Here is a 56,313-nt window from a genome sequence, read left to right on the forward strand (position 1 = left end):
AAATCCAGCATGGTCTCGAAATCCTGCGGATCGGCGAAGATCGGCTGGCGGTTGTTGCCGCGCTGGATGACGTGGTGTGGATAGCCGGGCAAGGTCAGGCGGGGAAGGCGGGCCATGGTTCGCGTGAAAAAACAAAAATGGCGCCAGCGTGTGTTGGCGCGTATGCCCTTGTTATATGCCAGCGCCGAGGCTGGCTGCGATTTATTGCGGGCAGGCGTACCGATTCCAGTGATAGTCGTTTATCCTCCACAATCAACCCTCGGGCACCAAGCCTTCCGTCTTTTCACCGCACAGAGAAGATTCCCATGAACAACCTGCGCCTCGCCTCCCTGGCCACGCTGCTTGCCGCAGCGAGCCTTGCCGCTTGCACGACGAACGGCACCTACGCGACCACCAACCACCAGCACCATCGCGCGGCCGCCATGGATGCCGACACCGCGGCCCGCGTCAGAGCCATGATCCTGGTGGATGAGCGCATCACGCTGCGCAAGACCGTTACAGTGAACTTCAGGAACGGGACCGCCGAACTGCTGGGCGAAGCCCGCAACAGCGAAGAACGCGCATTGGCACAGGAAGTCGCGCTCCGCACGCCTGGCGTGCGGCAGGTGAGCAATCTTCTGACCATTCGCTAAAAATCAAGACCCGCCCGCAGGATGCTGCGCGCTGGCGGCGACTGGCTCCAGGCCGAAACGACTTGCCAGTGCCAACTCCAAGCCGAACTCTTTCAGGATGGCCTGCAGCCGCTCCGCAGCGCTGCGCTTCCTGTGCCCCGTGTAACGCGCGACGATGAGTTCGTTCTTCATGCTGTGCTCCCAACCGACCAGTTCCGTCACCGTGACCTGGTAGCCACTGGCCTCCAGGTGCAGGCAGCGCAGCACGTTGGTGATCTGGCTGCCCAGTTCGCGCGTATGGAGCGGGTGGCGCCATAGCTCTGCCAGTGGCGTGCGCGCCAGTTGCAGTGCCTTGCCTTGGCGCAGACAGGCGGCCACCTCGGCCTGACAGCAAGGCACGATGACCATTGCCCGGGCTTTCTTCTGCAGGCCAAAGGCAATGGCATCGTCCGTGGCCGTGTCGCAGGCATGCAGCGCGGTCACCACATCCACGGATGCGGGCATTTCACGTGCGTCCGTGGACTCCGCGACCGACAGGTTCAGGAAGGACATGCGCTCGAATCCCAGGCGCACGGCCAGTGCGCGGGATTTCTCGACGAGGTCGGGCCGGGTTTCTATGCCATAAATATGGCCCCGGCCCAGTGCCTTGAAATAGAGGTCGTACAGAATGAAGCCCAGGTAGGACTTGCCGGCACCGTGGTCGGCGAGCGTGGGCGCATGTGCATCGACGGACAACTCCTGCAACAGGGGTTCGATGAACCGGAAAAGGTGGTAGACCTGCTTGAGCTTGCGACGCGAGTCCTGGTTCAACCGTCCTTCGCGCGTCAGGATGTGAAGTTCCTTGAGCAGCTCGATCGACTGCCCAGGGCGCAGCTCTAGACCCTCCATGGCCTGCGGCACAGCCTCACCCCGTTTTTTGGCCCCCGGGTGCTTCATGGCTCACTCCGCACGGTTTCGTCGCGCTCCATCTTGCCATGCGCACCCACATCCAATGCCCGCCAGCCAGCCATGCCCATCCCCTGCAATATTTGCATGTTGCGCTCGTAAATGCTTTCGGCCTCCGGGAACGCCTCCACCGCCCGATCGATGCTGGTTTCGCGCAGCAAGTGCAGCGTTGGGTATGGCGCCTGGTTGGTGCAGTTGGTCACATCGTCCGCTTCTGTTCCGGCGAACTGGAAACGCGGATGAAACGATGCCACCTGCAAGATCCCGCTCAGTTCCAGCGAATCCAGCAACCCATCCACTGAGGCAAGGAAATCATTGAAATCCAGAAAGTCTTCCATGCAGCCAGGGAGTATGAACAGCGTGGTGTCCCGCTCTTCAGGCAAACTGCCCACCAGATCGGTCAATTCACGCTCCAGCTCCTGCAGCAGCACATCGCTGTCAGCGGCCTCGCTCACCACATAATGAATCTGCCCCTTGGCATGCACGCCCTTGGCAAACGGGCACAGATTCAAGCCGATCACGGCACGCTCCAACCAGCGCACGGTGTCTTGGATTACTACATCGGTGTCTGGCATGCTGTTCTCATAAATGGCTCGGGGATGGATGCGCACGACGCAGCGGGCAAAGGTGCAGGATTCTAGCGGCGACGGTGCCCATGGCCTCATGCGCGCGCGTTGCGCCGCTACCCGGCGCTTAGCTCAACCCAACAGTCGCTGGCCTGTCAAACGCTCGTGCTCCCGCATCGCATAGCGATCTGTCATGCCAGCAATGAAATCTGCCACGACGCGTGCTGCAGCACTGCGGTCTGCCGCCGCCAGATTGCGCTCCGCATACGCTGGCTTCATTTCTCGCGGGCTCGACAGGTAAAGCTCAAACAGGTCGCGCACTACCCGACGCGCCTGATCTGTTGTCTGCGTCACCCTGGCATGGCGGTAGAGGTTATGAAAAAGGAAACGCTTAAGAGCCTGCGATTGCTCGCGCATCACGTCGCCAAATACCACCAACGGCGGAAGTTGGCGCACATCCTCTACGCTGGCTGGCATTGCCCGGGCCAGCGCCAGATTGGTGGCTTCGATCACATCATAGACCTGGGCGCTCAGCATGCGCCGAATGGCATCGTAAAGCAGTCGCCGCTGCCCCGAGGGAGCGCCCAACCCAGGAAACTCAGCCTGCGCCTGGGCCCGATAGCGATCGAACAGCGGCACCTCGCGCAGTTGCTCCAGCGTGATGAGTCCCGACCGAACACCATCATCGATGTCATGCGCGTTGTAGGCGATTTCATCCGCCAGATTGCATAGCTGCGCCTCCAGGCTCGGCTGCTGGCGCAACAGAAAACGCTGCCCCACACCTCCAGGCTCTCCCAGCTCCAGCGCCTGGGCATGGGCGCGCGAGCAATGCTTGAGAATGCCCTCCCGCGTCTCGAAAGTCAGGTTGAGCCCGTCGTACTGGGGATAGCGCAGTTCGAGTGAATCCACCACGCGCAGACTTTGGAGGTTGTGCTCGAACCCCCCATGGCCTGACATGCAAGCATGCAACGCGTCCTGCCCCGCATGGCCGAAGGGCGTATGGCCCAGATCGTGCGCCAAGGAAATTGCTTCGACCAGATCTTCGTTGAGACCGAGCGTACGCGCGATGGAGCGCCCGAGCTGCGCCACCTCCAGCGAATGCGTCAGGCGGGTGCGAAACAAGTCCCCTTCATGGTTAAGGAAGACCTGCGTCTTGTAGACCAGCCTGCGAAAGGCCGTGGAATGCACGATCCGATCACGATCACGCTGGTATTCGGAGCGCGTGGGCGCGGGCTCTTCTGCGTACCTGCGGCCACGTGTAGACGCAGGATGGCAGGCACTGGGCAACAACTGATTCTCATGCATCAATAAGGCCTTGGGCACCCGACAGCACGGCGTCTACTGCTATCAATCTAATCGCGCATCAACTGCAGCATGCATCAATCACTTCCCGCACCAAGGCATCCGGCGCGGCACGCACGACAGCACGCCCAGGTCCGTCGATCACGACGAACCGGATTTCCCCTGCTTCAGCCTTTTTGTCAACACGCATGAGCTGGAGATAACGGCCCGCATTGTCCACCACATCAAGCACCGGTCCATTGAGCGGCAAACCGGCCCGCTGAACCAAGGCCCGCAGGCGCGCGACAAATCCAGCATCCACAAGCCCCAGACGCTGCGACAACTCTGCCGCCATGACCATCCCGGCCCCTACCCCTTCGCCATGCAGCCAGGCGCCATAGCCCATACCTGCCTCGATCGCATGACCAAAGGTATGACCAAAGTTCAAAATGGCGCGCAAGCCGGACTCACGCTCGTCCTGCCCTACTACCCATGCCTTGATTTCACAGCAACGCCGCACGGCATATGCCAAGGCCGTTCGGTCACGCGCCAACAAGGCATCCATGGAGGATTCCAGCCACTCCATGAAGGCCATATCGGCAATGGGCCCATATTTGATGACTTCTGCAAGGCCAGCGGACAACTCTCTTGCCGGCAACGTATCCAGCGTGGCTAGATCGCAGACCACCAGTTGCGGCTGGTAGAACGCGCCGATCATGTTCTTGCCCATTGGATGGTTGATGGCCGTCTTGCCCCCCACCGATGAATCCACTTGCGCCAGCAAGGTTGTGGGAACCTGAACGAATGGCACCCCGCGCATATAACACGCTGCAGCAAAACCCGTCATATCGCCAATGACGCCGCCACCTAGTGCAAACAGCACTGTTTTGCGGTCGCATTGATTTTGCAGTAGTGCGTCAAAAATCTTGTTGAGTGTTTGCCAGTTCTTATGCTCTTCGCCATCCGGCAAAACCAAACATTCGATCTGCTGATAGCTATTTTTCAATGCCTTTCTTAAGCAATCCGCATACAACGGCGCCACAGTGTCATTGGTAATAATCAATGCACTCGACGCTTTGGGAAGGTCCGATACATTCGCAACATTGCCTAGAAGATCTGTGCCAATCTCTATTGCATAGCTACGGTCACTCAGATCAATCTTAATGGATTGCTGTTGCATACAGCCACCTGAAAGAGAATACATATATTAATACCGCCCATAGCACCCCAAAAACCCCATCGCTTTAAATCAAAGTTTTAGCAAGAAATTAACTTGAATTACTTCTTAAACATCTACTAATTCTGCGCCTTGATTTCCTATCAAGCATTCTGGCAATCGATAAGCTCGCCATTAAGAACCTGACACCCGCTCCACAAGAAATACCACAAAATCATGCAACCATTTTTGAAGCATCAGTGAAGTCGCCCAAAATGTGAATGTTCTAGTGGGACCCACACACACTACTGCTAACCGCAATAGATTTGCCTCAACTAGGATGGACGGATCAAAGTGCCTACCTTGAGCACGAGCATTGCTAAACGTCATCAAGCTAGATGACGACTTTAGCCCATTTCCCAGGGACACGAATCGAGTGATGAAGCAAAAAAACAGCCCCTTGGAGTTCATCCAAGGGGCTGACATCGCTTACATCAGGTCAGAGCTCGGCCCCCTCACAGGGCCTGACCAACCCGCTTTTGCGTAGTCGGTTAGCTCCAGATCAGCTAACAACAATCCTGACTTGACGGCTCACTGTCAAGCTGCCTCGCTTGGCTGTCACAACAAAAGTATAGGTTCCAGGGGGCGCGAGTGGCGTACCAGAGATCGTCCCATCGGCCGCCAAAGTGAGTCCTGGCGGCAACGTACCGGTAACCGTCCAGACGACAGGAATCGTAGGATCGCCAATAGAGAGGGACAGAGTATAGGAATAGCCCTGCCCCACAGTCGCCGCAGGCAACACACAGGGGGCACTGACATCGCTGCTGCAGCCATCAATTGCAAGCTCACCTTCAACCTTGATCGTCAGGTTCTTGTTCAATGATGCGCCAGTTTCGTCGGTTACGGTCACGACAACCTTGTATGTACCCTTTTTCGCCATAGGCGTGCCGCTGATAACCCCATCAGAACTCAGGGTCAGTCCACTAGGCAACGCATCACTCGACCACAGGTACGGAGGCACGCCCCCTTGTGCAGTCAGCGCATACGAGAAAGGCAACCCCACCGTGACAGTGATTTCCGAATCAGTGATGGCAAGCGGCTCGGAAGCCAAGGCTTTGTGCACACTGACGGCCATCAACTGAGTCACAGCGTCTTGAATACCATTACTAACATTGTTGTCTTGGCGGTCGGTCGTCAACTCAAGCAGGATCACCCCTGCACTCGGCCCACTGGACAAGGAGAATTGACCTTCTCCCCCAATGGTTTTCACTTGAATCAAGCTACCAGACTGACTGCCAGCCAGCAAACGCGCCCCTGCAGAGGCACCAAATGGCCGAATGCTCACTTGCAAATTAGCCGCCACTGGCGCCGGAATCGGCTGATTTGCATCATCCATGATCAATGCGCTGATTGCCACATTATTCCGGATATTTTGCGTATTATCCCTTGAACCAAGGTACCCAGGTGCTTGAGCCGAGGCAATCACGTTGGCAGGCTGACCCGTTTGCGCACCAACAACGACATCAACGCTCGCACTCGATACTTGCTTATCAACGGGATTTGTTACCGAGCAAGTAATCCGTGCTGTTCCAGCTTTGCTTCCAGCATGGAAGTGGAAAGATGCTGATCCCGAATTGGCATCCAGTACGATCGATCGATATGCCAAGGCATTGCCGTCATCATCCTCGTGATCTTCATCACCATCAAGATAGTACAGTGATCCAGAGTCAAGTCCCTGAACAATGGCGCACGCAAAGATATCCTCTCCTCCCTGAATAGGGGCATCTCCCTCTCGCGCCTCTACATAAAGCGTAGTCGTATATCTTGCATACGCTCCAATACTTGCACCTTCTCCTTGAAGATTGATTGGCAGCTGATTTTTGTCCACCCGAACAGTAATTTTATAGGGCAGATTTGTATCGCCTGGACTTCCTCCTCCACCACCACAAGCCGCCATTGCCGTCACAACTGACAGCGCCAGAAATCTAAATAGTTTCCGCATTTTTCTTCCTATCACAGTTGAATTGTTAGCGAACGGATACGCGATCCGTAATCACCTTTGGAGTAATAAAAATCAGCATCTCGCGCTTCTTATTTTCATTATTCCGAGTTTTGAAAAGATTGCCAACCACTGGCACATCCCCGAGGAAAGGAACCTTTGTCTCGGAATCCGTTTCCTCCATTTCAAAGATCCCACCAATTACAACCGTGCCTCCATTTTCAACCAGCACCTGCGTCTTGACCCTCTTAGTATTAATTGCTCGAACATTAAGCAACAACTCGCCTGGGCTATCTTTATTCACATCCAAGTCAAGAATAATATTACCTTCCGGCGTAATTTGCGGAAGAACCTCCAAACGGAGAACCGCCTTCTTAAAGGCAATAATAGTCCCCCCATTTGGAGCCGTTACAGGGTACGGATATTCGGTTCCTTGCTCAATAGACGCCTTCGTTTGATCCGCCGTTACCACACGCGGGCTTGAAACAACCTTTCCCTTGCCATCAGCCTCAAGCGCAGATATTTCCAAATTCAGAAATCTATTCGCAGCAGAATTGAAGATAGAAATCGCAAAACTAGTTGGATCATAGCCTCCAAGCGGCTGAGCCGGTAAATTAACAAAGCTACCCAGAGTATTTGTCACTCCACCAGCTCCAGTGCTCGATACTACATTGCTATAACTAGAACCGATTGCGACGCGATTACCGCCACCAAGAGCATAACCACCATCCCCTCCTCGGTTCGCCCGAAGATCGGTCCCCCCCAAACGAACTCCCAAGGAGCGGCCAAATGTATCTGTCGCTTCCACAATACGGGCCTCGATCATCACTTGACGGACAGCGACATCCAATGTCGCCAGCAACTGACGCACCTCTTCAAGCTTACTCGGCGTATCAGTCACAAAAAGTTGATTTGTCCGCGGCTCAGCAATAGCACTCCCGCGCTCAGATAAAAATCTGTTATTGATACCACTCGTATTATTACCCTGACTTGTAGTTGTCAACTGAATTACCATATCTACCGCCTTTGCGTAATTCATCTGAAAAGCCTGCGTCCGAAGAGGCTCCAGTTTCTGAATCGCCAATGCAGCTTCGTAATCCTTCTTGGTGCGATCATCAATCTCGTCCTTGGGTGCAATCCAGAGCACGCTCCCTGACTTGCGCATCCCCAAACCTTTGGCATCCATGATGATCTGCAGCGCCTGATCCCAGGGTACATCCTTCAGCCGCAATGTCAGCGCGCCCGTTACAGTATCAGAGGTCACGATATTGAAATTCGTGAAATCAGCAATCACCTGGAGTAGTGAACGCACTTCGATGTTCTGAAAGTTCAGTGAGAGCTTCTCACCGCTGTAGCCAGGTCCTTGCGTCAGCTTGCTCAGATCAATTTTTTTCTGGCGAACTTCGATCACGAATTGATTGTCGCTCTGATAGGCACTGTGCTCCCATTCCCCCACGGGTTCAATCACCATGCGAACACGATCCCCTTGCTGTGTCGTGGTCACCAATTGCACAGGTGTACCGAAATCCGCGACATCGAGCCTTCGGCGAAGCCCCTCGGGCAGAGAAGTACGGATGAACTCCACCGTCAGACCCTTACCCTGCTGACGCAAATCAACACCAACCTCGCTGCTAGCAAGCCCCACGACCACTCGGCCAGAACCATCAGGCCCGCGGCGAAAATCAACATCCTTCAGAGGCAAAATACCGGTATTACCACTTTCAGCAAATACCGTTGTCTGTGGAGGCTGCGTCGCAGCGACCGTCGCGACGGGCTCCAACTGCACCAACAGTGCCTTTCCTTGAATCTCCGCCCGATACGACGTCGCCTGCTTCAGATTGAGCACCACACGCGAACGTCCTGCAGCCTGGACAACATTGGCTGATTTGAGATTGCCTTGGTTGATCTCCACGAGCGAGCGCCCCATGGCATTGGTTGCTCCCGGGAAATCGAGCGCAATCCGTGCTGGAGACTGGGTGGAAAAACCTGTAGGCACAGTCGCCAAGGGTTCGGATAACTCGATCCTCACCACTTCCACACCTGCTTGCAGAGTGCTGCTCACGCCCTCGATAGCGATCTCAGCCCATGCCATATGAGTGACAAATGTTGTAACCGCAACAACCGCCACACGATGGAATATCTTGATAATCGAAATATTCTTTTGCTTCATTTCTTAGCCTCCTCCTGCAACTCCAGCGAAGTAGCGCGCTCAATCCAATCACCCGTGGCATCTTGGACAATTTCACGCAGCTGGATAGCAGTTTCCGTTATGGCAGTGATTCGCCCGTAGTTCGGCCCTAAATAGTTGCCAATCTGCACTTGATACAAAAGTTTGTCCACTTTCAACAATGCTGTGGGCTTCCCGGTTTTGTTCAAACTACCTACCATAGCCATTGCATCCAATGGATATGCTTCCAACGGCTCCTTGCGGCGCGCCATCTCGGGTGCGATCAACGCTGCATTGGACGCCATTTGTGCTGACTCTCGCCGCAAAGCCTGCGTCAACTTGAGCGGATTGAAGGGCTCCATACCCGAGTCAGCACCATATGGCTGAGGATTGAACTGCTTGGGTTCCGCGATCGGCGTGATATTGGGCTTGGCCTGCGCACGCTCAGATGCCATCCATTGACGCAACTCATCCTCGCCTGGGGCGCCACACCCCATTAGTGTTGCAGTAAATACTGCTATCAATGCAATCTGCAGGGCTTTCATTTCTTGGCTCCTGAAGTTGCCTTACGCTGTGCTTGAACTTCCTCAGTATCCAGATAGCGAAATGTCCGCGCTGTCGCATCCATCGTCAGAGAACTGCCCGTCTTATCCTTAGTGGAAACCGCAATATCATTCAGCGTGACGATACGCGAGAGATGGGCAATATCAGCTGCAAACGACCCCATATCGTGGTATTTTCCCGTGACACGAACCGCGATAGGCAATTCGGCGTAGTACTCTCGTACAACAATTTGCCCCGGGCGGAACAGCTCAAACTGCAAGCTGCGACCCAATCCAGCCTGATTAATATCGGAAAGCAGTGCTGCCATTTCCGCCTTGCTGGGCAGTTGCTTTTCAAGCTGGATCACATACTGCTGAATTTGCTCGCGCTGCTTCTTCAAGAGATCAAGACTAACTGCTTTGAGCAATTTCTTCTTGTAATCATCACGCAGTGCCAATTCCTTAGAGCGTTCAGCTTGCAACTCGGCCTCGTAATCCGTGAGCTTCACGAACCATAACGCAACGGCCACGCCAACGGCAATAAAAATGCACAGCAAATAACGTGGCAGCGGTGGCCAGAGAGAAGGGTCCTTGGTATCAAGGTTCCTGAACTGGCGCTGCAACTTCTCCAGCAATACAGCGGCATCGATTTTGGGGGCTTGTTTCTTTGCCATTGCCTACTTCCCCGCCACGCTCGCGGCGTCCTTGGCCTTCTGCACCTCACTGGAGCGCACCAGTTGGAAACGCAAATTGAAAGCAGAAACCCTACGCTGGTCACGCTGAGTCAGCGTAATATTGTTGGCAACGATTTCAACAAGTTCAGGCTTGGAAAGCCAAGGCGTGTTGTTGGACAGATTCCGGAGCATTTCCGACACCCGCTCGTTGGACTGAGCCATGCCCTGCATAACCACCGTTTGGTTGGTCTGCTTCAATGAGGTGATATAGACACCATCCGGTAGCTGCTGTACCAGCTCAGACAACAAGTGGACAGGAAGATTGCGATCCGACTGCAGATCTTCCACCGCCTTTTGGCGTGCTCGCAGTGCAGCAATTTCCTCTTCAATTGTCGCGATTTCCTTGATCTGACTCTCCAGCACTTTGATTTCACCTTGCAAGAAAGCATTCCGCCCCTGCTGCCCCTCGATCATCATCTGGAACCACCAATAGATGGCGCCAGCAATCAACAACCCCACCAAGGCAGATGCCAGCATGGTTGCTTGGAATGTTTCGCGCCGGCGCTTGCGCGCGGCCTCGCGGTGCGGGAGAAGGTTGATGAGAATCACTGCAGGAACCTCCGCATCGCAAGTCCGCACGAAGTGAGGTAGGACGGCGCCTCTCGGACCATCTTTTTCATGCGGACTGAACTTCCGATCTCCATGCCATCAAATGGATTGAGCACGCTGCAGGGAAAGCCGGTGTGTTGGGTCACAGCATCCGTCAAACCTTGCAATGGCGCCGAGCCCCCGGCCAGCATGATGTGATCCACCCGGTTATGCGGGGTACTCGTGAAGAAGAACTGCAGCGCTCGGCCAATCTCCTGGGAGAGACTTTCTACAAAAGGACGCAGGACTGTCGATGAATAATCGTCTGGAAGATCGCCATTGCGCTTCTTGCTTTCGGCCTCCTCGGCCGAAAACCCATACTGCCGCACGATGAGCTGGGTCAACTGCGCGCCACCGAAAGCCTGGTCCCGGTCGTACAGCACTTCATCATTCCGGATGACCTGCATGCTGGTGGTCAATGCACCCACCTCGAAAAGCGCCACCATGGTGTCCACACCCTTGCTGGGCAAGGCCTCGATCAAGCGACTGGCAGCCAGCCGGGAAGCGTGCGACTCGATATCCACGATGGCCGCCTTGAGCCCAGCAGCCTCTGCCAACCCCTGGCGGTCCTGCACCTTCTCCTTGCGCGAGGCCGCAATCAGCACCTCCACGTCGCCGGGGGAATTCTTGCTTGGCCCGATGACACAAAAATCTAGGCTCACCTCATCGAGCGAGAACGGGATGTACTGGTTGGCCTCGGACTCCACCTGCACTTCCAACTCCTGGTCGGTCATGCCAGCAGGCAGAGTGATCTTCTTGGTGATCACGGCGGATGGCGGCAGCGCCAGCGCGACATTCTTCGTGCGGGTGCCACTCTTCTTCACCAAACGGCGCAGAGCCTCGGCGACCTCATCAAATTTCTCGATGTTGCCATCCATGATCCAGCCACGCTCCAGCGGCTCGATCGCACAACGCTCGAGCACCAGGCTACCCGCCTTGTCGCGCCCTAGCTCCACCAGCTTGACACTGGAGGAACTGATGTCGATGCCCAGCAGCGGCGCGGACTGGCGACTGAACAAGGATCCCGCAGAGATCAAGATAGTCCCCCTGAAAATTGTCAACCTGACACAACAAAACTTAACATTTCACATGAATGCTATCAGTAAGCTAGTTCTCCGGCAAAGAGTTTTCCTGGATCATCTCTTCTCAACCGTTGCCAAAAGCAGACGCTCCCGCCTGCATCTCGAAGAGAGCGATCTAAGCGCCCCAAGCGCAGCATAGTCTGTTTCAGTTTGATTTTCCGAACCGCCCAATAAGGCCCAATCCCATTTTTTATAATGGCGGGCCATTTCAATTCGGAGCGATATGCCGCCCCCCGCCTCGCAGAAGCCCCCCAACGCCGCCTCCCGACACTCCTCGCCACCGCGCCCCACGTGGCTGCGCTGGCTCTTGCGCATCATGGCCTGGATGCTGGGCCTTGCCGCGGCTGGCGCGCTCGCGCTGGCATTGGTCATTGCCGTGGCCCTGGCCATGGCCTACCCGAACCTGCCCGACATCTCTGATCTGGCCGACTACCGCCCCAAGCTTCCTCTGCGGGTCTATTCCGCGGAAGGCGCGCTGCTCGGTGAATTTGGAGAAGAGCGGCGCAATCTGACACCGATTGCAGACATTCCCAAGGTGATGAAGGATGCCGTGCTGGCCATTGAAGACACGCGCTTCTTCCAGCACGGCGGCGTCGACTACAAGGGCATGCTGCGCGCTGGCCTGGCCAATCTGGGACGCATGAAAAGCCAAGGCGCATCCACCATCACCATGCAGGTGGCCCGGAATGTTTATCTCTCCTCCGAGAAGACATTCACTCGCAAAATTTACGAAATATTACTGACATTCAAGCTCGAACACTTTCTGACGAAGGACCAGATTCTTGAAATCTACATGAATCAGATTTTTCTCGGAAATCGCGCTTACGGTTTTGCCGCAGCCTCCGAAGTCTATTTTGGCAAGCCGCTTAAATCGGTATCGATCGCAGAGGCCGCCATGCTTGCGGGGCTCCCCAAGGCTCCATCGGCCTATAACCCGATCAGCAACCCCAAGCGCGCACGCGCCCGCCAGCTCCACATCATCGACCGGATGGAGGAGAACCGGTTCATCACCACCGAGCAAGCCGAGACCGCGCGCAAGGAACAACTCAAGATCCGCTCGGGAAGCGACAACACCCGCATCCATGCCGAATACGTGGCGGAAATGGCCCGCCAGCTGATCTTCGCCCAGTATGGCAACGAGGCCTACACCCGGGGACTGAACGTCTACACCACGCTCAATGCCGGTGAGCAGGAGGCCGCCTACCGCGCCCTGCGCCGCGGCATCATGGACTACGAGCGCCGCCAGCACTACCGGGGGCCGGAGAAATTCGTCACGCTGCCCACCAAGCCGCAGGAACTGGAAGAAGCCATCGACGACATCCTTGCCGACCACCCTGACAACGGCGATGTGCTCTCCGCCATGGTGCTCGAAGCCTCGGCGCGCAAGATCGTCGCCATGCGCCCCAGCGGCGACACCATCGAGATCACGGGCGATGGCCTCAAGCCCGTGCAGTCGGGACTGAGCGACAAGGCGCCGCCGAACATCAAGATCCGCCGGGGCGCCGTGATCCGCGTCGCCAAGACCACGAAGAATGGCTGGGAAGCCACCCAGTTGCCGGAAGTGGAAGGCGCCTTCGTGGCCATCGACCCGCGCAGCGGCGCCATCAAGGCGCTGGTGGGCGGCTTCGACTTCGACAAGAACAAGTTCAACCACGCGACCCAAGCCTGGCGCCAGCCTGGTTCGAGCTTCAAGCCCTTCATCTATTCAGCCGCCCTGGAAAAAGGCTTCACGCCCGCCACGGTGATCAACGACGGGCCGCTCTTCTTCGATGCTGGCGTCACCGGCGGCAAACCATGGGAACCCAAGAACTACGACGGCAAGTTCGACGGTCCGATGACCATGCGCTCGGCGCTCGCCAAGTCCAAGAACATGGTATCGATCCGCGTCCTGCAGGCCGTGGGGCCCCGCAATGGCCAGGAATGGGCCACCAAATTCGGCTTCGAGGCGGAAAAGCATCCCGCCTATCTCACCATGGCGCTGGGCGCCGGATCGGTCACCCCCATCCAGTTGGCGGTGGGCTATTCGGTGTTCGCCAATGGCGGCTACCGTGTCAATCCCTGGCTGATCACGCGCGTGACCGACCAGAAGGGGCGGGTTCTCACCGAGATACAACCCACGCCCACGGAAAACCACGAGCGCGTCATCGATGCGCGCAATGCCTTCGTCATGAACAGCCTGTTGCAGGAAATCACGCGCTCGGGCACGGCCGCCCGCGCACAGGCCACGCTCAAGCGTCCGGACCTGTACGGCAAGACCGGCACGACCAACGACGCCTGGGATGCCTGGTTCGCCGGCTTCCAGCCCACCATCGCGGCCGTGACCTGGATTGGCTACGACACGCCGCGCAACCTGGGCAGCCGTGAAACCGGCGGCGGCCTGAGCCTGCCGGTCTGGATCAGCTTCATGGAACAGGCCCTCAAGGGCGTACCCGTGATGGAGCCGACCGTCCCGGCGGGAGTGGTCAACGTCAGCGGCGAATGGTTCTACGAGGAATATGCCCGCAACGCGGGCGTGGCAAGCCTGGGCCTGGACGGCCAGGGCGCCACGGCGCAGGCACCAGGCCCCGCGCCCAATGCCCCGCCCCCCGAGGAGCGCAACCGCATCCTGGACCTGTTCCGGAACTGAAGCGCCCCGCGCATCCGCGCGGGCTGCACTTTCGCGCCGGGTGGCTTGGTGCTCAGGCCGAAAACCGCAGCGCCAGCCCCGATTGCGCCGAGGCATCGCGGCTGAGGCAGGCGAAGAACTCACCGCTGCCCTTGGTGTCCTGCCATGCCCCGGCATCCCACCGGTAGTGGTACCCCCCCGACCGCGCCGCCATCCACACTTCATGCAAGGGTTTCTGCAGGTTGATGATGATCTGGCTCCGGTTCCTGAACGTCAGCGTGACCATGCCGCCAGTACGCTGGCTGTCGATATCCGCGTCCGTCTCGTCGTTGATGCGATCGCAGGATTGTTCGATGGCCAGCAGCAATTGCTCGGCGCGGTCCATGAATTCAAGGTCGGTCATTACAATTTCAGCATGTTGAGAGCATCCCAAATTCTAGTCAGGAGCGTTGCCCTTGCTGCCGCCATGGCAAGCCTGGGCGCCTGCGGCCAGCGCGGCCCCCTGTACCTTCCGACCACGCCCGCCGCCAGCCAGCGCGCCACCCTGCCGCAGACCCTCACCCCCGGCCAGGCGGAGACCGCCCCGGCCCCACGAACCGCCCCTGCATCCTCCACCACGCCATGAACTCCACTGAACTGCCCGGCCATCCCCATATCGCCTACCGCGACAACGCCCTCTTCGTGGAGGATGTGCGCGTGAGCGACCTGGCGCGCGACCACGGCACGCCCCTGTTCGTCTATTCAACCGCGTCCATGCGCGAGGCGCTGGCGGCCTACCAGCGTGGCTTCGCCGGGCGCAAGCTGCATATCTGCTACGCCATGAAGGCCAACTCCTCGCTGGCCATGCTGCAGTTCTTCGCGCGCCAGGGCTGCGGCTTCGACATCGTCTCGGGAGGCGAGCTCGAACGCGTGCTGGCCGCCGGCGGCGAGGCTGGCAAGGTGATCTTCTCGGGCGTCGGCAAGACCCGCGCCGAGATGCGCCAGGCCCTGCAGGCCGGCATCCTGTGCTTCAACGTCGAGAGCGAGGCCGAACTGGAGGTGCTCAGCGAAGTGGCCACGGCCCTGGGCAAGCGCGCGCCGGTCAGCATCCGCGTGAACCCCAACGTGGACCCCAAGACCCACCCCTACATCTCCACCGGGCTCAAGGGCAACAAGTTCGGCGTGGCGCACGAGCGCACGCTGGCCACCTACCAGCGCGCCGCCGCGCTGCCGGGCCTGCAGGTCGTGGGCATCGACTTCCATATCGGGTCGCAGATCACCGAGGTGTCGCCCTACCTGGACGCCACCGACCGCCTGCTGGACCTGATCGAACTCATCGAAGCCGCCGGCATTCCCATCCACCACATCGACTTCGGCGGCGGCCTGGGCATCAACTACAACGGCGACACCCCGCCTGCCGCCGATGCGCTATGGCAGCAGCTGTTCGCCAAGCTCGATGCGCGCGGCTTTGGCGACCGCCAGTTCATGATCGAGCCCGGCCGCTCGCTGGTCGGCAATGCCGGCCTGTGCGCCACCGAGGTGCTCTACCTCAAGCCCGGCGAGGAAAAGAACTTCTGCATCGTCGATGCCGCCATGAACGACCTGCCCCGCCCCGCCATGTACCAGGCCTACCATGCCATCGTGCCGTTGCAGCCGCGCACCGGCAGCCCCGCCCAGGAATACGACGTGGTGGGCCCGGTGTGCGAGAGCGGCGACTGGATCGGCCGCGACCGCAGCCTGGCCGTGCAGCAGGGCGACCAGTTGGCCGTGCTGTCGGCTGGCGCCTACTGCATGGCGATGTCGAGCAACTACAACACGCGCGGACGCGCCGCCGAGGTGCTGGTCGATGGCGGCCAGGCCCACCTGATCCGCACCCGCGAAACCGCCGCGGACACCTTCCGCAACGAGCACTTGTTGCCATAACGGCACCTGGCGCCCATGGAACGGGCGCCGCAAGCTATTACTTTGATAGCAATCAACGGGCCTTGAGGGCGCCTTCCCGCGCTGCGTCGCCCTGGCGCCGCAGCGCGTGGTGCCAAACGCGCCAGCCCAGCAGGGCCGCGAGGATGGCGCCATAGACCAGCACCTCGGCGAAGTCGTTCTTGCCCGCGCGCATCCAGTAGAAATGCAGCACCGCCAGCACCGCCACGGCATACACGGAGCGGTGCAAGGCGCGCCAGCGCTTGCCGCCCAGCCAGCGGATAGCCCGGTCGAGCGAGGTGGCCGCCAGCAGCACCAGCAACGCGAACGCCAGCATGCCCACCAGGATGAACGGGCGCTTGGCAATGTCGCGCGCAATCTCGGCGGCGTCGAGCCCCATGTCGAACCCCGCGTAGCTCAGCAAATGCAGCAGCGCATAGAAGAACACGAAAAGACCCAGCATGCGCCGGAACCGGGCCAGCGCGGGCGTGCCGGTCTGCACGCGCAGCGGCGTCACGGCCAGCACCAGACACAGCATGCGCAGCGTCCAGTCCCCCAGGGAGCGGATCAGCGCCTCGGCCGGGTTGGCGCCCAACTGATCGGTCGCGGCGGCCAGCACGAGCCAGGCCAGCGGCAGCAGCGCCAGCACGAACACCACGGGCTTGGCGGCACGGTGCAGCAAGAGCTTGTTCATGGCCGTGCGCATCGGGGAGGTCAGAAGAACTTGCGCAGGTCCATGCCCGCATAGAGCTGCCCCACCTGCGCCTCGTAGCCGTTGAACATCAGCGTCTTGCGCTTCTTGGCGAACAGCCCGTCCTCGCCGATGCGCCGCTCGGTGGCCTGGCTCCAGCGCGGGTGGTCCACCTGCGGGTTCACGTTGGAATAGAAGCCATACTCCCGCGGCGCCGCCTTGTGCCAGGCGGTGAGGGGCTCCTTCTCGGTAAAACGGATCTTCACGATGCTCTTGGCGCTCTTGAAGCCGTACTTCCACGGCACCACCAGGCGCACCGGCGCGCCGTTCTGGTTGGGCAGCACCTCGCCATACATGCCGAAGGCCAACAGCGCCAGCGGGTGCAGCGCCTCGTCGAGCCGCAGGCCCTCCACATAGGGCCAGTCGAGCACGCGCGAGCCCACGCCCGGCATGCGCGCCTTGTCGGCCAGGGTCACGAACTCCACGTACTTCGCGCTGCCCAGCGGCTCCACGCGCCGGATCAGTTCGGCCAGCGAATAGCCCACCCACGGAATCACCATGGACCAGCCCTCCACGCAGCGCAGGCGGTAGATGCGCTCCTCCTGCGCGCTGAGCCGCAGCAGATCCTCGATGGCGTACTTGCCCGGCTTTTTCACCAGCCCTTCGACCTCCACCGACCAGGGATCGGGCTTGAGCGTGTGGGCGTTGCGCGCCGGGTCGGCCTTGTCGGTGCCGAACTCGTAGAAGTTGTTGTAGGTGCTGGCGTCCTGGTAGCTGGTGTGCTTCTCCATGGTGACCGCGCCCGCCACGGCCGATGCGGCCCCCGGCAAGGCCGCCAGCCTGCCGGGGCGCTGCTGCGCCTGGGCCAGTGCCTCGCGCCCGGCCCACGCGGCCAGCGTGGCACCCGCCGCCCCGGCCGCCATCAGGCGCAGCAAGGCACGGCGCTCCTCATAGACCGCGCGGGGGGTGATCTCGGAAGGAATGGGGTGCAGAAACCCCCGGTGGCGGGAAGGGATGGGCATGGCGGGTCTCCTGTGGCGCGGCGCTGTGGCTGCAGTTCGGTAGAGCAGAACAACCGCTAGTTCGTTCCGAACCCGCCGCAGGTTACACCGGCGGGAAAAAGACCGCCGCCGCGCCCGCAAGAAGCCACGCCGGGCTACAGATTGCCGTAGCTGTGCAGGCCGCTCAGGAACATGTTGACCCCGAGGAAGGCAAAGGTGGTCACCACCAGCCCCACCAGCGCCCACCAGGCCGACACCGTGCCGCGCAGCCCCTTCATCAGGCGCATGTGCAGCCAGGCGGCGTAGTTGAGCCAGACGATCAGCGCCCAGGTCTCCTTCGGGTCCCAGCTCCAGTAGCCACCCCAGGCCTCGGCGGCCCAGAGCGCACCCAGCACCGTGGCGATGGTGAAGAAGGCAAAGCCCACGGCGATCGACTTGTACATCACGTCGTCGAGCACCTCGAAGGACGGCAGGCGTTCGCCAATGCGTCGGCGGCCCATCAGGATGGCGCCGACGATGAGCGCGGAAATGCCGAAATACACCATCCAGTAGCTGCTGCCCGCCTCGGTGGAGCCCTGGCGGAACACGAGAGGCTCGAAGCACAGCACCACGCCCAGCAGCCACAGCGGTGCCAGCTTGTACCAGCGCGTCTCGCCCGCCTGCTGCTTGATGAGGTAGGCGAAGGCCACCATGGCCGACAGCGCGAAGGTGCCATAGCCGATGAAGTTGGCCGGCACGTGCAGCTTCATCCACCAGCTCTTGAGCGCGGGCACCAGCGGCTGGATCTCATGCGCCTCGCGCACCACGGTGTACCAGAGCAGGAAGCCCACGGCCGCGCTCACCACCAGCATCACGAAGGCGCCGAGCGCGCGCGTCTGGTACTGCGCCTCGTAGTACAGGTAGAACAGCGCCGTCATCCAGCAGAACATCACGAACACTTCGTAGAGGTTGCTCACCGGGATGTGGCCCACGTCAGGGCCCAGCAGGTAGCTTTCGTACCAGCGCACCATGGTGCCGATCAACGCCATGGCCACCGCCACCCAGGCCAGCCGCGAGCCCAGCAGCGACATGGTGGTGCCTTCGCCGCGCGAGAACATGCCGATCCAGTAGAACAGCGTGCTCATGAAGAAAACCATGCTCATCCACAGGATGGCGGACTGGCTGGAGAGGAAATACTTGAGACCGAACACCGCCTCGGCGCGCTCCAGGCTGCCCACGCCGTCCTGCTGGTAGAGCCCGATGGCCATCAGCGACAGTGCCGCCACCGCCAGCATGAGGGTGCGCAGCGGGCGCCAGAACCAGCCCAGCCAGATCGCGCCAGGGATGGAGCCAAGCAGGATGCCTTTCTCATACACATCCATGTAGGCCGCGTAGCGCTGCAGGGCGAACAGCCCGCCCGCCACCATGATGGCGGCGAACAGCCAGTCCATCCAGTTCCTGCGGGCGAAGAACCCTTCGTTGAGGGTCACCGTGGTGGTGGTTGCGGTGTTCATGTGGAGCCTCCATGGCGGGCCGTCGGTGCGACCCCGATGAGTTTCTCTGTCAGCTGGGCGAACTCACGGTCGCCGTCCAGCGTCTTGCGGTTGGTCGACAGCGCCATGGTGGCGCGCGTGGCACCGTCATGCGGCTTGACCCACACCCAGACGCGGCGTTCGCGGATATAGAGCATGGCGAAGATGCCGATGATCAGCAGGGCACAGCCGAGGTACACGATGTTCTTGCCGGGCGCGCGCGCCACCTCGAACACGCTGGCCTGCACCTGCGTGAAGTCCTTGAGCGCCAACACCACGGGCGCAGGATAGATCTGCGCGTCGCTCAGCGCCAGCACGGATTGCGTCATGAAGGCCAGGGTCTGGGCGCTGGCTTCGAGCGGCTTGAGCCCGGCGCGCTCGCGCGTGAGCTGGGCCAATTCGTACAGCGTGCCGTTGAGGATGCGCACCAGCACCTCGCTGGCGCGCTCGCGCTCGGCCTCGGGCACGTTCTTCTCCATGAAGCGCGAGATCGCCGGCAGGCCGCCGATGTACTGGCCGTTCTCGTCCGGCCCCCCCGCATAGAGCGTCAGCGCGCGCGCGGCGGACTGGGCGAGCTGCCCGGCCAGCTCCTTGCGGCTGCCGTCCACGGCCTGGGCCACGTAGCGGCGCACGGCCTGCTCGCGCGCCGCCGGGTCCTGCAGCGCCAGGCGCATGCGCTGGAAGCCCTCGATGCCGCCCTGGTCGTCGGCCGGCACGCGCAGGTAGCGGAAGGGCTCGGCCGGGCTGCGGCGCACGCCGAGCAGGAACACCGCCGGCCCGCCGTCGCCCATGTCCACCGGCAGCATGTAGTTGTGGTACTCGGTGGCCTGGCCGGCCGCATCGCGCAGCTTGTAACCAATGCTCGGGCCGACGTTGCGCAGGTCCTTGTTCTTCACCGTCTTGTTGGCCGCGCCCATGCGCGCGCCGATGGATTCACCCAGGTCCACCTTGCGCACATCGGCGCCGGACGAGGACTTCTCGGCGCCCTCGTTGAAGTTCTCGACGTTGATGGTGCGCAGCGACACCAGCTCCAGCGACAGCGGCTCGCCACCCGTGTTCTGCACCGGCTGCGCCTTGGCGCCGATCACGCCCTGCACCTCGAAGGGCGCCGCGCCCGGCACCATGGGCAGCGCCTGCAGCGTGACCGCCGAGCCGCCGTCGTCGAAGCCGGACTGGTAGATCTCGATGCCCCGGAAGCTGGCGGGGTGGTTGACCTCGATGCGCTGCTCGGTCTTCTCGCCCGTGGCCTTGTCGTGGATGACCACGTCGCTGGCGAACAGCTTGGGCATGCCCGATTCATAGTGCTCGATGATGAACTTCTTGAGCTCCAACGAGAACGGCAGCTCCTGCACCAGGATGCCGTCGGACTGGCTCAGGATGGCCGTGCTCGACTGGGTGCCCTCGGTCACCAGCAGGTTCCCCCGGAAGGTGGGGTTGCCTGCGCCCAGGCGGTGCTCGGCGGGCACGTCGGAGATCATGCCGCCGCCCGCGAAGGTGGATTTGCCTCCCAGCCACATCTGGGCGCGCACGATGAGGTCGCCATCGAGCAGTCCCCCCACGCAGATCAGCACGATGGCACTGTGCGCGGCGATGTAGCCGATCTTGTTGGCCGCGCCCGCCTTGGCCGCCACCATCCAGCCCGTGCCCGGGCCTGCGGCGGTGTCGCGCTGCTGGAGCTTGACCTTCCAGCCCCCGCCCGCGAGCATCTGGCCAATGCGCCGCGCCTCGGTGGCGGCGTCCTGCGCCAGCGTGGCCTCGGCCTTGTGGTGGAAGGCCCGCAGGTTCTGCTCGCGGATGTTTTCTTTGTAGGTGCGCAGGTCCACCAGGATCTTGGGGGTGTTGCGCACGATGCACAGCGAGGTGCTGATGACCAGGAACGCCAGGATCACCAGGAACCACCAGGCGCTGTAGACCGCATTGAGTTGCAGCGTGGCGAACAACTCGGCCCAGAACGGCCCGAACTGGTTCACGTAATTGATGTTCGGCTCGTGCTGCTTGAGCACGGTACCGATCACCGAGGCGATGCAGATCACCGTCAGCAGCGCGATGGCGAAGCGCATCGACGACAGCAACTCGATGCCCGAACGCAGCGCCTGCGAGCCGGTGCGAATGCGCACGCCTTGGGTGGTTTCAGACATGGAGAGGGAGTATGCAGCGCGGAAAGAAAAAGGGCGGGGCCATCTGGAGGATGGGCCCGCCCGCTTTGGGGTTAGTTATCGGCGATTGGTTCCGCACGGCGGTGGTCCGGCCACCGCGCGCAGCGCGAAAAACTCAGCGCAGGCCGGCGATGTAATCCGCCACGGCACGGATCTCGCGGTCGTTGAGCTTGGCCGCGACGCCCGCCATCTGCGCGTTGTTGGTGCGCGCGCCATCGCGGAAGGCCTTGAGCTGGCCTTCGGTGTAGCCAGCATGCTGGCCGGCCAGGCGGGGGTACTGCGCGGGAATGCCGGCGCCGTTGGGGCTGTGGCAGGCCGCGCAGGCGGCGATATTGCGGTCGGCGATGCCGCCACGGTAGATGCGCTCGCCCAGGGCGACCAGGGCCTTGTCCTTGGCGGCGCCCTCCACGGCGGGCTTGGAGGCCAGCCAGGCGGCCACGTTCTTCATGTCATCGTCCGACAGCATGGAGGCAAAGCCCTGCATGATGGGGCTGGCGCGCTTGCCGGACTTGAACTCCTGCAGTTGCTTGACCAGGTACGCGGGGTGCTGCTGCGCCAGCTTGGGGTTCTCGGCGATGCTCGAATTGCCGTCGGCCGCATGGCAGGCGACGCAGACCGTGGAATAGCTGGCCTCGCCCTTGGCGAGGTCGGCCTTGGCCGGAGCGACGGCGCCGGCAGCGAAGGCCGGGAAAGCGGGAGCTGCCAGCACGGCAGCCATGAGCAAGGAGGCGAGCAACTTCATATCGAGGGACTTATTGATGGTGGCGCAAAACCGTGCGATTCTACAATGAGGCTCCAACGCCTCCAATCGACCCATGAATCCCTCCGTTTCCGCGCCAGCTGCTGGCCCCGTTCCCCCCGTGGCCGACGCCCGGGCCGCCATGGGCTGGATGCACACCGCGCGCTTTCTCACCACGGCGGCGCAGCTGCACCAGCTGCCCGAGGTGGACGTGCCCGAAATCGCCTTCGTGGGCCGCTCCAACGCTGGCAAATCCACCTGCATCAACACGCTGACGCAACAGAAGCAACTGGCCTTCGCGTCCAAGAAACCTGGCCGCACGCAGCACATCAACCTGTTCTCGCTTGGCCGCCAGGGCCAGACGGACGCCGTGCTGGCCGACCTGCCCGGCTACGGCTACGCCGCCGTCTCGCGCTCGGACAAGGTGCGCTGGCAGCAGGTGATGGTGAACTACCTCGTCAGCCGCAAGAGCCTGACCGGCATCGTGCTGCTGTGCGATCCCCGCCTGGGCCTGACCGAGCTGGACGAGGCCCTGCTCGAAGTAGTGCGCCCGCGTGTCGAGGAGGGGCTGAAGTTCCTGGTGCTGTTGACCAAGGCCGACAAGCTCACCCGCGCCGAGCAGGCCAAGGCGCTGTCCATTGGGCGACTGCAGGCCGGCGGCGGCGAGGTGAAGATGTTCTCCGCGCTCAAGAAACAGGGCGTGGACGAAACCGCGCTGCTGCTGTGGCAATGGGCGCATCCGGCAACACAAGCCGCCGCCCCTGCCGAACCCCAGGGCGCCGACACTCCCGACCACGAGGACTGACGGCCGGCGCCGGGCAACGGCGGTTTCATTTTGAGCAAAAACAGCCTCCAGCGCTTACGCAGAAAGCGCTGACAGCTATCACTTTTGATAGAAAATGATCACCACCACCGACGTTGCCCTGCCCCACGGCACCACCCTGCACTGCCGCGTGAGCGGCGAACGCGGCCGGCCCGTGCTGCTGTTCCTGCACGGCTTTCCCGAGGGCGCCTTCATCTGGGACGGCCTGCTGGAGCATTTCTCCCAGCCCGCCCACGGCGGCTACCGCTGCGTGGCGCCCTACCTGCGCGGCTTCGGCGCCTCCAGCAGCCCCACCGAGGTGGCGGCCTACCGCCCGAAATTCCTCGTGCAGGACCTGGCCGCGCTGATCGCCCTTGAGGCCGGCGGCGCGCCCCTGGCCTGCCTGGTGGCGCACGACTGGGGCGGCGCCGTGGCCTGGAACCTCGCCAACCAGCACCCCGCGCTGCTGCAGCGCCTGGCCATCGTCAATTCGCCACACCCCGGCGCCTTCCTGCGCGAGCTGCAGCACAGCCCGGCGCAGCAGGCCGCCAGCCAGTACATGCACTTCCTGTGCCGCCCCGACGCCGAGGCGCTGCTCGCCGAGAACGATTTCCGCCGCCTGTTCGCCTTCTTCGACGCTCCAGACGGCACGCCGCCCGCCTGGCTGACCGAGGACGTGCGCCAGCAATACCGCGCGCTGTGGCGGCAGGGTTTGACGGGCGCCTGCAACTACTACCGCGCCAGCCCGCTGCGCCCGCCGCGCGACGGCGACCCCGGCGCGGCCGCGGTGACGATGCCGGAATCCATGCTCAGCGTGGCCGTGCCCACGCTGGTGCTCTGGGGGCTGGACGACCCCGCCCTGCTGCCCGGCCTGCTCGACGGCCTGCCGGGCTGGGTTCCGCGCCTGCAGTTGCAGCGCGTGGAGGGCGCCTCGCACTGGCTGGTGCACGAGATGCCCGAGCGGCTGGTGCAAGCGCTGGCGCCTTTTTTGCTACCAAATTAATAGCTCATGGCGCTTATGAAATAAGCGCCAAAGACCAATTTCACTGATAGACAGAGGGCTCACCCTCGGGCCGTGTCTTGAAGCGCTTGTGCACCCAGTAGTACTGGCCGGGCATGGTGTCGATGGCGGCCTGCAGTTCACGGTTCATGCGTGCCGTGTCGGCTTCCACGTCCTCGGTGGGGAAATGCTCCCATGCCGGGGTGATCTCGGCCACGTAGCCCGTGGGCGTCATGCGCGTGTACATGCCCACCACCTTGGCGCGGCCCAGCCGCGCGAAGCGCGACAGCGAAGGCACCGTGGCCGCCTGCACGCCGTAGAACGGCACGAAGATCGACTCCCCCGCGCCGAAGTCCATGTCGGGCAGCAGGTACAGCAGCCCGCCCTTGCGCAGGTTGGAGATGATGGGCTTGACCCCATCGGCCCGGTTGAGCATGCGCACATCGCCAAAGCGCTGGCGCCCCGCCATGAACCAGGCGTCCACGGCCGGGTCGGGATGGGTGGAAAAAATCGAGGTGAACGCGCGCGTGGTGCGCAAGGGCAGTGCCAGCCCCCCGGCGTCCATGCCATAGAAGTGCGGCGCGAAGATGATGGTGGGCGTGTCCCCCTCCAGCTCCTGCAGCGCGCCCTGCAGTTGCACCCGCCGCAGCACCACCTCGCGCGGCGCGGCCCACAGCCAGCCGCGGTCCAGCCAGGCCTGGCAGAAGCGCACGAAGGTCTCGCGCGCCCAGGCCTGGTGCTGCGCGGGCGTGGCCCGCGGAAAGCACCGCTCCAAATTGCGCAGCGCGATCCTGCGGCGCGGCACGGCCAGCACGAACAGCACGCGGCCGATCAGCCAGCCCATGGCGCGCAACACCGGCAGCGGCAGGCGCGCCAGCACCTGCCGCATGAACCAGACCCCCAGGCGCCCGGTCATGCGGCGCCTCCGCCAAGCGCCTCGGCGCGCGGCTGCTTGTAGCGCGCATAACCCCACAGGTACTGCTGCGGGCACTGGCGGATGACATGCTCCATGGCCTGGTTGATCTGCGGCACGGCGGCCTCCAAGGTATCGGCAAGGGGAACAGGCAAGGGCTCCAGGCGGACCACGTAGCCCCGCCCCCACGGCAGGCGCTCGGCATGCACCAGCAGCACCGTGGCCCCGGTCTGCTGCGCCAGGCGCGCGGCCAGGGTCATGGTGTAGGCGGTGCGGCCGAAGAACGGCGCCCACAGGCCCTGCCCCTCGGGCGGCACCTGGTCGGGCAGCAGCCCCACGGCCTCCCCCCGGCGCAGCGCCTTGATCATCTGGCGCACACCGGCCAGCGTGGTCGGCACGGCCTGCATGCCGGGGCGGTTGCGCGCGGTCTCCATCACCTTGGCCAGCCAGGGCTGGCGCGCCGGGCGATAGAGCACGGTGATCGGGCCGTGCGTGGCGCCCCAGCGCTGGGCCACGGCCTGCGCCGTGAGCTCGAAGCAGCCCAGGTGCGGAGTGAGCAGAATGATGCCGCGCCCGGCCGCATGGGCCTGCTCCACGCAGGCCTCGCCCACCAGCCGGTAGGACGGCGTCGCGCCCAGCCACAGGCGTGGCAGCTCGGCCACCATGCGCCCGGCGTGGGCCACGGCGGCGCGCACCTGCGCGAAGCGGTAGCCCGCCAGCGCAGCGTTCTCGACGAAGCGGCGCCGGTAGGTGGGCGAGCCCAGGAAGGCCACCCAGCCCATGGCAAAGCCCAGTGCGTGCAGCAACCACAGCGGAAGAATGGAGAAAAACCGGAACACAATAGGCATTAAAATGGACGGGTCGCTGAGTTAAATGAGCAACTTGCAGGGCGACGGTAAATAAATCTGCTAAAGCGTTCGCCAAAGCTCCCAAGGCTTCGGGCAACGCCCAAAAATGCCGGAACACAGGAGTTTATTCAAATGGCGAACGACTTTCTCTTCACATCGGAATCCGTCTCTGAAGGCCACCCCGACAAGGTGGCCGACCAGATCTCCGATGCGATCCTCGACGCGATCTTCACCCAGGACCCGCGCTCCCGCGTCGCCGCCGAAACGCTGTGCAACACCGGCCTGGTGGTGCTGGCCGGTGAAATCACCACCAACGCCCATGTCGACTACATCCAGGTGGCGCGCGACACCATCAAGCGCATCGGCTACGACAACACCGAATACGGCATCGACTACAAGGGCTGCGCCGTGCTCGTGGCCTACGACAAGCAGAGCAACGACATCGCCCAGGGCGTGGACCATGCCTCCGACGACCACCTCAACACCGGCGCCGGCGACCAGGGCCTGATGTTCGGCTACGCCTGCGACGAGACGCCCGAGCTGATGCCCGCGCCCATCTACTACGCCCACCGCCTGGTGGAGCGCCAGGCCCAGCTGCGCAAGGACGGCCGCATGCCCTTCCTGCGCCCCGACGCCAAGAGCCAGGTGACCATGCGCTACGTGGACGGTAAGCCCCACAGCATCGACACCGTGGTGCTCTCCAGCCAGCACAGCCCCGAGATGAGCGACGGCCACCACATGAAGCCCGCCTTCATCGAGGCGGTCATCGAGGACATCATCAAGCCGGTGCTGCCCAAGGACTGGATCACGGCCGACACCAAGTACCTCATCAACCCCACCGGCCGTTTCGTCATCGGCGGCCCGCAGGGCGACTGCGGCCTCACCGGCCGCAAGATCATCGTGGACACCTACGGCGGCGCCTGCCCCCACGGCGGCGGCGCGTTCTCGGGCAAGGACCCGACCAAGGTGGACCGCTCGGCCGCCTACGCCGCGCGCTACGTGGCCAAGAACATCGTGGCCGCCGGCCTGGCGCGCCAGTGCCAGATCCAGGTGGCCTACGCCATCGGCGTGGCCCGGCCCATGAACGTGACGGTCTACACCGAAGGCACGGGCGTGATCCCCGACGCGCAGCTCGCCCAACTGGTGCAGGAGCACTTCGACCTGCGCCCCAAGGGCATCATCCAGATGCTCGACCTGCTGCGCCCGATCTACAGCAAGACCGCCGCCTACGGCCACTTCGGCCGCGAGGAGCCCGAGTTCACCTGGGAGCGCACGGACAAGGCGGCGGCGCTGCGCGCAGCGGCGGGGCTGTAAGCCCGGCGTTTGCCGCAAGGCAAACCTTGGGTTTTGGGGCGGAGTTCATATCGCGCAGCGGTGTGAACGCAGACCACAAGGCCACATGCACCCACCGCGCCCGACAAGGCAACCGAGCATGTACGACACCGCCCTCCTCATCGGCCGCTTCGAGCCCGTGCACCAAGGCCATCTGGCCCTGCTGCGGCATGGCCTGGCCCGGGCGCGCGAGGTCATCGTGGTCCTGGGCTCGGCCTGGCAGGCGCGCTCGCCCAAGAACCCCTTCACCTGGCAGGAGCGCGCCGACATGGTGCGCGGCGCACTGACAGAGGCCGACCGTGCCCGCGTCCGTTTCCTGCCGGTGCGCGACTGCTACAACGAACCCGTCTGGGTCCAGGCCGTGCGCCAGGGCGTGGACGGGCTGCTCGCCACGCCACCGGGGACGCCCGCGCCACGCATCGGCCTGGTCGGGCATTTCAAGGACGCCTCCAGCGGCTATCTGCGCAGCTTCCCCGGCTGGGACCTCATGGACCTGGAGCGCCAGGGCGGCATGGACGCCACCGCCATCCGAGACGCCTATTTCGGTGCGCCGGCCGACCCCGCCGCCGCGCTGGCGCCCCTGGCGCATGCCATGCCCGCCAACGTCCTGGACTTCCTGCACGGCTTCGCGCGACACCCCGACTACGCCCGCCTGCGGGAGGAATGGCACATGCTGCGCGGCTACCGCGCCGCCTGGGCCGCCGCGCCCTACCCGCCCGTGTTCGTGACGGTGGACGCCCTGCTGCGCTGCCAGGGCCACGTGCTGCTGATCCGCCGCGCCCATGCCCCCGGCAAGGGCTTGTGGGCCCTGCCCGGCGGTTTCCTGGAACCACGCGACACGCTGTGGCGGTCCTGCCTGCGCGAACTGGCCGAGGAAACCGGCTGCGCCCTGCCCGAGGCCCGTTTGCGCGCCGCCCTGCGCCAAGTGGCCGTGTTCGACCACCCGGACCGCAGCCAGCGTGGCCGCACCATCACGCACACGCACTTCTTCGACCTGGAAGACACCCCTCTGCCAGCCGTTCAGGGCGGCGACGACGCCCTGCACGCCCAATGGATCGCGCAGGACCGCCTGGCCGCGATGGAGGACCAGTTCTTCGAAGACCACTTCCACATGCTGGACCAGTTCCTGCGGATTTCCGGCCCGGCGCCGGTGGCGCCAGACCCGCGCTCCTGAAACGGCGCGATTCCCCCCGCCTGCGGGCCGGAATACCCGGCGGCCCCTTGAAAGGCCGGCAAAAGCCCTTATGATTAGCACTCGCCCAAGATGAGTGCTAACAACCCGTCCCAAGGCTGAATTCCACGGCGCCTGGCCCCCAGGCGCGTTGAGATGATCCCGTTTTTTTGAACCCAGGAGATTTGCACATGAAACTTCGCCCCCTGCACGACCGCGTGATCGTCAAGCGCATCGAGAGCGAGACCAAGACCGCTTCGGGCATCTTCATCCCCGACAACGCCGCCGAGAAGCCCGACCAGGGTGAAGTGCTGGCCGTGGGCCCGGGCAAGAAGAACGACAAGGGCGAGCTGGGCGCGATGAGCGTCAAGGTGGGCGACCGCGTTCTGTTCGGCAAGTACAGCGGCCAGACCGTCAAGGTCGATGGCGACGAGCTGCTGGTCATGAAGGAAGACGACCTGTTCGCGGTCGTCGAGAAGTAAGCCCTTCCGCTTCACTCACTTTTTCATAGCTGCTGGCGCTTGATAAACCTGCGTTAGCGGCCTATTTGATTCAAATTCTGTAGGAGCCAAACATGGCAGCAAAAGACGTAGTTTTCGGCGGCGAAGCCCGCGCTCGCATGGTTGAAGGCGTGAACATCCTGGCCAACGCGGTCAAGACCACCCTGGGCCCCAAGGGCCGCAACGTGGTGCTGGAGCGCTCATTCGGCGCCCCCACCGTGACCAAGGACGGCGTGTCCGTGGCCAAGGAAATCGAACTGAAGGACAAGCTGCAGAACATGGGCGCCCAGATGGTCAAGGAAGTCGCTTCCAAGACGTCTGACAACGCTGGCGACGGCACCACCACCGCCACCGTGCTGGCCCAGGCCATCGTGCGCGAAGGCATGAAGTACGTGGCCGCCGGCATGAACCCCATGGACCTGAAGCGCGGCATCGACAAGGCCGTCGCCGCCCTGATCGAAGAGCTGAAGAAGGCTTCCAAGGCCACCACCACGTCCAAGGAAATCGCCCAAGTGGGTTCCATTTCCGCCAACTCTGACACCAGCATCGGCGAGATCATCGCCAACGCCATGGACAAGGTCGGCAAGGAAGGCGTGATCACCGTGGAAGACGGCAAGAGCCTGCAGAACGAACTGGATGTCGTCGAAGGCATGCAGTTCGACCGTGGCTACCTGTCGCCCTACTTCATCAACAACCCCGAAAAGCAAGCCGCGATTCTGGACAACCCCTTCGTGCTGCTGTTCGACAAGAAGATCAGCAACATCCGTGACCTGCTGCCCACGCTGGAGCAAGTCGCCAAGGCCGGCCGTCCGCTGCTGATCATCGCCGAAGAAGTCGAAGGCGAAGCCCTGGCGACGCTGGTGGTCAACACCATCCGTGGCATCCTGAAGGTCGTGGCCGTCAAGGCCCCTGGCTTCGGCGACCGCCGCAAGGCCATGCTGGAAGACATCGCCATCCTGACGGGCGGCAAGGTCATCGCTGAAGAAGTGGGCCTGACGCTGGAGAAGGTCACGCTGGCCGACCTGGGCCAGGCCAAGCGCGTCGAAGTGGGCAAGGAAAACACCATCATCATCGACGGCGAAGGCCAGGCTGCCGACATCGAGGCGCGCGTCAAGCAGATCCGCATCCAGATCGAAGAAGCCACCTCCGACTACGACCGCGAGAAGCTGCAAGAGCGCGTGGCCAAGCTGGCCGGCGGTGTGGCCGTGATCAAGGTCGGCGCTGCCACCGAAGTCGAAATGAAGGAAAAGAAGGCCCGCGTGGAAGACGCCCTGCACGCTACCCGCGCTGCCGTGGAAGAAGGCATCGTGGCCGGTGGTGGCGTGGCCCTGCTGCGCGCACGTCAGGCCGCTGGCGAAATCAAGGGTGACAACGCCGACCAGGACGCCGGCATCAAGCTGGTCCTGAAGGCCATCGAAGCGCCCCTGCGCGAAATCGTGGCCAACGCCGGTGGCGAGCCCAGCGTGGTCGTCAACGCCGTGCTGAACGGCAAGGGCAACTTCGGCTTCAACGCCGCCAACGACACCTACGGCGACATGATCGAGATGGGCATTCTGGACCCCACCAAGGTGACCCGCACCGCGCTGCAGAACGCCGCTTCGGTGTCCGCGCTGATGCTGACCACCGAATGCATGGTGGCCGAATCGCCGAAGGACGACGCTCCCGCCGGCGGCATGCCCGACATGGGCGGCATGGGTGGCATGGGCGGCATGGGCATGTAATTGCCCGGCCCGCGCCCCGCGCGCAAGCCACAAAGAAAGCCCGCAGGCCTTACGGCCTGCGGGCTTTTTTCCTTTCAGATCCAGGGCTCAGGCCACCGAGGGCTCGCCATGGGCGTTGCCCTGCCCGTCACCGGGCTGCACCCACCAGAACAGCAGCAGCAGGACACCGATCCCGGTCAGCAGCAGCAACTGCCACCAGCCCGAGCGGCCGATGTCGTGCAGGCGGCGTGCACCCACCGCCAGTGAAGGCAGCAGCAGCGCCAGCGAGGCCAGCGCGTAGAGCAGGTCGCTCACGACGCCCGTGCCGATCAGCACCAGCACCTGGAACAGGAAGAACCACCAGAATTCGGAGCGCGCGGCGCGGCCCGAGAACGTTGCGTACTGCTTCAGGCACGACTGGATGGCCGGAACAAAATCCATGGAAGGGTCCCTCTCTTGAATGGTGTGGATGGCGGTGGAGCACAGGCTCCGCACCCATCATAGGAACGCATGGCGACAGCGGCGAGACGCCAAGCTGTAAGCAAATGCACGCAACAAAGGCCATGCCACTCAGGTGCTATGTTTTTCATAGCTTCAAGCGCTTTACCGGCGCCAGCCAAATGCCAAAAACAGGGCGCTGATACACCCTTAAGCCAACCTTCATGCCTGCCCTGCACCATGGCGGCATGAATCCCACAACTCGACGCTTCCGGACTGCCGCGCCACCTGCCCTGGTGGCGCTGGCCTGTGCCTTGACCCTACCGCCCGCCCACGCGGCCGACACCTCCGCGGCGCAACAGCTGCAGCGCTGGAGCAGTGCCGCGGGCGCGCCCGGCAACGCCGAACGCGGGCGCGCGTTCTTCACCAGCCGCCACGGCGGCGAATGGTCGTGCGCCACCTGCCATGGCAATCCACCCACCGCCCCCGCGCGCCACACGACCACGGGCAAGGCCATCGCCCCCCTCGCGCCCGCGGCCCACGCCGCACGCTTCACCGACACCGCCAAGGCCGACAAATGGTTTCGCCGCAACTGCAACGACGTGCTCAAGCGCGAGTGCAGTGCCGGCGAGAAGGCCGACATGCTGGCCTGGCTGCTGCAACTCGACGCCAAGGACAAACCATGAACCTCCGCCCCCTTCCCGCCATCGCCCTGCTGGCCCTGGCCGCTGTGCCCATGTGGGTCCACGCCGACAGCCGTGAAATGCCGGCGAGCGCCATGCCGCCCGCCTACGTGCAGGAATGCGGCTCGTGCCACATGGCCTTCCCGCCCGGCATGCTGCCCGCACGCTCCTGGACCCGCCTGATGGCGGGGCTCGACAAGCACTACGGCACCGATGCCGCGCTCGACGAGCCCACGCGCCGCGCCATCGACGCCTGGCTGCAAGCGCACGCCGGCACCTCCAAGCGCGTGCGCGAAGAGCCGCCGCAGGACCGCATCACCCGCTCGGCCTGGTTCGAGCGCAAGCACCGCGAGGTGGCGCCCGAGGTCTGGAAGCGCCCGGCCGTGAACAGCCGCGCCCATTGCTCGGCCTGCCACACCCGCGCCGACCAGGGCGACTTCGACGACGACCGCGTCCGCATTCCCAAGTGAGCACCCCATGACCTCCGACACCCTCGCCTCCGCAACGCCGACCCCGGCACCCGCCGCCACGCGCCGCGTGGTCGATGCGCCCACGCGCATGCTGCACTGGCTCATGGCGCTGAGCTTTGTCGGCGCCTACCTCACCGCCGACGGCGAGCGCTGGCGCCTAGTGCATGTCACGCTGGGCTACACGCTGGCGGGCCTGGTGACCACGCGCCTGCTGTGGGGCCTGTGGGGCCCGCGCCAGGTGCGGCTGTCGGCCCTGTGGCGCAGGCTGCAGGGGCTGCCGGCGTGGACGCGGACCCTGGCGGCGGCACGCAGGCCGCAAGCACTGCAGGCCTCTTGGCGCACGGGACAGAGCCTGTTGATGGCGCTGGCCGTGGCGCTTATCCTGGCGCTGGTCGCGCCCCTCACCCTCAGCGGCTACGCCGTGTGGGACGAATGGGGCGGCGAATGGCTCGAAGAAGTGCATGAGTTCTTTGGCAACGCCTTGCTGTTCGTGGCGCTGGCGCACATCGGCCTGATCGCGCTGCTGAGCGTGCTGCGCCGCAAGAACCAGGCCTTGCCCATGCTGACGGGCCGCATCCCTGGCACCGGCTCCGATGTGGCGAAGCACAACCATGGCTTTCTGGCCGCCTTGGTGCTCGCCGGCGTGCTGGCCTTCTGGGGTTGGCAATGGCACTCTGCGCCGCAGGCGGCGGATCAGGGCGCCGCCCAATCGAGCGAGAATCGTCCCCACGACGATGACTGAAGGAGGGATTCCCCGCCATGCGCATCCTGCTTGCTGAAGACGATGAGCTGCTGGGCTCGGGCCTGCGCGCCGGGCTGGCGCAGAACGGCTTCCAGGTGGACTGGGTGCGTGACGGCGTGGCCGCCGAACGCGAACTGGCTACCGGCGCCTACCAAGCCATGGTGCTCGACCTGGGCCTGCCACGCCAGGACGGCATGGACGTGCTGCGCAGTGCCCGGGCGCGCCGCGTCACCACCCCGGTGCTGGTGCTGACGGCGCGCGATGCCGTGCCCGCGCGCATCGCCGGGCTCGACGCCGGCGCCGACGACTACCTGGTGAAACCCGTGGACCTGCACGAGCTCGCCGCCCGCCTGCGCGCCCTGGTGCGGCGCGCCCACGGCCAGAGCGAGACACGCCTGGCCGCCGGCGCCGTGGTGCTGGACCCTGCCGCCCACCAAGTGCTGCGCGAGGGCCAGCCCGTGGAGCTGTCGAACCGCGAGTACGACCTGCTGCACGCGCTGCTGCTCAACGCCGGGCGCGTGCTCTCACGCGAGCAGCTGGAGCAGCGCCTGTACCAATGGGGCAGCGAAATCAACAGCAACGCGGTCGAGGTGCACATCTACCACCTGCGGCGCAAGCTGGGCACCGCGCTGATCGAAACCGTGCGTGGGGTGGGCTACCGCATCGCGCGCGACCCGGCATGAGCACGTCCCCCGCGCCCAAGACACCCCGCTCCCTGCAGGCGCGGCTGCTGTGGGCCGTGCTCGGCCTGGTGCTGGTGGCCTGGGCCAGCGCGGCCGCGCTGGCCTGGCACGAGGCCCAGGACGAGGTCGGCGACCTGCTCGACGCCCACCTCGCCCAGACCGCGGCGCTGCTGCGCCTGCAGCCCCTGGACGAACTCGACGAGGACAAGCTCAACGAAGCCCCCGAGCTGGACAAGCACCAACCCCGCGTGGTGTTCCAGCTGTGGCATGAAGGCCAGCTGCTGGCACGTTCGGCCAACGCACCGCAGCAGCCCCTGACCGAGCGGCGCAAGCGCGGCTTCGCCGACAGCCAGGTGGAGAACAAGGCCTGGCGGGTGTTCGTGACCCAGGGGCGCGAGAAGGATGTGCTGATCCTCGTGGGCGAACGCCAGTCCGTGCGCGACGAGATCGTGCTCGCCAGCCTTACCAGCATGCTCAAGCCCATGGCCTGGGCCCTGCCGCTATTGGCGCTCGGCATCTGGTGGGCCGTGCGCGGCTCGGTGCGGCCGCTGCGGCAGCTGGGCCGCACGGTGGCCGCGCGCCAGCCGCAGGCGCTTGAACCATTGCCGACCGCAGGCGTTCCACCGGAGGTCTTGCCCCTGGTGGCGGCGCTCAACGGCCTGTTCGAACGCACGGCCCAACTGCTGGCGGCCGAACAGCAATTCACGGCCGATGCCGCGCACGAGCTGCGCACGCCCATCGCCGGCATCCGCATGCAGGCCCAGGTGGCCCAGGGTGCCACCCAGAACGCCGAGCGCGCCCAGGCGCTGGCGGCCACGGTGCAGGGTTGCGACCGCGCCACGCGGCTGGTGGAGCAGCTGCTGCAGCTGGCCCGCCTCGACGCCGAGGCGGCCGGCCCGGGCCACGCCCAAACCGACCTGGCCGAGGTGGCGCGCGCGGTGGCCGCCGACCTGCGCTCCATCGCTGCGGCGCGCGGGCAAGGCGTGGAACTCGACATTCCAGGCCCCGTGCCCATGCCACTGGCCGAGCCGCTGGCGCGGGTGCTGCTGCGCAACCTGCTCGACAACGCGCTGCGCTACAGCCCGGACGGCGCGCGGGTGCGCATGCAGCTCACACCCGCCACCCCGGGGCACGCCGCCACACTGTGCGTGGAAGACAGCGGGCCGGGCATGGCGGACGCCGAGATCGCACGGCTGGGCGAGCGCTTCTTCCGCGTCCTGGGTACCGGCCAGAGCGGCAGCGGCCTGGGATGGTCCATCGTGCAGCGCATCGCGCGCCTGCACGGCCTGCCGGTGCGGATCGATCGCAGCCCCACCCTGGGGGGCTTGCGCGTGCGAATCGGTGGGTAGTCGGCTCAGCCGCGCAGGCGGCTGAGCAGGCCCGCCGTCGAGGCGTCCAGCCCCGACAGGTCGCCGCTGGCCAGGCGCTGCTGCAGATCGCAGGCCAGCACCTTGCCCAGCTCCACCCCCCACTGGTCGAAGCTGTTGATGCCCCACAGGCTGCCGCTGGCGAAGACGCGGTGTTCCTGCAGCGCGATCAGCGCCCCCAGCGACGCGGGCGTGAGGGCGTCGAGCAGCAGGAAGCTGCTGGGCCGGTTGCCCGGGAAATGGCGGTGCCCATCCTCGGACGCACGGCCCACCATGAGCGCCTGGGTCTGCGCCAAGGCATTGGCCAGCAGCATCTCATGGTGCCCGGGCAGCGGGTGCGCGCACTGGCGCACCGCCACGATCTCCAGCGGCAGCACGTCGCTGCCCTGGTGCAGCATCTGGAAGAAGGCATGTTGGCCATTGCTGCCCGGCTCGCCCCAGAGCACGGGCGAGGTGGCCATGGGCAGTGGACGGCCGGCAAGGTCCACGCGCTTGCCGTTGCTCTCCATTTCCAGTTGCTGGAGGTAGGCCGGCAGGCGCGCCAGTCCGGCGTGGTAGGGCGCCAGGCAGCGGCTGGTGAAGCCGTGGAAGTTGCGGTACCAGAGATCGAGCAGGGCCAGGCGCACGGGCAGGTTCTGCGCCAGCGGCGCGGTGCGGAAATGCTCGTCCATGGCATGGGCGCCCGCGAGCAGACCGCGAAAACCCGCCGATCCGATGGCGATGGCCAGCGGCAGGCCGATGGCCGACCACAGCGAATAGCGCCCGCCGACCCAGTCCCAGAAGCCGAACGTCCGCGTGATGCCCAGGGCACGCGCCGCCTCCACGTTGACCGTGAGCGCGGTGAAATGGCGCGCCACATCGCGGCCGCCCTGGTCGGCGAACCACGCCAGCGCGGAGCGCGCGTTGGTCATGGTCTCGATGGTGGTGAAGGTCTTGGAAGCAACGAGGAACAGCGTGCGTTCGGGCCGCAGGCCGCGCAGCACGCCGTGCAGTTCGTGCCCGTCGATGTTGGAGACGAAATGGAAGCGCTTGCCCGGCGCGCGGTAGGCGTCGAGCGCCAGCACGGCCATGTGCGGACCCAGGTCCGAGCCGCCGATGCCGATGTTCACCACATCGGTGATGCCATCATCCGCGCGCACCGCGTCGGCATGGTCCAGCATGGCATCGAGCGTGGCATGCACCTGCTCCAGGGCCGGGGCCACGAAGGGCAGGTCGCCGGGCAGCGCCAGTCCGGCGGGCCGGCGCAGCAGGGTGTGCAGCACCGCGCGGCCTTCGGTGCAGTTCACGGGCTGGCCGACGAACATGGCGTCACGCCGCTGCTCCAGGCCGCAGGCGCGCGCCATGTCCAGCAGCAAGGCCTCGGCCTGGCGGTCCCAGAGATTCTTGGACAGGTCGGCGAACACATGGGGCGCAGGCTGGCTGAAATGCGCGAAGCGCTGCGTGTCGCCAGCGAAGGCCTGGCGCAGGTCGAGGTCGCGCCCAGCGGCCTCGAAATGGGCACGCAGCAGCGGCCACTGCGGCGTGGCGTCGCAACGGACAGGCATGCTCATGGGCGGGGACGCTTCAGCGCTTGCACACCACCACGCTACCGACCGAGTAGCCCGCTCCAAAGGAGCAGATCACGCCCATGTCGCCCGAAACCAGGCCGTCGCGGTGCTTGTGGAAGGCGATGATGGAACCGGCCGAGGCGGTGTTGGCGAACTCGTCGAGGATCAGCGGCGCCACATCGGTGCTGGCGTCACCGACCAGCTTCTTGATGACGAGCTGGTTCATGCCCTGGTTGGCCTGGTGCAGCCAGAAGCGGCGCACGGCCGTGGGCGCGTGGCCCAGATCGGCCAGGTGGCCCTCGATGTGGGCCGCCGCGATCGGCACCACTTCCTTGAACACCTTGCGGCCCTCCTGGCGGAAGGTCTTGTCGCGGGCGTTCGGGTCGCTGTCCTCGCTGCGGTTGAGGAAGCCGAAGTTGTTGCGGATGTTGTTGGAGAACTGCGTGACCAGGCGCGTGCCCAGCACGTCCCACTGCTCGGCGGCGGTCGCGCCCTCGGCGCGCTCGACGACGATCGCCGTGCAGACGTCGCCGAAGATGAAATGGCAGTCGCGGTCGTTCCAGGCCTGGTGGCCCGAGGTGATCTCGGGGTTGACCACGAGCACGCATTTGGCGCTGCCCGTGCGCACGGCGTTGACCGCCTGCTCGATGGCGAAGGTGGCCGACGAGCAGGCCACGTTCATGTCGAAGCCGTAGCCGCCCGCGCCCAGCGCCTGCTGGATCTCGATGGCCATGGCCGGGTAGGCGCGCTGCATGTTGGCGGCGGCGCAGAGCACGGCGTCCACGTCGGCGCCGGTCTTGCCGGCGTTCTTCAGCGCCTCCTGGCCCGCCGCCACGGCGATCTCGGCCATCAGCGAGAGCTGGTCGTCCGGGCGCTCGGTGAAACGCGGGTACATGCGCGCGGGATCGAGGATACCGCTCTTCTCCAGCACGTAGCGTTGCTTGATGCCCGACGCCTTCTCGATGAATTCGACGCTGGAGTGGGTCAGTGGCTCGCGCGTGCCAGCCGCGATCTCGGCCGCGTGGCGTTCGTTTTCGAGGTCCGCGTAGCGGTTGAAGGATTCCACCAGCTCGGCGTTGCTGATGGTGTGCGCGGGCTGGAAGAGGCCCGTGCCGCTGATGACGACTGAGTACATATCGGTATCCTGTGGCCCGTTTGCGGGCGCGATGCGCAAGTGTAACGAGCCGGGTGGCATGCCAGCCGCCCGGCGGGGCCGTGTCAGGCGGTCTGGATGAGCTGCTCTAGCTTGACCGTATCGACAGCGAAGGCGCGGATGCCCTCGGCCAGCTTCTCGGTGGCCATGGCGTCCTCGTTCAGGGCGTAGCGGAAGCCGGCCTCGTCGTACTGCACGGCGGGCAGGTCCAGGGCGCGCGCGGCCTCGGCGTCGAGCGCGCGCCGCACCGGAGCCTCGGACTGGGCCAGCTGCGCCAGCAGGTCGGGCGCGATAGTGAGCAGGTCGCAGCCCGCCAGCGCGACGATCTGGCCCACGTTGCGGAAGCTCGCGCCCATGACCTCGGTGGCGATGCCGAAGCGCTTGTAGTGGTTGAAGATGCGCTGCACCGAGCGCACGCCCGGGTCGTTGGCGCCGGCCATGGCGGCTTCGTCCCAGTTCGCGCCCGCCTGCTTCTTGTACCAGTCGTAGATACGGCCGACGAAGGGCGAGATCAGCTGCACCTTGGCCTGGCCGCAGGCCACGGCCTGACTGAACGAGAACAGCAGGGTGAGGTTGGTGTGGATGCCCTTGCTTTCGAGCTTGCGCGCCGCCTCGATGCCCTCCCAGGTGGCGGCGATCTTGATGAGCACGCGGTCGATGTGGATGCCTTCGGCCTGGTACAGCTCGATGATGCGCTCGGCGCGCGAGACCGTGGCGCTGGTGTCGAAGCTCAGGCGCGCGTCCACCTCGGTGGAGACACGGCCCGGGATGATGGAGAGGATCTCGCCGCCGAAACGCACCAGCAGGCGGTCGATGATCTCGTCCATGGGGCGGTCCTTCCAGCGGGCCACGGTGGCCTGCAGCAGCGGCGCGTATTCGGGCTTCTGCACCGCCTTGAGGATCAGCGAGGGGTTGGTGGTCGCGTCGCGCGGCTGGAACTGCGCCAGTTGCTTGAAGTCGCCGGTGTCGGCCACCACGGTGGTGAACTGTCTGAGTGCGTCGAGCTGGTTCATGCAAATCCTCGTTGGTCGTTCTGCGGCGCCGTGGGCGCCGCGCAACCCTCAAGTGTATGCCTGCGGCTGGTTACGGCGCCGCATGAAACCGCGTTACATTCTGGGCCAGCACCAACCACCTTCCACGCCATGCTGGACCGCATCACCGCCTCCCTGCCTTCGCTCGCCCCGGCCGAGCAGCGCGTCGCCAAGCTCGTGCTGCAGGACGCGCGCGCCTTCGCCCGCCTGCCCGTGCGCGAACTCGCCGAGCGCGCCCATGTGAGCAAGCCCACGGTGGTGCGCTTTTGCCGCAGCATGGGCTACGACGGCCTGGCCGACTTCAAGCTCAAGCTCGCGGGCAGCGTGAGCGAGGGCGTGCCCTTCATCCACCGCAGCGTGGATGCCGACGACAAGACCGGCGACGTGCTGGTGAAGGTGGTGGACAACGCCGTGGCCGCCTTCCTGCAGTACCGCAACGCGGCGAGCACGGTGGCCATCGAACGCGCGGCCGTGGCGCTGGCCAGCACCTGGAAGACCGGTCAGCGCATCGAGTTCTACGGCGTGGGCAACTCCGGCATCGTGGCGCAGGACGCGCAACACAAGTTCTTCCGCCTGGGCGTGACCTCGATCGCCACCAGTGACGGCCACATGCAGGTGATGAGCGCCACGCTGCTGGGCCCGGGCGACTGCCTGGTGATCATCTCGAATTCGGGCCGCACCCGCGACCTGATGGACGCGGCCGACATCGCGCGCAAGAACGGCGCGACCACCATCGCCATCACGGCCAGCGGCTCGCCGCTGGCCAACACCTGCCACATCCACCTCGCGGCCGACCACCCCGAGGGCTACGACCGCTACAGCCCCATGGTGTCGCGCCTGCTGCACCTGCTCATCATCGACGTGCTGGTGACCTGCGTGGCATTGCGCATCGGCAGCTCGCTGCAGCCCATCCTGCAGCAGATGAAGGAAAACCTGCGCAACAAGCGCTACACCTGAGATTTGAGCAAAAATGGCCTGCAGCGCTCATGCAGAAAGCGCCGCACGCTATTGATTTGATAGCAATCAGGACCGACCGTAGGTGGCGCTGAAACTGGCCTTGGCCACGGTGTTCGCATTCACCATGAAGCCCGCGAGCGCGGCCGTGGCGTCGTCGGGGATGTCCAGCCGCGCCACGCCCAGCGCGTGCACCGTGAAGATGTAGCGGTGCGGCTTGTCGCCGGGCGGCGGGCACATGCCGCCCCAGGCCTGCACGCCGTAGTCGTTGCGGATCTGGCGCGCGCCTTGCGGCAGGCCGGCGCCACCCTGAGCGCCGGCGTTCGGTGCCAGCGCGGCCGTGCTGTTCGGAAGGTCCACCACGAACCAGTGCCACCAGCCCGAGCCCGTGGGCGCGTCGGGGTCGTACACGGTGAGCGCGAAGCTTTTCGCCTCGGCGGGCGCGCCGCTCCACCGCAGCGCGGGCGATTCGTTGCGGCCCGTGCAGCCGAAGCCGTCGAACTCGAAGTGCGGCGGCACCGTGCCGTCGCTGGGGATGTCGGGGCTGGAAAGGGTGAATGCGGTCATGCGGCGTCTCCTCGTAGAAGGTGGAGCCGCATTTATAGCAAAACCGGGCCTTGAGGCCCATGGAGCAAGCGCGAATAGCTACTTTTTTAGTAGCAATTACGCTAGATCCGGCCTTCCTCCACGGCATGGCAGGCGATGCGGATACCGCCCAGCGTCAGGAGCTGCGGGCGCTCGGCGCGGCAGCGCTCGTTGGCGTGCGGGCAGCGCGGGTTGAAGGCGCAGCCCGGCGGCGGGTTGAGCGGGTTGGGCACCTCGCCCTGCACCGGGGTGCGCGCCTTGCCGGTGTCGTGCATCTTCGGGATGGCGTCGAGCAGCATGCGCGTGTAGGGGTGGCGCGGGGCCTCGAACAGCGTCTTCTTGTCGGCCAGCTCCACCAGGCGGCCGAGGTACATCACGCCCACCTGGTCGCTGACGTGGCGCACCACGGCGAGGTTGTGGCTGATGAACAGGTAGGTGAGCCGCCGCTGGCGCTGCAGGTCCTTCATGATGTTGAGCACCTGGGCCTGCACCGAGACGTCGAGCGCGCTGGTGGGCTCGTCGCACACCAGGAACTCGGGCTCGGTGGCCAGGGCGCGCGCGATGGAGATGCGCTGGCGCTGCCCGCCCGAAAACTGGTGCGGGTACTTCGCCATGTCCAGCGGCGAGAGGCCCACGGACTGCAGCAGTTCGCCCACGCGCGCCTTGAGCTGCGCCTTGTCGGTGATGAGCCCGTGCTCGCGCAGCGGCTCGCCAATGATGTCCTCGACCAGCCAGCGCGGGTTCAGGCTGGCATACGGGTCCTGGAAGATCATCTGGATGCGCCGGCGCATGGCCTTGGCGTTGCCGCCCTTGAAGGCGGCGTGCGCGTCCTGGCCGTCGAAGGTGAGGCCGCCGCGCGTGGGCTCGTACAGGCCCACGAGCAGGCGCGCCACGGTGCTCTTGCCGCAGCCCGACTCGCCCACCAGGGCCAGGGTCTGGCCCTTCTCGATCTCGAAGCTCACGCCATCGACCGCGTGCAGCAGCGTGCGCGGCTTGCCTTCGAGCACGCGGTTGAGCCAGGGCGGCGAGACGTCGAAGGTGCGCGCCAGGTCGTGCGCCTGCACCAGGGGCTGGCGGGCGGTGTCCATGGTCGTCGTGCTCATGCGGCCACCTCGCTGCGGGCGTCGTGCAGCCAGCAGGCGGCGCGCGTGGCGCCGGCCTGCAGCAGGTCCGGGCGCTCCTTCAGGCAGCGGTCGAAGGCGCGGGTGCAGCGCGGGTTGAAGGCGCAGCCCGGGGGAATGGCGTTGAGGCGGGGCATGGCTCCGTCGATCTGGTTGAGGCGCTCGCGGTCCTGCTCCATGTCGGGAATGGACGCCATGAGGCCCACGGTGTAGGGATGGGCGGGGTGGTTGATGACTTCGTGCACCGGCCCGATCTCGGCGATGCGGCCGGCATACAGCACGGCCACGCGGTCGCAGGTCTCGGCGATCACGCCCATGTCGTGCGTGATCAGCATCACGGCGGCGCCGCGCGTCTTGCAGATGTTCTTGAGCAGCTGGATGATCTGCGCCTGGATGGACACATCGAGCGCCGTCGTGGGCTCGTCCGCCACGATGAGCTGTGGCTCGGCCGCCAGCGCCAGGGCGATCACCACGCGCTGGCGCATGCCGCCCGAGAACTGGTGCGGGTAGTGGTCGATGCGCTGCTCGGCCGCCGGGATGCCGGTGTCCTTGAGCAGCTGGATGGCGCGCACGCGCGCCTCGGCGGCCGAGACGGGCAGGTGGGTGAGGATGGTTTCGGTGAGCTGCTTGCCCACGGTGTAGAGCGGGTTCAGCGAGGTCAGCGGGTCCTGGAAGATGGCGCCGATGCGCCGCCCCCGGATGTGGCGCATCTGCTCGTGGCCGAGGTTGTCGATGCGCTGGCCTTCGAGCAGGATCTGGCCCGAGGCCACATGGCCCGGCGGCTCCAGCAGGCCGATGATGGCCGCGCCCGTGAGCGACTTGCCAGCGCCCGATTCACCCACCACGCCGAGGATCTCGCCCGGCGCGATGGAAAAGGAAATGTCATTCAGGGCCCGCAGGGTGCCGCGGCGGCCCGGAAATTCAACAACGAGGTTTTTGACTTCGAGGAGGGACATGGGTACTTCGGGGAAATGGGTGCGTGGTCAGCGCAGACGGGGGTTGAGAGCGTCGCGCAGCCAGTCGCCGAGCAGGTTCACCGACAAGGCGATCAGCACCAGCATGGCACCAGGGAAGACGGTGATCCACCACTCGCCCGAGAACAGGTAGTCGTTGCCGACGCGGATCAGCGTGCCCAGCGAGGGCGAGGTGGGCGGCGCGCCCACGCCCAGGAAGGACAGCGTGGCCTCGGTGATGATGGCCGTGGCCACCTGGATGGTGGCCAGCACCAGCACCGGGCCCAGCACGTTAGGCAACACATGCTTGCGCATGATGCGCAGCGAGGACACGCCGGTGACGCGCGCGGCCTGCACGTATTCCTTGTTGCGCTCGACCAGCGTGGAGCCGCGCACGGTGCGTGCGTACTGCACCCAGCCCGTGAGCGAGATGGAGATGATCAGCACGCCGAAGGCCAGCGACTCGTGCGCGTTGGGGAACAGCGCGCGGCCCACGCCCGCGATCAGCAGGGCCACGAGGATGGCTGGAAAGGACAGCATCACGTCGCACAGGCGCATGAGCAGGCCGTCGATCCAGCCGCCACGGAAGCCCGCCAGCAAGCCCAGAGCCACGCCCACGAGCACCGACAGCAGCACCGAGGCCAGGCCCACGACCAGCGAGATGCGCGCGCCGTAGACCAGCGCCGAGAGGATGTCACGCCCCTGGTCGTCGGTACCCAGCAGGTACTTGCGGCTCCCTTCGGCGCTCCAGGCCGGGGGCAGGCGCGAGTCGCTGAGCTCCAGCGTGGCCAGGTCGAAGGGGTTGTGCGGTGCCACCCATCCGGCGAACACCGAACAGAACACGCACACGAAGGCAATGGCGGCCGCGGCCATCGCCACGGGCGAGGTACGGAAGCTGTAGCCGATATCGCTGTCGAACCAGCGGGCAAGGGTCGTTTTCATCGCAAAGGTCTCTTGGGGTCACGGGCTGGCCAAGGGCATGGCCTGCTCGATCAGGCTGGCGTGCAACGCCGAGCCCAGGGGAAGGATTTCGTCATTGAAGTCGTAGCGGCTGTTGTGCAGGGCGCTGCCGCTCGCGCCCGCGCCCTGCCCGAGGCGCAGATAGGCTCCGGGCTTGGTCTGCAGCATGAAGGAGAAGTCCTCGGCGCCCATGCTGGGCTCCAGGTCGCGCACCACATGGTCGGCCCCCACCAGGGATTCGGCCACGTCGCCCGCGAACTGCGCCTCGGCCTCGGAGTTGATGGTGGCGGGATAGATGCGCTCGTAGTGCACCGTGGCGCTGGCGCCAAAGCCCAGCGCCACGGCATTGCACAGATCCTTGAGGCGTTTCTCCACCATCTCCTGTACCTGTGGGTCGAAGGTGCGCACCGTGCCCACGATGCGGGCCGTGCCCGGCAGCACGCTGAAGGCGCCGAGGTCGCCCGCCTGCACCGCGCACAGGCTGAGCACGGCGCTTTCGATGGCGCGGACGTTGCGCGCGACGATGCTCTGCGCCGCCGTGATGATGTGCGCCGCCACGAGCACCACGTCCACCGTCTGGTAGGCATGCGCGCCATGGCCGCCGCGTCCGGTGATCTCGATGGTGATGCGGTCGGCCGCTGCCATCATGGGACCGGGGTTGATGCCGACCACGCCGGGCTTGAGCGCCGGCCAGTTGTGCATGGCATAGATGGACTGGACCGGAAAACGCTCGAAAAGGCCGTCCTCCATCATCACGCGGGCACCGCCGTAGCCCTCCTCGCCCGGCTGGAAGATGAGCACGGCCGTGCCATCGAAGTTGCGCGTCTCGGCCAGGTAGCGCGCGGCGCCCACCAGCATCGCGGTATGCCCGTCATGGCCGCAGCCATGCATCAGCCCCGGCTTGCAGGACTTCCAGGAGAACTCGTTGTCCTCGGCGATGGGCAGGGCGTCCATGTCGGCGCGCAGGCCCACCATGGCGCCGCTGGACCGGCCACGCCCCCGGATGACGGCGACCACGCCGGTGCGTCCGATGCCGTCGTGGATCTCGTCCACGCCGCACAGCTTGAGCGCCTCCTTGACGCGCGCGCTGGTGTAGACCTCCTCGAACCCGAGCTCGGGGTGCGCGTGCAGGTCGCGGCGCAGCGCGGTCAGTTCGGGGTGGTACTGCGCGATGTGCGCGAAGGCGCGGCCGCCAGCCTTGAGGCGGTGCGGCTGCATGTCAGTGCCCTCCGCCCTTGCCCACATGCAGGCGGGGATCGACCACGAAATACAGCAGGTCCACCACGAGGTTGATGACCACGAAGATCAGCGCGATCAAACACAGGTAGGCCGCCATCACCGGGATGTCGGCGAAGGTCACGGCCTGGATGAACAGCAGGCCCATGCCGGGCCACTGGAACACGGTCTCGGTGATGATGGCGAAGGCGATCAGGCCGCCCAGTTGCAGGCCGGTGATCGTCATCACGGGCACCAGGGTGTTCTTGAGCGCATGGCCGAAATGGATGGCGCGCGTGGTCAGGCCGCGGGCGCGGGCGAACTTGATGTAGTCGGTGCGCAGCACCTCCAGCATCTCGGCGCGCACCAGGCGCATGATCAGCGTGAGCTGGAAAATGGCCAGCGTGATGGCTGGCAGCGTGATGTGGTGCCAGCCCTTGGCCGTCAGCAACCCCGTGCTCCACCAGCCCAGTTGCGTCACCTGCCCCCGGCCGAAGCTCGGGAACCAGCCCAGCGTGACCGAGAACACCAGGATCAGCAGGATGCCGATGAGGAAGGTCGGCAGCGAGACGCCCAGCAGCGACAGCGTCATGAACACCTGGCTGGTGAAGCTGCCGCGCTTGAGGGCCGCATAGACCCCCATGGGCACGCCCACGAGCAGCGCCAGGAAAGCGGCCACCAGGGCCAGCTCCAGCGTGGCCGGGAAGCGCTCGGCGATCAGGCGCGAGACCTTGGCGCCCTGGCGCAGGCTCAGGCCGAACTCCCCTTGGGCGGCATTGGCCAGGAAATGCCAGAACTGCACGATGAAGGGCTGGTCCAGGCCCAGGCTGGCGCGCAGCTCGCGGACCTGCTCGGGCGTCGCATCCTGGCCCAGCATGAAGACAACGGGATCGCCGACATACTGGAACAGCATGAAGGAGATGAAAGCCACCGTCACCATGACGATCACGGCCTGGATCAGGCGGCGCAGGATGAATGCAAGCATCGGCGAAAAATCGAGTCTGTGTTCGATGGCGCGCCCGGGCCACTTGTGGTGGGCCGGGCGCAGGGATCAAGCCCACGGGCTGGATGGCGGCGCGGTAGCCCCGCCATCCCTGGGGCAGGAACTATATCAGTTCACCTTCACGAGGCGCATGTCCACGCGGTTGTCGGCACGGTGCACCAGTTCGATGTTCTTCTTCATGGCCCAGGGAATGACCTGGTCGTGCAGCGGAATGTGCGAAACGGTGTCGTTGGACAGCTGCAGCGCCTCGGTCAGCATGCGGGCACGCACGGGAGCGTCGGTTTCGGCCTTGATGCGGTCCACCAGGTAGTCCATGCGCTGGTTGCTGTAGCGGCCCACGTTGTAGTTGCCGTCGCCGCCCTGGCCCACGGTGCGCACCAGCGACTGCAGGCTGTAGAGCGCGTCGAAGGTCGGCACGCCCCAGCCCAGCATGTAGATGCTGGCCTCGTAGCGCTGGATCATGGGGAAGTAGGTCGCCACGGGCTGGGTGCGCAGCTTGGCCTTGACGCCGATGCGCGACCACATGGCCGTCACGGCTTGGCAGATCGCCTCGTCGTTGATGTAACGGTTGTTCGGGCAGGCAAAGTCCACCTCGAAGCCATCGGCATAGCCGGCTTCGGCCAGCAATTTCTTGGCGGCTTCCACATCGTAGGGGAAGCGCTTGCCCACGGTCTCGGTCCAGCCCGCCACCTGGGGCGCCACGAGGGCGCCCGTCGGCTTGCCCAGGCCGCGCATGATGTTGCGCGAGATGGTGTTGACGTCGATGGCCTGGTAGAGGGCCTTGCGCACGCGCTGGTCCTTGAGCGGATTCTTGCCCTTGATGTTCGAGCCCGGCAACTCGTCGCGGAACTGGTCCATGCCCAGGAAGATCGTGCGGTTCTCAACCCCGTCCACCACCTTCAGATCGGGGCTGGAGCGCAGGCGACCCAGATCCTGGGGCGTGGGGTCCAGCACCATGTCCACCTCGCCCGACAGCAGCGCGGCAATGCGCGTGGCGGCCGACTTGATGGGGGTGTAGACGATCTCGGTCACGTTGCCGTCCATCTTGCCCCACCAGTTCGGGTTGCGCTTGAAGACCATCTTCACGTCGGGTTGCCAGGATTCGAGCGTGTAGGGGCCCGTGCCCATGGCATTGCGGTGGGCGAAGTTCTCGTCCGAGGCCTTCATGTCCTTGGGCTCGACCGATTTGTTCTTCTCGGCCCAGGCCTTGCTCATCATGCGCAGTTCCGTCATCTGGCGGACCAGCACGGGATTGGGCGCCGCGAGGAACACGTCGATGGTGTTCGCATCCACCTTGGCGACCTTGGTGATGCCCTGCACGAAGGGCGTGAAGTTGGAGGTCTTGGCCATCGCGCGGTTGAGCGAATACACCGCGTCGTCGGCCGTGAAGCTGGAGCCGTCATGGAACTTCACGCCCGTGCGCAGGGTGAAACGGACCTGCGTGGGGCTGACTTCCTTCCACGAGGTCGCGAGCACGGGTTCGACCTCGAAGGTCTTGCTGTTGTAGTACACCAGGCTTTCGTACACGTTCGCATGCAGGCCGCTTTGCAGGGCGTTGTTCTGCGAATGGATGTCCCAGGTGGAGATTTCCCCCTGGCTGGACCATTTGAACGGCTTGGCTTGCGCGGCAGGCGCGGCCAGAACCGCCACGGCAGCGGCAATCGACAGCAGGCTGAAATTGAGTTTCATGAAACCCTCTTGAATTTAAAAAGGCGACTATGCAATAAGCCGTGCAAGGTGACCAATGGGTTATCCCTGAATTCCGGGCGTTCCCGAGGGTTTTGCAACATCCGCGCTGCGCGTGGCATCCGTCGCTCCACGCATTGGCCGCAAAAAAAAACCGCCAACCCGAAGGTTGGCGGTTTGATCCGCTAACGGTAACTGGCTTACGCCAGCCAACCATTAGAAGTTGTGGCGAACGCCCAGGCCGAAGTGGCTCTTGGCGCCGGTGACCAGCTTCTTGTCGCCGTCCTTGTAGTAGGCAGCGTAAGCGAAGGTGCGCTTGGACAGAGCGTACTTGGCTTCCAGCAGCAGGTCGGTGTCCTTGAAGCCGGTGTCGCGGGCGATGTCCAGGGTCAGAGCGAAAGCACCGACGGGCACGGTACCACCGATGGTGAAGCCCTTGGCGACGCCAGCGGGATCTTGCCACGAACCGGCCAGCTTGAAGCTGCCGAAGTCGTAAGCAGCGCCCAGGGCGAAGTTACCCTTGGCACCGTTGGTCTTGTTGTAGGACAGGGCTGCAGCCAGAGGGCCTTGAGCGTAGATGGCGTTCAGGTCGTACTTGGCATTGCCACCGTTGTCGGGCTTCATGATGTAGCCCAGGGTGCCGCTGAAACCGCCCATGTTGGGGGTGGTGTACTGGAACACGCTGTTGTTACGGGGGCCAACGCCAGCGAAGCCGAACTGGTTGCCCACGGCGGAGTAGTTGGCGGTACCGGTCAGTTCCCAGGCAGCAACGCCGAAGAAGCTGGGGGTCAGGGTACGACCCATTTGGAAGCGGCCGAAACCACCCGACAGAGCCAGCCAAGCAGCGCGCTGGAAGGTAGCAGCGTCGGTGTTGCCGGATTCAGCGTTGATGCCTTGCTCGAAGTTGAAGGAAGCCTTCAGGCCGCCACCCAGGTCTTCCACGCCGCGCACGCCCAGACGGCTGTTGCCGTTGTTCATCACGCCATTGCCGCTCATTTGAGCGGAAACGCCGGAGGCCTTAGCCAGGGACAGGTCGGCCACGCCGTACAGGGTGACGGAAGATTGCGCCATGGCGACGCCGGAAGCAGCCAGCACGGCCAGGGCGATCAGGGATTTTTTCATTGCGAGTTACTCCAAGGTTAAACATAGGGCGCCGGTACGGGGGGTCTTGGGTGTTGTGGCACCTGCACAGTCCCGCCGGTTCCCCGGGCCAACCTCCTGGTGGGGAAGTTGTTGCTATTGCACCAGACGTCGGGCGGTTTCGCAAAGGAATTCACCCTGAACGCGCCCCAAAAAGGTTTTTCGTTGTCGTGTTGCAACACTCCCAAACACCGGGGAAGAATGCCCCCCGGAAAGCGCGCCCGCCGCGCTGCACCCGCACTCTTTTGTATCCATGTGCAATTTCTGTGGCAAAACCCGGTTTCTCTGCGGCAAATGCATGCAAATCAGCTTTCCACGATCTCGAAGCCCGTGGTGATCTCCGCCGTCTTGCCCAGCATGATGCTGGCGGAGCAGTATTTTTCGTGGCTCATGGCGATGGCGCGCTCCACGGCCGCCGCGGGCAGCCCCTTGCCCGTCACGGTGAACTGCATGTGGATGCGCGTGAAGACCTTGGGGTCGGTGGCCGCGCGCTCGGAGGTGAGCTTCACGCTGCAGCCACGCACATCGTGGCGCCCGCGCTTGAGGATCAGCACCACGTCGTAGGCCGTGCAGCCGCCCGTGCCCGCGAGCACCGTCTCCATGGGCCGGGGGGCCAGGTTCTGTCCGCCGTTGGCGGGGTTGGCGGCATCGGGCGCGCCATCCATGGCCAGGACATGGCCGCTGCCGGTTTCGGCGATGAATCCCATTCCGGACCGCGTTCCGGCGGCGCCAGTCCAGCTCACTGTGCATTCCATGCGTTTCTCCTGGTGCGTGGTTTTTTTCGGACAGACTGTATCGTACAAATACGTATCCATGCTGCGACGCAACAAGGCTTGCGCTAAACTTGCGCCATGCATGGCCCGATCCCTCCGGAACGGGCTGATGGCAGGAAGACCCAGCGTCACTGCCCTGCGCCAGTTGTCTCCTCCACCTCCCCTGGTGGATTACGCCCCAGGCCCCCGCGGCCCGGGGCTTTTTTTTGTCCGGCGTGGCGGGTCGGCGGCGGCTTGGCGCCACCCCCTATGATGTGTGCCCCGCCACCCCCGTTGCGGCGGCGCAGCATTTGCCCCATGACCCAGCACCTCACCCCCGCCGACTACCTCAAGAAGATCCTGACCGCCCGCGTCTACGACGTGGCCGTCGAGTCCGATCTGGAGCCCGCCAAGAACCTCAGCCGCCGCCTGCACAACAAGGTGCTGCTCAAGCGTGAGGACCAGCAGCCCGTGTTCAGCTTCAAGCTGCGCGGCGCCTACAACAAGATGGCGCACCTCACGCAGGAGCAGCTGCAGCGCGGCGTGATCTGCGCCTCGGCCGGCAACCACGCCCAGGGCGTGGCCATGAGCGCGCACAAGCTCGGCACGCGCGCCGTCATCGTCATGCCGACCACCACGCCGCAGCTCAAGGTGGACGCGGTGCGCACGCTCGGCGGCGAGGTGGTGCTGCACGGCGACAGCTATTCCGACGCCTACGGCCATGCCGTGTTGCTGGAGAAGGAACAGGGCCTGACCTTCGTGCACCCGTTCGACGACCCCGACGTGATCGCCGGCCAGGGCACCATCGCCATGGAGATCCTGCGCCAGTTGCAAAGCCTGGGCAGCAACCGGCTCGACGCGGTGTTCGTGGCCATCGGCGGCGGCGGCCTGGTGTCGGGCGTGGCCAACTACATCAAGGCCGTGCGGCCCGAGATCAAGGTGATCGGCGTGCAGATGAACGACTCGGACGCGATGATCCAGTCGGTCAAGGCGAACGAGCGCGTCACGCTGCCGGACGTGGGCCTGTTCTCCGATGGCACGGCCGTGAAGCTGGTGGGCGAGGAAACCTTCCGCGTGGCCAGCGGCCTGGTGGACGAGTTCATCAGCGTGGACACCGACGCCGTCTGCGCCGCCATCAAGGACATCTTCGTCGACACGCGCAGCATCGTCGAGCCCGCCGGCGCCCTGGCCGTGGCGGCCATCAAGCAATACGTGGCCACGCACAAGGCCAAGGGCGAGACCTACGCCGCCATCCTCTGCGGCGCCAACATGAACTTCGACCGCCTGCGCTTCGTCGCCGAGCGCGCCGAGGTGGGCGAGGAGCGCGAGGCGCTGCTGGCCGTCACCATCCCCGAGGAGCGGGGGAGCTTCCGGCGCTTCTGCGAGGTCATCGGCGGCCTGCCCGGCGGTCCGCGCAACGTGACCGAGTTCAACTACCGCATCAGCGACGCGGCCCGGGCCCATGTGTTCGTCGGCCTGACCACCAGCGGCAAGGGCGAGTCGGAGAAGATCGCCCGCAATTTCGGCCGCCATGGCTTCGAGGCGCTGGACCTCACGCACGATGAACTCGCCAAGGAGCACCTGCGCCACCTGGTCGGCGGCCATTCGGCGCTGGCACGGGACGAGCGCCTGCTGCGCTTCACCTTCCCCGAGCGCCCCGGCGCGCTGCTCAAGTTCCTGAGCCTGATGCAGCCCACCTGGAACATCTCGCTGTTCCACTACCGCAACCAGGGCGCGGACTACGGCCGCATCCTCGTGGGCATGCAGGTGCCGCCCGGGGACCACGCCACCTTCGACGCCTTCCTCGCCACGCTGGGCTACCCCTGGGTGGAGGAAACCCTGAACCCGGCCTACCGGCTGTTCCTGCAGGCCCATCCCGCAGGCGCCGCCAGCGATTCAAAAAAGTGAGCACGCCGCGCTTTTCTGTCAATGACTTCAGAGATAAATGATCATGAAAGCAAGACAGCACAAGCGCCAGAAGCTATTGATTGAATAGCATTCCATGCAAGCCCTGCGCCACTACCTGCTGGCCGTGCAGTTCTTCACGCGCATCCCCGTCACCGGCCGGCTGGCCGCGTGGGTGGGCTACAGCCCGGCCATGCTGCGCGCCAGCAACGCGCACTTTCCCGGCGTGGGCTGGCTGGTGGCGGGGGTGGCCGTCGGCGTGCAGGGCATGCTGCAGTGGGCGCTGGCGCCCACCCCCCTGGCGCCGCTGGTGGCGGCGGTGCTCGGCACCGTGGCCACGGTGCTGCTGACCGGCGGTTTCCATGAAGACGGCCTGGCCGACGTGGCCGACGGCCTGGGCGGCAGCCTGGACCGCGAGCGCGCGCTCGACATCATGAAGGACTCGCGCATCGGCGCCTTCGGCGCCATGGCCCTGGTGCTGGCGCTGCTGGCCAAGCTGAGCCTGCTGGCCCTGCTGGGCGCGCACAGCCTGACCGCCGTGCTGGCGGCACTGGGGGGCGCGCATGTGCTGTCGCGCTTCTGGCCGCTGCTGCTGGTGCGCTCCATGGCGCATGTGGGGGACACGGCGCGCTCCAAAAGCAAGCCGCTGGCCGACCAGATCACGGGGCGCGCGCTGGCTGCGGCGTTCTTGTGGTGCTTTCTGCCTCTGGCCCTTGTATGGCAAGCGCAGGGCGCTCTGTTTTCAGGAGCAGCCATCACCTGCAGCGCCCTCGCCGCCGGGTGGATGGGCCGCTGGTTCGCGCGGCGCCTGCAGGGCTTCACGGGCGACTGCCTGGGCGCCACGCAGCAGATCAGCGAAATCGGCTTCTACCTCGGCGCCGCGCTGTCGCTGGGCGCCCTCGGACCCGGGGCATGAGCACCCGCCGGCTCTGGCTGGTGCGCCACGCCCGTCCCCTGATCGCTCCGGGCATTTGCTATGGCGCGCTCGACGTGCCCGCCGATCCGGCCGCCACGGCCGACTGCGCCCGGCGCATGGCACAGGCGCTGCCCGCCGGGCTGCCCGCCCACCATTCACCGCTACAAAGATGCGAGCATCTAGCGCTGGCACTGCAAGCCCTGCGGCCTGATTTGACACCCAAACCCGACCCCCGACTGGTGGAGATGGATTTTGGCGCCTGGGAAGGCCTCGCCTGGAACACCATCGCCCGGGAGGACATCGACACCTGGACCGCCCGCTTCGCCGAACACCGCCCGGGCGGCGGCGACTGCCTGGCGGCCATGCTGGACCGCGTGGCGGCGGCGCTGCACGAGGCGCGCACCGGGCCGCCAGGCGACGTGCTGTGGATCAGCCACGCCGGCGTGGCGCGCTGCGTGCAATGGCTGCTGGAGGCACCGGGGCGCGCGGGCGCCCTGCCGCGCTCGGACGAATGGCCGCACGCGGCGCCCGATCCCGGGCAATGGGCCTGCTACCCGCTGGACTGAGCCGGCGGGCGGGGTTATTTCAGCCGCAGCGACGAGCGGCCCAGCGCCTTCGCCTCGCCCACGCGCGCTGGCGCCGCCACGGCGGCGGGCATGGCGGACATGCCGCCCTTGAGCTTGAACTGGCTCACCGCGCGCGTCAGGCCGCTGGCCTGCTCGCGCAGCGACTCCGAGGCCGCCGTGGACTGTTCCACCAGCGCGGCGTTCTGCTGCGTCATCTGGTCGAGCTGGCGCACGGCCTGACTGATCTGGGCGATGTTGTCGCGCTGTTCGGCCGACGAGGCCGTGATCTCGCCAATGATGTCGGAAACGCGGCGCACGCTGCCCACGATCTCGGTCATGGTCTCGCCGGCCTGGCCCACCAGGCGCGCGCCGTCTTCCACCCGGTCCACCGAGGCGCCGATGAGCGCCTTGATCTCGCGCGCGGCCTCGGCGCTGCGCTGCGCCAGGCTGCGCACCTCGGAGGCCACCACGGCGAAGCCCCGGCCCTGCTCGCCCGCGCGGGCCGCCTCGACGGCGGCGTTGAGCGCCAGGATGTTGGTCTGGAAAGCAATGCTGTCGATGACGCCGGTGATGTCGCCGATCTTGCGCGAGCTGGCGGTGATCTGGTCCATGGTGCTGACCACCTGGGACACCACCTCGCCGCCGCGCCCGGCCACGGCCGCAGCGGAGGTGGCGAAATCGCTGGCATGGCGCGAGGACTCGGCGCTGTGCTGCACCGTGCTGGTGAGCAGGTCCATGGATGAGGCGGTTTCCTGCAGGCTGGCCGCCGTCTGCTCGGTGCGGTGGCTCAGGTCGTGGTTGCCGCTGGCGATCTCGGAGCTGGCGGTGGAGATGTTGCCCGCCGCCTCCTGCACCTGGTGCACCAGGCCGCGCAGCGCCTCCTGCATACGCCCCATGGCGGCCACGAGCTGGCCTACCTCGTCCTGCTGCTGCACCTGCACATCGTGCGACAGGTCACCGCCGGCGATGCGCTCGGCCAGTTCACTGGCCTGGGCCAGCGAGCGGGTGATGGAACGCACGCTGAAGAAGGTCAGCGGAATGAGCACCCCCAGGCCCAGCAGCAGCGCCACGCCGATCAGCACGGACATGGAGGCGGTGCGCGACTCCACGCCCTGGCGGGCCTCGTCCATCTGGGCGCGCGCCGTGGTGGCGAGGTCGGCGAACAGCTTGTCCGTCGCCTCCATGTGCTGGCGCAGCCGGCTCGCATAGGCGCCGCCGCCCGCGCCATCGAGCTGCGCGCCCTCGATCTGCTCGAAGATCGGCACGATGCCGGTCTCGTACTGCTTGAGTTCTGCCAGCGATTTGTCGATGCTCGCCACGAACGCCGCATCGGCCGCCTGGACCTGGCGCACGGCGGCCACGCTCTTGCGCAGATCGGCCAGCGTGGCGGCCCAGCGCTCGCGCAGCGACGAGACCTCGACGCTGTTGTTGAAGTTGATGATGATGTCCTTCTCGATGCGGCGCACGTCACCCAGCACGGTGCGCAGCTCGGCCATGTCGGTGAGGGTCTGCACGCGCTGCGAGAACAGCTCCTGCAGCGTGCCGCGCGTGCGGTCCAGGGCCACATAGCCCATGGCGCCGATCACGACGATCAGGACCAAAGAAAAAATCGTGCCGAAATACAGGCGCGCTCGGATCGACAGACGGCCCAGAACATTCATGGCTCACCTTCCTCAAATTGATTCCACAGGCATCAGCCATTTTTTGCCCTGCCCAGACCGCACCCTTGTGGGATGCATTTGGATACGAATATAAACGAGCCAACCGCACCCTCCCACAGGGTATTCACCGCCCACCGGGCGGGGTTTTCATGCGTGAGGGGACGGAGCCGCCCGTCAGGACTGCCCGGATACCGGGTGCAGGGGCACATAGAAGCTGCCGCCGGCGCGCTGGAACTCCTCGGCCTTGCTCGCCATGCCTTGCTGCAGTGCAGCATCCTCGGCCAGCCCCTTTTGTGCGGCGAAGTCGCGCACTTCCTGCGTGATCTTCATGGAGCAGAACTTCGGCCCGCACATGGAGCAGAAATGCGCCACCTTGGCGCTGTCCTTCGGGAGCGTCTCGTCGTGGTATTCCTGCGCCGTCTCCGGGTCCAGGCCCAGGTTGAACTGGTCCTGCCAGCGGAAGTCGAAGCGCGCCTGGCTGAGCGCGTCGTCGCGCGCCCGGGCACCGGGGTGGCCCTTCGCCACGTCGGCAGCGTGCGCGGCGATCTTGTAGGCAATGATGCCCTGCTTCACGTCGTCGCGGTCGGGCAGGCCCAGGTGCTCCTTGGGCGTGACGTAGCACAGCATGGCCGTGCCCATCCAGCCGATCATGGCGGCGCCGATGGCGCTGGCGATGTGGTCGTAGCCCGGCGCGATGTCGATGGTCAGCGGGCCCAGGGTGTAGAACGGCGCCTCGTGGCAGGTCTTGAGCTGCTCGGTCATGTTGGCCTGGATCATGTGCATGGGCACATGGCCGGGGCCTTCGATCATGGTCTGCACGTCGTGCTTCCAGGCGATCTGCGTCAGTTCGCCCAGCGTGTGCAGTTCGGCGAACTGGGCTTCATCGTTGGCGTCGGACGCGCAGCCTGGGCGCAGGCCGTCGCCCAGGCTGAAGGCCACGTCGTAGCTCTTCATGATGTCGCAGATGTCCTCGAAGTGCTCGTACAGGAAGCTCTCGCGGTGGTGCGCCATGCACCACTTGGCCATGATGGAGCCGCCGCGCGAGACGATGCCGGTGCGCCGCTGCGCCGTGAGGTGGATGTAGGCCAGACGCACGCCGGCGTGGATGGTGAAGTAGTCCACGCCCTGCTCTGCCTGCTCGATCAGCGTGTCGCGGAAGATTTCCCAGGTCAGGTCCTCGGCGATGCCGCCCACTTTTTCCAACGCCTGGTAGATCGGCACCGTGCCGATGGGCACGGGCGAGTTGCGCACGATCCAGTCGCGCGTGGTGTGGATGTTCTTGCCGGTGGACAGGTCCATCACGTTGTCGGCGCCCCAGCGGATGGCCCAGACCAGCTTCTCCACCTCTTCCTCGATGCTCGACGTGACGGCCGAGTTGCCGATGTTGGCGTTGATCTTGACCAGGAAGTTGCGCCCGATGGCCATGGGCTCGACCTCGGGGTGGTTGATGTTGGCCGGGATTATGGCGCGGCCGCGCGCCACTTCGTCGCGCACGAACTCGGGCGTGATGATCTTCGGGATGCTCGCGCCCAGCGGGTTGCCCATCAGGCGCTGCTCGCGCGCGGCGTCCTGCTGGTACTGCGCCATCCACTCGCGGCGGCCGTTCTCGCGGATCGCCACGTACTCCATCTCGGGCGTGATGATGCCTTTGCGGGCGTAGTGCATCTGCGTGACGTTGGCACCGCTCTTGGCGCGCAGGGGCTTGCGCTGCAAGGCGGCGGCCTCCAGGCGCAGCTGCGCCAGGCGGGCGGCGTCCTCGCTCTTCTGGCCGTCGTCCAGCGCCACCGGCGGGCGTCCTGCGTAGCTTTCGGTGTCGCCGCGCGCGCCGATCCAGGCGCCGCGCACGCTGGGCAGGCCGCGCCGCACATCGATCACGGCCTGCGGGTCGGTGTAGGGACCCGAGGTGTCGTAGACGCTGACCACCTCGCCGTTGGTGAGCTGGATGTCGCGCACCGGCACCTGCAGGCCCGGGTGCAGCTGGCCCGGCAGATAGGCCTTGCGCGAGGCCGGGAAGGGCTCGCGGGCGCGCGCCAGGTGGGCGGCGAAGGATTCACGGGCGAGGGGGTCGGGGGCGTTCATGGTCAGGTCTCCTGGGTCCGAATGGTGGGGTGCTCCGGACTGGACCTGCGCCCGCCGCGGACACGGGTGGTGCCTGCGGTGCGGCGTGCCTGCCGGATGGGCAGCCACGCAAACTGGGAGGGTCGGCTCTTCTTCCGCCGGTATGAACCGGATCAAGTTCGTCG

At 65.0% G+C, this 56,313-nt stretch carries 53 protein-coding genes and 1 riboswitch (2 of these 54 only partly in view); of the genes, 19 read left to right on the forward strand and 34 right to left on the reverse strand.

Annotation, left to right across the window (positions count from 1 at the left end; translation table 11 throughout):
* A protein-coding gene (locus D8S75_RS02850) for an REP-associated tyrosine transposase (RefSeq protein ID WP_119964443.1) crosses the window boundary here: on the reverse strand, positions 1-116 show its beginning. It extends 586 nt beyond the left edge of the window; 116 of the gene's 702 nt are visible here — the first part of the coding sequence; its start codon is at positions 114-116; its stop codon lies beyond the left edge, outside the window.
* Between the two features lie 189 nt (positions 117-305).
* Between D8S75_RS02850 and D8S75_RS02855 the strand changes: the two genes are divergently transcribed.
* Positions 306-632, forward strand: coding sequence for a BON domain-containing protein (locus D8S75_RS02855; RefSeq protein WP_157982583.1), 327 nt, complete (start codon positions 306-308; stop codon positions 630-632).
* 3 nt (positions 633-635) lie between these two features.
* Here the strand turns inward: D8S75_RS02855 and D8S75_RS02860 are convergent, their stop codons facing one another.
* From D8S75_RS02860 to D8S75_RS02905, 10 genes are all read right to left on the reverse strand, one after another.
* The gene (locus D8S75_RS02860; RefSeq protein WP_119964445.1) at positions 636-1,547 is read right to left on the reverse strand and encodes a class I SAM-dependent methyltransferase; all 912 of its coding nucleotides are present in this window, start codon (positions 1,545-1,547) and stop codon (positions 636-638) included.
* Complete coding sequence (locus D8S75_RS02865) at positions 1,544-2,131, reverse strand: DUF1415 domain-containing protein (protein ID WP_119964446.1); 588 nt, start codon at positions 2,129-2,131, stop codon at positions 1,544-1,546. The genes D8S75_RS02860 and D8S75_RS02865 overlap by 4 nt, the downstream gene beginning before the upstream one ends.
* 123 nt (positions 2,132-2,254) lie before the next feature.
* Positions 2,255-3,427, reverse strand: a complete 1,173-nt coding sequence (locus D8S75_RS02870) for a deoxyguanosinetriphosphate triphosphohydrolase (protein WP_119964755.1) — start codon at positions 3,425-3,427, stop codon at positions 2,255-2,257.
* 58 nt (positions 3,428-3,485) lie between these two features.
* Positions 3,486-4,583 (reverse strand): 3-dehydroquinate synthase, encoded by a 1,098-nt coding sequence (gene aroB / locus D8S75_RS02875; protein WP_119964447.1) that lies wholly within the window; start codon positions 4,581-4,583, stop codon positions 3,486-3,488.
* A gap of 538 nt (positions 4,584-5,121) precedes the next feature.
* The gene (locus D8S75_RS02880; protein WP_119964448.1) at positions 5,122-6,561 is read right to left on the reverse strand and encodes an Ig domain-containing protein; all 1,440 of its coding nucleotides are present in this window, start codon (positions 6,559-6,561) and stop codon (positions 5,122-5,124) included.
* Between the two features lie 25 nt (positions 6,562-6,586).
* Positions 6,587-8,728, reverse strand: a complete 2,142-nt coding sequence (locus D8S75_RS02885; protein ID WP_119964449.1) for a type IV pilus secretin PilQ — start codon at positions 8,726-8,728, stop codon at positions 6,587-6,589.
* A complete protein-coding gene (locus D8S75_RS02890) occupies positions 8,725-9,270 on the reverse strand; it encodes a pilus assembly protein PilP (RefSeq protein ID WP_119964450.1) in 546 nt (181 codons plus the stop codon). The genes D8S75_RS02885 and D8S75_RS02890 overlap by 4 nt, the downstream gene beginning before the upstream one ends.
* Complete coding sequence (locus D8S75_RS02895) at positions 9,267-9,941, reverse strand: type IV pilus inner membrane component PilO (RefSeq protein WP_119964451.1); 675 nt, start codon at positions 9,939-9,941, stop codon at positions 9,267-9,269. The genes D8S75_RS02890 and D8S75_RS02895 overlap by 4 nt, the downstream gene beginning before the upstream one ends.
* A 3-nt stretch (positions 9,942-9,944) precedes the next feature.
* Positions 9,945-10,550 carry a PilN domain-containing protein gene (locus D8S75_RS02900; RefSeq protein WP_119964452.1) on the reverse strand — a complete coding sequence of 202 codons (606 nt, stop codon included), beginning with the start codon at positions 10,548-10,550 and terminating at the stop codon, positions 9,945-9,947.
* The gene (locus tag D8S75_RS02905; protein WP_119964756.1) at positions 10,547-11,626 is read right to left on the reverse strand and encodes a pilus assembly protein PilM; all 1,080 of its coding nucleotides are present in this window, start codon (positions 11,624-11,626) and stop codon (positions 10,547-10,549) included. The genes D8S75_RS02900 and D8S75_RS02905 overlap by 4 nt, the downstream gene beginning before the upstream one ends.
* 268 nt (positions 11,627-11,894) lie before the next feature.
* Here D8S75_RS02905 and D8S75_RS02910 point away from each other — a divergent pair, with 268 nt between their 5' ends.
* Entirely contained in the window at positions 11,895-14,297 is a 2,403-nt protein-coding gene (locus tag D8S75_RS02910) for a penicillin-binding protein 1A (protein WP_119964453.1), read from the forward strand.
* A 52-nt stretch (positions 14,298-14,349) separates the two neighbouring features.
* Here D8S75_RS02910 and cyaY read toward each other — a convergent pair whose 3' ends face one another.
* Positions 14,350-14,679 (reverse strand): iron donor protein CyaY, encoded by a 330-nt coding sequence (gene cyaY / locus D8S75_RS02915; protein ID WP_119964454.1) that lies wholly within the window; start codon positions 14,677-14,679, stop codon positions 14,350-14,352.
* Positions 14,680-14,691: 12 nt separating this feature from the next.
* On the opposite strand from cyaY, the gene lptM reads away from it, so the two are divergent.
* Together lptM and lysA are read left to right on the forward strand one after the other, a co-directional pair.
* Positions 14,692-14,901, forward strand: a complete 210-nt coding sequence (gene lptM, locus D8S75_RS02920) for an LPS translocon maturation chaperone LptM (RefSeq protein WP_119964455.1) — start codon at positions 14,692-14,694, stop codon at positions 14,899-14,901.
* Positions 14,898-16,178, forward strand: a complete 1,281-nt coding sequence (gene lysA, locus D8S75_RS02925; RefSeq protein ID WP_119964456.1) for a diaminopimelate decarboxylase — start codon at positions 14,898-14,900, stop codon at positions 16,176-16,178. The genes lptM and lysA overlap by 4 nt, the downstream gene beginning before the upstream one ends.
* 52 nt (positions 16,179-16,230) lie before the next feature.
* On the opposite strand, the gene msrQ is transcribed toward lysA, so the two are convergent.
* From msrQ to D8S75_RS02950, 5 genes are all read right to left on the reverse strand, one after another.
* Positions 16,231-16,869 (reverse strand): protein-methionine-sulfoxide reductase heme-binding subunit MsrQ, encoded by a 639-nt coding sequence (msrQ, locus tag D8S75_RS02930; RefSeq protein WP_119964757.1) that lies wholly within the window; start codon positions 16,867-16,869, stop codon positions 16,231-16,233.
* 20 nt (positions 16,870-16,889) lie between these two features.
* Positions 16,890-17,888 (reverse strand): protein-methionine-sulfoxide reductase catalytic subunit MsrP, encoded by a 999-nt coding sequence (gene msrP, locus D8S75_RS02935; RefSeq protein WP_119964457.1) that lies wholly within the window; start codon positions 17,886-17,888, stop codon positions 16,890-16,892.
* 134 nt (positions 17,889-18,022) lie between these two features.
* Positions 18,023-19,360, reverse strand: a complete 1,338-nt coding sequence (gene ccsB / locus D8S75_RS02940) for a c-type cytochrome biogenesis protein CcsB (RefSeq protein WP_119964458.1) — start codon at positions 19,358-19,360, stop codon at positions 18,023-18,025.
* Entirely contained in the window at positions 19,357-21,516 is a 2,160-nt protein-coding gene (locus D8S75_RS02945) for a cytochrome c biogenesis protein ResB (protein WP_119964459.1), read from the reverse strand. Before D8S75_RS02945 ends, ccsB begins: the two co-directional genes overlap by 4 nt.
* A 133-nt stretch (positions 21,517-21,649) precedes the next feature.
* A complete protein-coding gene (locus D8S75_RS02950) occupies positions 21,650-22,276 on the reverse strand; it encodes a c-type cytochrome (RefSeq protein WP_119964460.1) in 627 nt (208 codons plus the stop codon).
* Positions 22,277-22,349: 73 nt separating this feature from the next.
* Between D8S75_RS02950 and yihA the strand changes: the two genes are divergently transcribed.
* Complete coding sequence (yihA, locus tag D8S75_RS02955; protein WP_119964461.1) at positions 22,350-23,078, forward strand: ribosome biogenesis GTP-binding protein YihA/YsxC; 729 nt, start codon at positions 22,350-22,352, stop codon at positions 23,076-23,078.
* Between the two features lie 94 nt (positions 23,079-23,172).
* Positions 23,173-24,078, forward strand: a complete 906-nt coding sequence (locus D8S75_RS02960) for an alpha/beta fold hydrolase (protein WP_119964462.1) — start codon at positions 23,173-23,175, stop codon at positions 24,076-24,078.
* Positions 24,079-24,118: 40 nt separating this feature from the next.
* On the opposite strand, the gene D8S75_RS02965 is transcribed toward D8S75_RS02960, so the two are convergent.
* Entirely contained in the window at positions 24,119-24,991 is an 873-nt protein-coding gene (locus D8S75_RS02965; RefSeq protein ID WP_119964463.1) for a lysophospholipid acyltransferase family protein, read from the reverse strand.
* Complete coding sequence (locus tag D8S75_RS02970) at positions 24,988-25,836, reverse strand: lysophospholipid acyltransferase family protein (RefSeq protein ID WP_119964464.1); 849 nt, start codon at positions 25,834-25,836, stop codon at positions 24,988-24,990. Before D8S75_RS02970 ends, D8S75_RS02965 begins: the two co-directional genes overlap by 4 nt.
* A gap of 132 nt (positions 25,837-25,968) precedes the next feature.
* Between D8S75_RS02970 and metK the strand changes: the two genes are divergently transcribed.
* The 4 genes from metK to groL all read left to right on the forward strand — a co-directional run bounded on the left by metK (position 25,969) and on the right by groL (position 30,560).
* Complete coding sequence (gene metK / locus D8S75_RS02975; RefSeq protein ID WP_119964465.1) at positions 25,969-27,150, forward strand: methionine adenosyltransferase; 1,182 nt, start codon at positions 25,969-25,971, stop codon at positions 27,148-27,150.
* 118 nt (positions 27,151-27,268) lie between these two features.
* Complete coding sequence (locus D8S75_RS02980; RefSeq protein WP_119964466.1) at positions 27,269-28,342, forward strand: bifunctional nicotinamide-nucleotide adenylyltransferase/Nudix hydroxylase; 1,074 nt, start codon at positions 27,269-27,271, stop codon at positions 28,340-28,342.
* Between the two features lie 188 nt (positions 28,343-28,530).
* Positions 28,531-28,821: a co-chaperone GroES gene (locus D8S75_RS02985; protein WP_119964467.1), complete on the forward strand. Its 291-nt coding sequence runs from the start codon at positions 28,531-28,533 to the stop codon at positions 28,819-28,821.
* 92 nt (positions 28,822-28,913) lie between these two features.
* Positions 28,914-30,560, forward strand: coding sequence for a chaperonin GroEL (gene groL, locus D8S75_RS02990; protein ID WP_119964468.1), 1,647 nt, complete (start codon positions 28,914-28,916; stop codon positions 30,558-30,560).
* Between the two features lie 87 nt (positions 30,561-30,647).
* On the opposite strand, the gene D8S75_RS02995 is transcribed toward groL, so the two are convergent.
* Positions 30,648-30,980 (reverse strand): DUF805 domain-containing protein, encoded by a 333-nt coding sequence (locus D8S75_RS02995; protein ID WP_119964469.1) that lies wholly within the window; start codon positions 30,978-30,980, stop codon positions 30,648-30,650.
* A gap of 221 nt (positions 30,981-31,201) precedes the next feature.
* On the opposite strand from D8S75_RS02995, the gene D8S75_RS03000 reads away from it, so the two are divergent.
* From D8S75_RS03000 to D8S75_RS03020, 5 genes are read left to right on the forward strand one after another with little or no spacing between them, the layout of a single operon-like run.
* Positions 31,202-31,663 (forward strand): DUF1924 domain-containing protein, encoded by a 462-nt coding sequence (locus D8S75_RS03000; protein WP_119964470.1) that lies wholly within the window; start codon positions 31,202-31,204, stop codon positions 31,661-31,663.
* Positions 31,660-32,130: a diheme cytochrome c gene (locus D8S75_RS03005; RefSeq protein WP_119964471.1), complete on the forward strand. Its 471-nt coding sequence runs from the start codon at positions 31,660-31,662 to the stop codon at positions 32,128-32,130. Before D8S75_RS03000 ends, D8S75_RS03005 begins: the two co-directional genes overlap by 4 nt.
* 7 nt (positions 32,131-32,137) lie before the next feature.
* Complete coding sequence (locus D8S75_RS03010; RefSeq protein WP_119964472.1) at positions 32,138-32,872, forward strand: cytochrome b/b6 domain-containing protein; 735 nt, start codon at positions 32,138-32,140, stop codon at positions 32,870-32,872.
* A 17-nt stretch (positions 32,873-32,889) separates the two neighbouring features.
* Positions 32,890-33,555 (forward strand): winged helix-turn-helix domain-containing protein, encoded by a 666-nt coding sequence (locus tag D8S75_RS03015; protein WP_119964473.1) that lies wholly within the window; start codon positions 32,890-32,892, stop codon positions 33,553-33,555.
* Positions 33,552-34,904 (forward strand): ATP-binding protein, encoded by a 1,353-nt coding sequence (locus D8S75_RS03020; protein WP_119964474.1) that lies wholly within the window; start codon positions 33,552-33,554, stop codon positions 34,902-34,904. The genes D8S75_RS03015 and D8S75_RS03020 overlap by 4 nt, the downstream gene beginning before the upstream one ends.
* 5 nt (positions 34,905-34,909) lie before the next feature.
* Here D8S75_RS03020 and pgi read toward each other — a convergent pair whose 3' ends face one another.
* From pgi to tal, 3 genes are all read right to left on the reverse strand, one after another.
* Positions 34,910-36,472, reverse strand: a complete 1,563-nt coding sequence (gene pgi, locus D8S75_RS03025) for a glucose-6-phosphate isomerase (RefSeq protein ID WP_232828861.1) — start codon at positions 36,470-36,472, stop codon at positions 34,910-34,912.
* A gap of 13 nt (positions 36,473-36,485) precedes the next feature.
* Entirely contained in the window at positions 36,486-37,604 is a 1,119-nt protein-coding gene (locus D8S75_RS03030) for a beta-ketoacyl-ACP synthase III (protein ID WP_119964475.1), read from the reverse strand.
* 83 nt (positions 37,605-37,687) lie between these two features.
* Complete coding sequence (gene tal / locus D8S75_RS03035) at positions 37,688-38,635, reverse strand: transaldolase (RefSeq protein WP_119964476.1); 948 nt, start codon at positions 38,633-38,635, stop codon at positions 37,688-37,690.
* 129 nt (positions 38,636-38,764) lie between these two features.
* Between tal and D8S75_RS03040 the strand changes: the two genes are divergently transcribed.
* The gene (locus D8S75_RS03040; protein ID WP_119964477.1) at positions 38,765-39,610 is read left to right on the forward strand and encodes a MurR/RpiR family transcriptional regulator; all 846 of its coding nucleotides are present in this window, start codon (positions 38,765-38,767) and stop codon (positions 39,608-39,610) included.
* A 66-nt stretch (positions 39,611-39,676) separates the two neighbouring features.
* Here the strand turns inward: D8S75_RS03040 and D8S75_RS03045 are convergent, their stop codons facing one another.
* From D8S75_RS03045 to D8S75_RS03085, 9 genes are all read right to left on the reverse strand, one after another.
* On the reverse strand, positions 39,677-40,174 hold the full coding sequence (locus tag D8S75_RS03045; protein WP_119964478.1) for a YbhB/YbcL family Raf kinase inhibitor-like protein: 498 nt from the start codon (positions 40,172-40,174) through the stop codon (positions 39,677-39,679).
* 101 nt (positions 40,175-40,275) lie between these two features.
* On the reverse strand, positions 40,276-41,295 hold the full coding sequence (locus D8S75_RS03050) for an ABC transporter ATP-binding protein (RefSeq protein ID WP_119964479.1): 1,020 nt from the start codon (positions 41,293-41,295) through the stop codon (positions 40,276-40,278).
* Positions 41,292-42,269 (reverse strand): ABC transporter ATP-binding protein, encoded by a 978-nt coding sequence (locus D8S75_RS03055; RefSeq protein WP_119964480.1) that lies wholly within the window; start codon positions 42,267-42,269, stop codon positions 41,292-41,294. The genes D8S75_RS03050 and D8S75_RS03055 overlap by 4 nt, the downstream gene beginning before the upstream one ends.
* Positions 42,270-42,296: 27 nt before the next feature.
* Entirely contained in the window at positions 42,297-43,208 is a 912-nt protein-coding gene (locus D8S75_RS03060) for an ABC transporter permease (protein WP_119964481.1), read from the reverse strand.
* Positions 43,209-43,226: 18 nt separating this feature from the next.
* Positions 43,227-44,444, reverse strand: coding sequence for a M20 aminoacylase family protein (locus tag D8S75_RS03065; RefSeq protein ID WP_119964482.1), 1,218 nt, complete (start codon positions 44,442-44,444; stop codon positions 43,227-43,229).
* A 1-nt stretch (position 44,445) separates the two neighbouring features.
* Positions 44,446-45,426 (reverse strand): ABC transporter permease, encoded by a 981-nt coding sequence (locus D8S75_RS03070; protein WP_119964483.1) that lies wholly within the window; start codon positions 45,424-45,426, stop codon positions 44,446-44,448.
* 126 nt (positions 45,427-45,552) lie between these two features.
* Positions 45,553-47,133, reverse strand: a complete 1,581-nt coding sequence (locus D8S75_RS03075) for an ABC transporter substrate-binding protein (protein ID WP_119964484.1) — start codon at positions 47,131-47,133, stop codon at positions 45,553-45,555.
* Positions 47,134-47,346: 213 nt separating this feature from the next.
* Positions 47,347-48,252 carry a porin gene (locus D8S75_RS03080; protein WP_119964485.1) on the reverse strand — a complete coding sequence of 302 codons (906 nt, stop codon included), beginning with the start codon at positions 48,250-48,252 and terminating at the stop codon, positions 47,347-47,349.
* A 323-nt stretch (positions 48,253-48,575) separates the two neighbouring features.
* The gene (locus tag D8S75_RS03085; protein ID WP_119964486.1) at positions 48,576-49,025 is read right to left on the reverse strand and encodes an OsmC family protein; all 450 of its coding nucleotides are present in this window, start codon (positions 49,023-49,025) and stop codon (positions 48,576-48,578) included.
* Between the two features lie 315 nt (positions 49,026-49,340).
* Between D8S75_RS03085 and ilvA the strand changes: the two genes are divergently transcribed.
* From ilvA to D8S75_RS03100, 3 genes are all read left to right on the forward strand, one after another.
* Positions 49,341-50,930 (forward strand): threonine ammonia-lyase, biosynthetic, encoded by a 1,590-nt coding sequence (gene ilvA / locus D8S75_RS03090; RefSeq protein WP_119964487.1) that lies wholly within the window; start codon positions 49,341-49,343, stop codon positions 50,928-50,930.
* Between the two features lie 94 nt (positions 50,931-51,024).
* Positions 51,025-51,843 carry an adenosylcobinamide-GDP ribazoletransferase gene (locus D8S75_RS03095; protein ID WP_119964488.1) on the forward strand — a complete coding sequence of 273 codons (819 nt, stop codon included), beginning with the start codon at positions 51,025-51,027 and terminating at the stop codon, positions 51,841-51,843.
* Positions 51,840-52,409 (forward strand): histidine phosphatase family protein, encoded by a 570-nt coding sequence (locus D8S75_RS03100; RefSeq protein WP_119964489.1) that lies wholly within the window; start codon positions 51,840-51,842, stop codon positions 52,407-52,409. Before D8S75_RS03095 ends, D8S75_RS03100 begins: the two co-directional genes overlap by 4 nt.
* 14 nt (positions 52,410-52,423) lie before the next feature.
* Here the strand turns inward: D8S75_RS03100 and D8S75_RS03105 are convergent, their stop codons facing one another.
* Both D8S75_RS03105 and thiC read right to left on the reverse strand, forming a co-directional pair.
* Positions 52,424-54,070 carry a methyl-accepting chemotaxis protein gene (locus tag D8S75_RS03105; protein WP_119964490.1) on the reverse strand — a complete coding sequence of 549 codons (1,647 nt, stop codon included), beginning with the start codon at positions 54,068-54,070 and terminating at the stop codon, positions 52,424-52,426.
* Positions 54,071-54,244: 174 nt separating this feature from the next.
* Positions 54,245-56,149, reverse strand: a complete 1,905-nt coding sequence (gene thiC, locus D8S75_RS03110; RefSeq protein ID WP_119964491.1) for a phosphomethylpyrimidine synthase ThiC — start codon at positions 56,147-56,149, stop codon at positions 54,245-54,247.
* Between the two features lie 112 nt (positions 56,150-56,261).
* Positions 56,262-56,313, reverse strand: a riboswitch (TPP riboswitch); it runs 68 nt beyond the window's last position.

It is taken from the genome of Simplicispira lacusdiani (genome assembly GCF_003604195.1).
GTDB lineage: Bacteria > Pseudomonadota > Gammaproteobacteria > Burkholderiales > Burkholderiaceae_C > Simplicispira > Simplicispira lacusdiani.

Excerpts from the sequence above, each read along its gene's own strand:
- D8S75_RS02855 (WP_157982583.1), top strand. The coding sequence starts at position 306 with ATGAACAACCTGCGCCTCGCCTCCCTGGCCACGCTGCTTGCCGCAGCG.
- D8S75_RS02860 (WP_119964445.1), bottom strand. The coding sequence starts at position 1,547 with ATGAAGCACCCGGGGGCCAAAAAACGGGGTGAGGCTGTGCCGCAGGCC.
- D8S75_RS02865 (WP_119964446.1), bottom strand. The coding sequence starts at position 2,131 with ATGCCAGACACCGATGTAGTAATCCAAGACACCGTGCGCTGGTTGGAG.
- D8S75_RS02870 (WP_119964755.1), bottom strand. The coding sequence starts at position 3,427 with ATGCATGAGAATCAGTTGTTGCCCAGTGCCTGCCATCCTGCGTCTACA.
- aroB (WP_119964447.1), bottom strand. The coding sequence starts at position 4,583 with ATGCAACAGCAATCCATTAAGATTGATCTGAGTGACCGTAGCTATGCA.
- D8S75_RS02880 (WP_119964448.1), bottom strand. The coding sequence starts at position 6,561 with ATGCGGAAACTATTTAGATTTCTGGCGCTGTCAGTTGTGACGGCAATG.
- D8S75_RS02885 (WP_119964449.1), bottom strand. The coding sequence starts at position 8,728 with ATGAAGCAAAAGAATATTTCGATTATCAAGATATTCCATCGTGTGGCG.
- D8S75_RS02890 (WP_119964450.1), bottom strand. The coding sequence starts at position 9,270 with ATGAAAGCCCTGCAGATTGCATTGATAGCAGTATTTACTGCAACACTA.
- D8S75_RS02895 (WP_119964451.1), bottom strand. The coding sequence starts at position 9,941 with ATGGCAAAGAAACAAGCCCCCAAAATCGATGCCGCTGTATTGCTGGAG.
- D8S75_RS02910 (WP_119964453.1), top strand. The coding sequence starts at position 11,895 with ATGCCGCCCCCCGCCTCGCAGAAGCCCCCCAACGCCGCCTCCCGACAC.
- cyaY (WP_119964454.1), bottom strand. The coding sequence starts at position 14,679 with ATGACCGACCTTGAATTCATGGACCGCGCCGAGCAATTGCTGCTGGCC.
- lptM (WP_119964455.1), top strand. The coding sequence starts at position 14,692 with ATGTTGAGAGCATCCCAAATTCTAGTCAGGAGCGTTGCCCTTGCTGCC.
- lysA (WP_119964456.1), top strand. The coding sequence starts at position 14,898 with ATGAACTCCACTGAACTGCCCGGCCATCCCCATATCGCCTACCGCGAC.
- msrQ (WP_119964757.1), bottom strand. The coding sequence starts at position 16,869 with ATGAACAAGCTCTTGCTGCACCGTGCCGCCAAGCCCGTGGTGTTCGTG.
- msrP (WP_119964457.1), bottom strand. The coding sequence starts at position 17,888 with ATGCCCATCCCTTCCCGCCACCGGGGGTTTCTGCACCCCATTCCTTCC.
- ccsB (WP_119964458.1), bottom strand. The coding sequence starts at position 19,360 with ATGAACACCGCAACCACCACCACGGTGACCCTCAACGAAGGGTTCTTC.
- D8S75_RS02945 (WP_119964459.1), bottom strand. The coding sequence starts at position 21,516 with ATGTCTGAAACCACCCAAGGCGTGCGCATTCGCACCGGCTCGCAGGCG.
- D8S75_RS02950 (WP_119964460.1), bottom strand. The coding sequence starts at position 22,276 with ATGAAGTTGCTCGCCTCCTTGCTCATGGCTGCCGTGCTGGCAGCTCCC.
- yihA (WP_119964461.1), top strand. The coding sequence starts at position 22,350 with ATGAATCCCTCCGTTTCCGCGCCAGCTGCTGGCCCCGTTCCCCCCGTG.
- D8S75_RS02960 (WP_119964462.1), top strand. The coding sequence starts at position 23,173 with ATGATCACCACCACCGACGTTGCCCTGCCCCACGGCACCACCCTGCAC.
- D8S75_RS02965 (WP_119964463.1), bottom strand. The coding sequence starts at position 24,991 with ATGACCGGGCGCCTGGGGGTCTGGTTCATGCGGCAGGTGCTGGCGCGC.
- D8S75_RS02970 (WP_119964464.1), bottom strand. The coding sequence starts at position 25,836 with ATGCCTATTGTGTTCCGGTTTTTCTCCATTCTTCCGCTGTGGTTGCTG.
- metK (WP_119964465.1), top strand. The coding sequence starts at position 25,969 with ATGGCGAACGACTTTCTCTTCACATCGGAATCCGTCTCTGAAGGCCAC.
- D8S75_RS02980 (WP_119964466.1), top strand. The coding sequence starts at position 27,269 with ATGTACGACACCGCCCTCCTCATCGGCCGCTTCGAGCCCGTGCACCAA.
- D8S75_RS02985 (WP_119964467.1), top strand. The coding sequence starts at position 28,531 with ATGAAACTTCGCCCCCTGCACGACCGCGTGATCGTCAAGCGCATCGAG.
- groL (WP_119964468.1), top strand. The coding sequence starts at position 28,914 with ATGGCAGCAAAAGACGTAGTTTTCGGCGGCGAAGCCCGCGCTCGCATG.
- D8S75_RS02995 (WP_119964469.1), bottom strand. The coding sequence starts at position 30,980 with ATGGATTTTGTTCCGGCCATCCAGTCGTGCCTGAAGCAGTACGCAACG.
- D8S75_RS03000 (WP_119964470.1), top strand. The coding sequence starts at position 31,202 with ATGCCTGCCCTGCACCATGGCGGCATGAATCCCACAACTCGACGCTTC.
- D8S75_RS03005 (WP_119964471.1), top strand. The coding sequence starts at position 31,660 with ATGAACCTCCGCCCCCTTCCCGCCATCGCCCTGCTGGCCCTGGCCGCT.
- D8S75_RS03010 (WP_119964472.1), top strand. The coding sequence starts at position 32,138 with ATGACCTCCGACACCCTCGCCTCCGCAACGCCGACCCCGGCACCCGCC.
- D8S75_RS03015 (WP_119964473.1), top strand. The coding sequence starts at position 32,890 with ATGCGCATCCTGCTTGCTGAAGACGATGAGCTGCTGGGCTCGGGCCTG.
- D8S75_RS03020 (WP_119964474.1), top strand. The coding sequence starts at position 33,552 with ATGAGCACGTCCCCCGCGCCCAAGACACCCCGCTCCCTGCAGGCGCGG.
- pgi (WP_232828861.1), bottom strand. The coding sequence starts at position 36,472 with ATGAGCATGCCTGTCCGTTGCGACGCCACGCCGCAGTGGCCGCTGCTG.
- D8S75_RS03030 (WP_119964475.1), bottom strand. The coding sequence starts at position 37,604 with ATGTACTCAGTCGTCATCAGCGGCACGGGCCTCTTCCAGCCCGCGCAC.
- tal (WP_119964476.1), bottom strand. The coding sequence starts at position 38,635 with ATGAACCAGCTCGACGCACTCAGACAGTTCACCACCGTGGTGGCCGAC.
- D8S75_RS03040 (WP_119964477.1), top strand. The coding sequence starts at position 38,765 with ATGCTGGACCGCATCACCGCCTCCCTGCCTTCGCTCGCCCCGGCCGAG.
- D8S75_RS03045 (WP_119964478.1), bottom strand. The coding sequence starts at position 40,174 with ATGACCGCATTCACCCTTTCCAGCCCCGACATCCCCAGCGACGGCACG.
- D8S75_RS03050 (WP_119964479.1), bottom strand. The coding sequence starts at position 41,295 with ATGAGCACGACGACCATGGACACCGCCCGCCAGCCCCTGGTGCAGGCG.
- D8S75_RS03055 (WP_119964480.1), bottom strand. The coding sequence starts at position 42,269 with ATGTCCCTCCTCGAAGTCAAAAACCTCGTTGTTGAATTTCCGGGCCGC.
- D8S75_RS03060 (WP_119964481.1), bottom strand. The coding sequence starts at position 43,208 with ATGAAAACGACCCTTGCCCGCTGGTTCGACAGCGATATCGGCTACAGC.
- D8S75_RS03065 (WP_119964482.1), bottom strand. The coding sequence starts at position 44,444 with ATGCAGCCGCACCGCCTCAAGGCTGGCGGCCGCGCCTTCGCGCACATC.
- D8S75_RS03070 (WP_119964483.1), bottom strand. The coding sequence starts at position 45,426 with ATGCTTGCATTCATCCTGCGCCGCCTGATCCAGGCCGTGATCGTCATG.
- D8S75_RS03075 (WP_119964484.1), bottom strand. The coding sequence starts at position 47,133 with ATGAAACTCAATTTCAGCCTGCTGTCGATTGCCGCTGCCGTGGCGGTT.
- D8S75_RS03080 (WP_119964485.1), bottom strand. The coding sequence starts at position 48,252 with ATGAAAAAATCCCTGATCGCCCTGGCCGTGCTGGCTGCTTCCGGCGTC.
- D8S75_RS03085 (WP_119964486.1), bottom strand. The coding sequence starts at position 49,025 with ATGGAATGCACAGTGAGCTGGACTGGCGCCGCCGGAACGCGGTCCGGA.
- ilvA (WP_119964487.1), top strand. The coding sequence starts at position 49,341 with ATGACCCAGCACCTCACCCCCGCCGACTACCTCAAGAAGATCCTGACC.
- D8S75_RS03095 (WP_119964488.1), top strand. The coding sequence starts at position 51,025 with ATGCAAGCCCTGCGCCACTACCTGCTGGCCGTGCAGTTCTTCACGCGC.
- D8S75_RS03100 (WP_119964489.1), top strand. The coding sequence starts at position 51,840 with ATGAGCACCCGCCGGCTCTGGCTGGTGCGCCACGCCCGTCCCCTGATC.
- D8S75_RS03105 (WP_119964490.1), bottom strand. The coding sequence starts at position 54,070 with ATGAATGTTCTGGGCCGTCTGTCGATCCGAGCGCGCCTGTATTTCGGC.
- thiC (WP_119964491.1), bottom strand. The coding sequence starts at position 56,149 with ATGAACGCCCCCGACCCCCTCGCCCGTGAATCCTTCGCCGCCCACCTG.